Here is a 55,142-nt window from a genome sequence, read left to right as displayed (position 1 = left end):
GAGGATTTCACCACCCGAACCAGCGCCGGAGCCGTTCTGTACCTGGACGAGGAAACGCTTGAGGAACAACGCCTTGCCGCGTTCGAAAGCGGGTACGGCGCCGGTTGGGAGGATGCCGCGCAGGCGCAGGAACAAAACCGCGGCCGCGTTTCGGCCGAACTGGCGGGATCGCTTGAGGATATGTCCTTCACCTATCACGAGGCGCTTAACCGGATGACATTGTCTCTGGAACCGATGTTCGAAAGCCTGGTTCAGACCGTATTGCCTGACATGGTCGAACGCGGGCTGGCCGCCCGGATCGTCGAACAGCTTTGCGAGATGGCGCGCATGGAAATCGAACAACCGATGCAGATCATGGTGCCGGAAAGGTGCGCGCAAGCCGTGCAATCCCTGCTGCCGCAGACCCTGAACTCCGCACCGCGTGTCATCGAAGACCCTGGCCTGGCCCCCGGACAGGCGCGATTGCAGGTCGGCACAAGCCGGCGCGAGATTGATTGCGCGGCCCTGCTGTCCACCATTGCACAGGCATTTGACGCATACGTCTTTGAGGCAAGAAAGGCTTTGTCCAATGAATGACACCCAGTTCCCGAAAACCGAAAAACCCAATCCTTTCGAAACGGTTCCGATTGAAGTGACCGTTTCGGTTGGCCGCGCCCGCCCGTTGATCCGGGACTTGCTGAACATGGGTGAGAACGCGGTGCTGACCCTAGACAAGCGGATCGAGGACCCGGTCGACCTGTATGTCGGGGATCAGCTGGTGGCACGCGGGGTGCTTGAGGAGATGGAGGGCGATCAGGCTGGGCAACTGGCCGTGCGCCTGACCGAGATTGCGGATCTGCAAAACGGAATCGGCTGATGCGCTATGTGATCTGGCTGGGTCTGGCTGTAGTGGTGTCACTGCCGTCGTTGGCGGCGGCTCAGGATGTGACCCTGTCGCTGGGCGAAGGCGGTTCGATCTCGGCCCGCACCATCCAGCTGATCCTGTTGATCACGGTGCTCAGCGTTGCTCCGGGTCTGGCGATCATGATCACCTGTTTCCCGTTTTTGATCACCGTTCTGTCGATCCTGCGGCAGGGTGTCGGCCTGCAGCAATCGCCGCCGAATATGCTTTTGGTCAGTCTTGCGCTGTTTCTGACCTATTTCATCATGGACCCGGTGTTCACCGAGGCCTGGACCGCAGGAATACGCCCGATGATGGAAGAAACCATGGCGGTCGAGCCCGCGCTGGAACGCGCGTTAGAGCCGTTTCGCGCCTTCATGGCCAACCGGCTGGATTCAGATACGTTTTATGCAATGGCGGCCCTGCGCCCCGGCGGTGACGTGATCGAGCTGTCCGCCCAGGCCCCGTTATCGGTGTTGATGCCCTCTTTCATGCTGTCCGAGATCGCGCGCGCCTTTCAAATAGGGTTCCTGATCTTCCTGCCCTTTCTGATCATCGATCTTGTGGTTGCGGCGGTGTTGATGTCGATGGGCATGATGATGGTGCCACCTGCCATCGTGTCTTTGCCGTTCAAGCTGGCGTTTTTCGTTATCGCTGACGGGTGGGCTTTGATTGCAGGCGCGCTGGTGCGCAGCTATATGCCCTAGATCTCTCCAAAGGGACCCTCACGAAAAAGGGCCAGACAAGCCTGGCCCTTCAAATTTGCACAGAAAACACGTTTTCCGTCGCTCATTTGCGCCCAAGTCGCATCAGCCGGTCTTTTTCAGATCCGTGATCAGTTGGTTCAGGTTGCCTTTGCGGGCATCTAGCATTGCGCCAATCTCGGTGCGTTCGGTCAGCAACAGATTCACGCCTTCGATGAACATGTTGTAGAACTTGTCGCGGCCGGATTTGTCGGAAACAAGGAACGTCACATCGAACGGGGCTGATCCGCGCAGCTTGACCATCGTGCGAACCTCGAACCCGGCCTTGATCTTGCGGGCATTGCGAACATCGACCTCACCGCCGATGAACTCGCGGAAACGGCGGCCGTATTTGCGCGAGATATAACCCTGAAATGCAGCGGTGAACTGTTTCAGCTGGGTCGGGCTGGCTGAGCGGGCATCCGCACCCAGCGCATAGCGCGCCATGATCGGCACGTCGGCATATTGAGCGAAGATCTTTTCGAAATCGCGCAGCATCGCTTTTTCGGACTTGCCCGACTCGATCACCCGGTTGATGTCGGAAACCACGCTGGTCACAAGCGCCTTGGCGGCGGCCTCGGTCTGGGCAAAGGCAGGTGCGGGCAGCACTGCCAGCGCCAGCCCGGCTGCGATAAAATGACGACGGTTCAACGCGTTATTCAGCATAGGGGTCCTCATAGGGGTCAAGATAGGGGTCCCTGACCGGGTCCGTCCCGGTTTCGGCATAGGGGTCAGAATACAAGTCCAGATAGGCGTCTTCGTCATCTCTTGCCAGTTCGAAGCGGCGGTTTTGCAGATAGATCAGGCGGGCCTGCGCATAGCTGTCGGCACTTTCGTAAAGAATGGAATCGACAGTATCCGAGAACCGGCCCCGATCCCCCATGCGCCGTACGATCTCGGCGTAGACGCCAAGGTTGTCGGCGGGGCGGGTCGGGCTGAAATTGATCGGGTTCGAGAACAGGTTGACCACAACCCCAATCGCATCCCTTTGGGTCGACGGGCCATAGAATGGCAGCTCGATATAAGCGCCTTCACCCACTCCCCAGACATGCAGGGTCTCACCGAAATCCGTGTCCACCGGTGGCAGGTTCAGCTCATCAGCGGGCGAAGACAGGCCAAAGCCACCAACGGTCATGTTGATCACAAAGCGCAGCAGGGCGTTGCCCATCTGTTTCGGGTTGCCCTGAAGCAGGTAGTCAACAGCCTGACCGGGCAGCGAGATGTTTTCGGCAAAAGTGCTGAAACTGGTGACCATCGGGTCAGGAACGATTTTGACATAGCCTTTCGAGGCCGGCCGGAACAGAAACCGGTCAACACCCAGATTGAACTTGTGAATTCCCCGGTTCGCATTTTCATACGGGTCAAACACGTCACTGCGCGAGGCACCCTCGGGCGGCGTCGTTGCGCAAGCGGACACAAGGGCCATGAGCGACAGTAAAACAAGGTGTTTCAGGCGAAATCTGCTCGACACGATCTTTGTCTCTCCTAAATGGCCCGGCACATGCGCCTGCCGGACATTCAATCAATAATCCACCAAAATCCACGTGCCGGGGCGGCACAAGTTGCAGTCACATAGTCGTTTCAGGTCTTAAATGAAACACCTTGCGTGTAACCTGTTCATCACGGTGGGGTAAAGTGACCGTCGATCAACAGTGAATTTTCAGTAAAGATACGCTCAGATCGCAGGAAGGCCGAAATTTGCCGGTTTCCGTCTTTCCCAATTCGTGCTTCCCGGTTAGCGTCCCGCAGAGTTGAATTTAGGGAAGGACCCTCGCAATGAGCATCGCTGCCAAACTGGAAAGCCTCGGTGTAACGCTGGAAGAAGCACCCGCGCCTGCGGCCAACTATGTGCCTTTCGTGCGTGTCGGCAATATCCTGTATGTATCCGGCCAGATCTCGAAGACTGATAAGCTGATCACCGGTAAACTAGGCGACGACTTGGATGTCGAAGCCGGGGCTGCGGCGGCACGTGTCTGCGCGATCAACCTGCTGGCACAGGTCAAGGCGGCTTGCGGCGGCGATATCGAAAAGCTGGTCCGCGTGATCAAACTGACCGGATTCGTGAACTCGACCGCTGAATTCACGGCACAGCCGCAGGTGATCAACGGCGCGTCCGATTTTCTGGTCGAGGTGCTGGGCGATGCCGGTCGCCATTCGCGTTCCGCCGTCAGCGCGGCGTCGCTTCCGCTGGGTGTTGCGGTCGAGATCGAAGGCATTTTCGAAATCGAATGACGCCGCCCCTACCAGATGTGTTTTTGCAGGCCCCGATTGCGCATCGGGCGCTGCATGACATTACCAAGAACCGCCCGGAAAATAGCCGGGCGGCCATTCGTGCCGCGATTGAAGCTGGCTACGGGATCGAGATCGATCTTCAACTGACATCGGACGACCAGGCAATGGTCTTTCACGATTATGACATGACCCGTCTGACCGGGCAGTCGGGGCCCATTCAGCAGGTCACGGCACTGGCTGCCTCTGGCACGCCGCTGTTGTATGGGGAAGAAGGCATTCCGACACTGGATGATGTGCTGGACATTGTCGCGGGCCGGGTGCCGTTGCTGATCGAATTAAAGGATCAGGACGGGGCGATGGGCACGAATGTGGGCGCGCTTGAACGCGACACGGTACGCGCGTTGCAGGGCTACAAAGGCCCGGTGGCCGTGATGTCCTTCAATCCCAACTCGGTCGCTGAACTGGCGCGGCTCGCCCCGCATCTGCCGCGCGGGATCACGACCTGCGCTTATGAACCCAGTGTCGAGCTTTTGCCGCAAAGCGTCTGCGATCACCTGCGCGATATCCCGGATTTCGACCGTGTCGGCGCCAGTTTCATCAGCCACGAAGCCGCGGACCTGTCGCGCCCCCGCGTGGCGGAACTCAAGGCGCGGGGCGTGCCGATCCTGTGTTGGACAATCCGGTCGCCCGAACAAGAGGCAGAAGCCCGCAAGGTTGCCGACAATGTGACCTTCGAAGGCTATTTGGCCGCGCATTCGACTTGAACCCCCTCCGTGCGGTCACAGATAAAGGACAGGCGCGGAGGACATATGGATCAGGCACAGATCGAGATTCAGGTACTGGGCGCTCTGTCGCAGATTCCAGCGGCAGAGTGGGATGCCTGCGCCTGCCCCGAAGCTGCCGATGGCGGGCGGCCGCTTGATCCCTTTACCACGCATCGCTTTTTGCTTGCGCTGGAGGACAGCGGCTCGGTCGGGCGGGGCACCGGCTGGCAGCCGCAATACCTAACCGCCTATCTTGACGGGATGCTGATCGCGGCGGCCCCGATGTATGCCAAATCGCACAGCCAGGGTGAATATATCTTCGATCACAGCTGGGCCCATGCCTATGAAAGCGCGGGCGGGCGGTATTACCCCAAGCTGCAAATCGCGGTGCCGTTCACCCCGGCAACCGGGCGGCGGTTTCTGGTGCGTCCGGGCTATGAACGGATCGGCATGTCGGCGCTGGTTCAGGGGGCGGTGCAGCTTGCAGCTGACAACCGGGTCTCGTCCCTTCACGTGACCTTCTGTACCGAAGGCGAAGCCCTGGCCGGTGAGCAAATGGGCCTGATGCTGCGCCGATCGCAGCAGTTTCACTGGCTGAACGATAACTATTCAAATTTCGACGACTTCCTGAGCGCGCTGTCGTCGCGCAAGCGCAAGACTATCCGGAAAGAACGCGCGCAGGCCTGTGGTTTTGGCGGTGAGATCCGCACTCTGACCGGTGATCAGTTGCGCCCCGAACACTGGGACGCGTTCTGGCGGTTCTACCAGGACACCGGATCGCGCAAATGGGGCTCACCCTATCTGACGCGGCAGTTCTTTGATATTGCACAGGACACGATGGCAGAAGACATGGCCCTTGTGCTGGCCGAACGGAATGGATTTCCCATTGCGGGTGCGCTGAACTTCATCGGCCGAGAAACCCTTTTTGGGCGCTATTGGGGCTGCATCGAACATCATCCCTGCCTGCATTTCGAACTGTGCTATTATAGGGCAATCGACTTTGCCATTGCCCAAGGTCTGGCCCGGGTCGAGGCAGGCGCACAGGGCGAACACAAGTTGGCGCGAGGGTACCTGCCAACACGCACGCATAGCTTGCATTGGGTGGGCGATCCGGGTTTAGCTGATGCGGTCAAGAAATATCTGGACGCCGAAGGCCACGCAGTGGAAGAAGAGATCGAGATTCTGACGGATTACGGCCCGTTCAGGAAATCGAACCCGGAGGAACAGCAATGACCGAACTCTTGTCGACCGAAACCCGTGGCCCGCTGCTGGATCCGCTGTTCAAAAACGGTTGGACCATGGTTGAAGGCCGCGATGCGATCACCAAGACTTTCATTTTCGACAATTTTGTCCATGCCTTCGGCTGGATGACACAGGTGGCAATCTGGGCCGAGAAGTGGAACCATCACCCCGAATGGTTCAATGTCTACCGCACGGTCGAGGTTGTCTTGTCGACCCATGATGTGGGCGGCCTGTCCTCGCTGGATGCCAAACTGGCCCGCAAGATGGACAGTCTGTGCTAGCGGTCGTTGCGGCCTGACCCTTCACCGCCAGCCAGCGATGCGGCAGTGCCCATCTGCCGGAACTCGGCAGGCGTGACAGTGCCGTCGCTGACGTCAATCGCCCTTGGAATACCCGTGGTCTTGTTTCCGATCTGGCGCACACTGCGCGCGGCCGGGTTGATATCCAGACACTTGGTTTCATAGCAGGTCAGGCCAGACAGGTTGATCTGAATGCGGGCCTGTCCGTCCGGGCCTGTCACCAACGGGGCCTGCGGCACGTCACAGGCCGCAACCAGCGCCAGCGCTGTCAAACCGAGCCATTTGTTCATCTCATGCTCCTGCCATTAATCAAGCTGACCATTCCCGTCCTGATCGGCAGACAGGAAATCCTCACCCATCTGGGTGTCAAATTCAGGTCTTGAGATTACGTTGTCGCCGTTTCGGTCAGCGTTGCGGAACAGTTTGATGTCCATGAACGGTTTGGCCTCGGCCTGACCCAGAGTGCCGTTCCTGTCTTCGTCCATCGTTTGAAAGGCGTAATCCGAGAAAGCATCGAACTCGTCTTTGGACAGGAACCCGTCATTGTTGGCGTCGATGGCCCTCAACTCGTTTTCGTGCAGCTCAGCCACGCTTTCGGCGTGACCCGAACCGGCCAAAGCCACCATGAATATCACCAGGCTTAACTGTTTCATATCGACCTCCTCAGCACGCGAATCTCTGACCTTCGATGCCGCCGGCGGCAGCGCCCGCCGCGGTCAGGATCGTCTTGCCCGATCCGCCACCAAACTGGTTGCCGATGGCGCCCCCGATCAGCGCCCCGCCCAACGTTCCGCCCAGACAGGCGATTTCGTGCTGGCGTGCGGCTTGCTGTTGCGGGGTTGGGGCCGGTCCGCAGGCCGCCAAAAGGGCCGCGCCGGACAGTATTAGGAAGAACGCGTTAAGTTTCATGAAAAAACTCCCCGTATGAATACGCCAAGTATTCGCGCTCTGGGGCGGTGCTTCAAGTTAAATTGGCGGCGAAAGGCCCCGGTCGGACCGGGGCCGATCAAAATCAGATCACATCCAGCAGGCCTTCTCCGGCGGAAATTTCGCAGGCGCCGGGGTTTTCTTCCATATTCAGCACCGTGACTTTGCCATCCTCGACCAGCATTGCATATCGCTTGGATCGCGCAAAAAGCCCCACGGGCGGCGCGTCGAAATCCATGCCGATGGCCTTGGTGAACTCTGCCGCCGCGTCCGATACCATGGTCAGCCCTGCCTCGGTCGCGCCCGTGGATTGCCCCCACGCCTGCATCACAAACGGATCATTGACCGAAAGGCACAGGATCTCGTCCACGCCCTTGGCGTCAAACTGTTTCTTTGTACGGATGAAACTGGGCACATGGGCGGTCGTGCAGGTGCCGGTATAGGCCCCCGGCACGGCAAAGATCACCACTTTGCGGCCTTTGGTCTTGTCTGAAATCCGCACCTCTTCCGGCCCGTTCGCACCCATCTGGATCAGCGTTGCTTCGGGCAGGGTATCTCCTGTTGAAATCATTATTCAGCTCCTGTCGTTTGGATTTGCAGAATTGGGCTTAGCCGCAATATAGGTGGTCTGAACACGGTGACCACTTGAAAACTGCGGGGTAGGCAAAGCATGAGCCATATTGTCGTGATCGGCGCGGGGCAGGCAGGCGCGTCTTTGGTGGCCCGTCTGCGTAAGGACGGGTTTGAGGGTGAAATCACTCTGATCGGGGCCGAGCCGCATCTGCCTTATCAGCGCCCGCCCCTGTCCAAAGCCTATCTGCTGGGCGAGATGGAGCTTGAGCGTCTGTTCCTGCGGCCTGAAAGTTTTTATACGGAAAACAACATCACCCTGCGTCTGGGTCAGCGCGTCACCGGTATCGACCCCAAGGCCAAAACGGTCACGCTGGGGGATGAGGTTATCTCTTACGACGAACTGGCGCTGACCACCGGATCGGACCCGCGCCGCCTGCCTGCCGCGATTGGTGGCGATCTGGACGGTGTGCATGTGGTGCGCGATCTGGCCCATATCGACGAGATGGAGCCCAAAGTGACCGAAGGCGCCCGCGCGCTGATCGTGGGCGGCGGGTATATCGGGCTCGAAGCTGCCGCTGTCTGCGCCAAGCGCGGCGTCAAGGTCACTCTGATTGAAATGGCCGACCGTATCCTGCAACGGGTCGCAGCGCCCGAGACCAGCGATTATTTCCGCGCGTTGCACAGTGCATACGGCGCTGACATCCGCGAGGGTGTCGGGCTGGATCGTCTGATCGGCGAAAACGGCAAGGTCACCGGCGCGGTTCTGACCGACGGCACAAAGTTGGACGTTGATTTTGTAGTGGTTGGCGTCGGCATTGCACCCGCGACCCAGCTGGCCGAGATGGCCGGGCTGGAACTGGATAACGGCATCAGGACCGACGCCCATGGCCGCACGTCCGACCCGTCGATCTGGGCGGCTGGCGATTGCGCCTCTTTTCCGCATGGCGAAGGCCGCATCCGTCTGGAAAGCGTCCCCAACGCCATTGATCAGGCCGAGATCGTGGCCCAGAACATGCTGGGCGCGGCCAAGGATTATGTGGCAACCCCGTGGTTCTGGTCGGATCAATACGACGTCAAGCTTCAGATCGCGGGCCTGAACACCGGATATGACCGCGTGGTGACGCGGCAGGGCGAAGGGCAGACCGTATCCTTCTGGTATTACAACGGTGACAAGCTGATTGCGGTCGACGCGATGAACGATCCGCGCGCCTATATGGTTGGCAAGCGCCTGATCGAGATGGGAAAAACGGCAGACCCGGCCGTCGTGGCTGACCCGGATGCAGACCTTAAACCGCTGCTCAAGGCATGAGGATCATCGCCGGAGAGTTCCGCGGTCGCGCCCTGACCCCCATCGGCAAGGGCGATGCGGGCGCACATCTGCGCCCGACCACCGACCGGGTGCGCGAAAGCCTGTTCAACGTGCTGGTCCATCAGATCGATTTCGACGGCCTGCGCGTGTTGGACCTGTTTGCTGGCACCGGGGCGCTCGGGCTCGAAGCACTGTCACGCGGCGCGGCGCATGTCACCTTCGTCGATGACGGGCGCGTGGCGCAGGGTTTGATCCGCAAGAATATCGACCTGACCGGCAGTGCCGGGCGCACCGACCTGATCCGCCGGGATGCAACCCGGTTGGGCGAAAATCCGGGCGCACCCTACGATCTGATCTTTCTGGACCCGCCCTATGGCAAGGCCATGGGTCAGAAAGCCATTGCCGCGCTGTCCAATGGCTGGATCGCGGATGATGCGCTGCTGGTTTGGGAAGAAAACTCACGGATGCAGGCTCCGGCCGGGTTCACGTTGCACGAAAGCCGCAAATATGGCGACACGTATATTTCATTGATGCGGAACGGTGATCAAAGTGCATGATCTGGTCATTTTCGATTGCGATGGCGTTCTGGTCGACAGCGAGGTGATCTCGAACCAGGTGCTGGCGGACAATCTGGCGGGCTATGGCCTGCACCTGACCTTGCCCGAATGCATGTCCCTGTTTGTGGGCGGAACCATGGTCGGGGTGCGCGACAAGGCGCGTGGAATGGGCGCTGATCTGCCCGAAGACTGGATTGATCAGGTCTATGCCGAAACCTACGACCGCCTGCGCGCCGGTGTGCCTTTGGTGCCGGGTGTCGAGGACCTGCTTGCGGCGCTGGATCAGCGGGGCATCCCCTGTTGCGTGGCCTCAAACGGCAGCCCGGACAAGATGCAGATCACGCTGGGCCAGAATGGGCTTTGGGACCGGTTCAAAGATGTGATGTTCTCGGCCCATGTGCTTGGCACCGGCAAGCCTGATCCAAAGATGTTCCAACTGGCGGCCGAGAATTTTGGCGCACAGGCCCCGGTGGTCATCGAAGACAGCCACAATGGCGTTACAGCCGCAATCCGGGCCAATATGCGCTGTCTGGCCTACGCGCCGCATGGCGGTGGTGACAGGCTGGCCGATCTTGGGGCCGAGGTGATCACGGATATGTCACAGGCGCACCCGCTGTTGGGACTCTGACCCCCAACTGTGCTAGGGTGCAGCCATGGATCATGCTCTGACACCCTTTGTCTGGACAGTCTCCCGCGACGCCGAGGTCATGGCGAAACCTGACCCCAAGCCCCTGCGCGCGCCGGTGTTCATCCACGATGCGGTTACCCCTTGGGGGGCTGAGACGATGCTGCTGAAACTCCTGCGCGAACAGGCCGCCGATCAGGACGAATAGGTCGGGTGAAATTTGCCGCCCGGTGACAGGGTAAAGATATCGACCCCATCCGCCGTTACGCCCACCGAATGCTCGAACTGTGCCGACAGCGACTTGTCGCGGGTCACGGCGGTCCAGTCATCGGCCAGTGTCTTGGTTTCGGGGCGGCCCAGATTGACCATCGGCTCGATGGTAAAGAACATGCCTTCCTCAAGAACCGCGCCTGTGCCGGGGCGGCCATAATGCAGCACATTCGGCGGCGCGTGGAACACGCGGCCCAGACCGTGCCCGCAAAAGTCGCGAACAACACTCATCCGGTGCGCTTCGACATAGGCCTGAATGGCATGGCCGATATCGCCGAACGTGTTGCCCGGTTTGACCATCTCGATGCCCTTGAACAGCGCGTCATGGGTTACCTGGATCAGACGCTCGGCCTTGCGCGGCAGTTTGCCCGCCACATACATGCGCGAGGTGTCACCGAACCAGCCATCCACGATGACGGTCACATCGATGTTCAGGATATCGCCATCCTTCAGCTTCTTGTCACCGGGAATGCCGTGGCAGACCACATGGTTCACACTGATGCAGCTGGCGTGCTCGTACCCTTTGTAGCCGATCGTGGCCGAGGTCGCGCCCGCATCCTCGACCATCTGAGTGATCAGCCCGTCAAGCGCACCCGTGGTCTGACCGGGAAAGACATGCGCGGCGATATCATCCAATATCCGCGCCGCCAGAGCGCCCGCCGCGTGCATCCCGGCAAAATCACCCTGTTCATAGATGCGGATACCGTCCTTGGTCAGGCGGCCACGATGCTCTTTCATCGACGCAAAGCTCCAAATGTTACGCGCGGCACTTCTTTTACGCTGCTTGTGCAGAAAGTACCAGAGGGCGCAGTGTATCAGGCGGCACATGGGGCAGAACCACGAGAGTTCAAGAACTTGAACTGCAGTTAGGTTTCAAATCCGGTTTGACCCATCGACCATTGCGTTGACGCATAACGGTTTGGTGTTTGTTCAGTTTACACAGCAAATTTCACAGACAGCCTCTGCCCTGTTATTGTTGCGATGAACTCCAACAACTAAGGAGCGCACTGAAGTGCCACGACAGCTCCCGCACGAGACAGACAAGAAGTATTTGGTTTTTGCCGGAACTGGCACGGATCTGATCTTTAACCACGGCATAGATTTGCCGGGATTTGCCTCATTTCCATTGCTAGAGAACCCAGAAACCCGTTCTGTCCTTGCAGGTCAGATGCACGCGCTTGTTCAGTTGGCGGGCGAGATGGAGGTGGGTTGCATACTTGATGCACCGACTTGGATGGCCAATGCTGATCGGGCTGCTCCTCTGGGTTACGACGCTGAACAACTGGATGAAATAAACCGGGATGCTGTCGCGTTAATGGAAGACGTGCGTCAGAGCGCTGGTCGAGATGACGTTTTGGTTTCTGCTTGCGTCGGCCCACGCCACGATCCCTATGCGGACGTTCCGGCCATGTCGATCGATGATGCCCGTCAGTATCACAGTGCGCAGCTTGCCGTTTTGAAACAAACCAGTGTCGACTTGGTGACAGCTTATACGTTCAACAGACCTAGCGAAGCAGCGGGCTGCATTCTGGCTGCGCAGGATTTTGGACTACCGATAGTGATGTCATTGGTTGTTGAAACCGACGGGTGTCTGGCTGATGGAACAAAGCTTGTAGACGCGCTGGATCAAATCGATGTCGCCACGGATGCGGCTGCGCAGTTCTTCATGGTCAATTGTGCCCATCCGACCCACTTTTCCGATGCGCTAAATCGCCATCCAAGACTAAGAGGCGTTGTCGCAAACGCATCAAGTTGCTCTCATGCGGAACTGGATGAGGCCGAGGAATTAGACGAAGGTGACCCCCATGTGCTTGGGCAAGAGATTGCGGACGTCGTGCATAACAACCCGTCAATTTCAGTGATAGGAGGGTGCTGCGGTACAGATATGAGGCATTTGAAACTCATGGCACAAGCGGTTGCTGCGTCTTAGACGCGCGCCAAACAGTCTCAATCAGTGCTCCTTAGTCAATCGCGCGCATTTTGGGCTACGTCAGCAGGCCAGGGTCATGCTGGTTGATTACAGGAAAGGTACTGACGTCAACCCAAACCCCATCCGGCGAAATCCGCGTCCCGCAAATCATCCGCTCTACCCCCATCGCCTGTGCCGCCTCAAAGGCCGCTGCATAGACCGGGTCGATATCCGCGGCCAGCGCGAACCGGTTGCAATCGGTGCGTTGCACCAGGTACAGCATGATCGCCCGGTGCCCCTGCGCTGCCGTCTGTGCCAGCTCGCCCAGATGTTTGGTGCCGCGGGCGGTGACGCTGTCGGGGAACTCGGCCAGACCGGGCTGGCGGGACAGCGTCACGCTTTTGACCTCGATATAGGCATCTGGCAGGCCGGGGCCGCTCAGCAGGAAATCGATACGGCTGTTTTGCCCGTATTTCACCTCGGGCCGGACGGTGTCATAAGCGGCCAGCTCGGGGATCTCGCGCGCCTCAAGCGCTGCCCGCAGGGCGCGGTTCGGGACGGAAGTATCGACCCCGGTGAAATGCCCGTTTTCGTGATCCACCAGCCGCCAGCCGAATTTCAGCTTTTTCTTCGGGTCGTCATTGGGCTCAAGCCAGATCAACTGGCCCGGTTCGGCCAGCCCCATCATGGATCCCGGATTGGCGCAATGGGCAGTCACTTCGTGCCCGTCTTCCAAACGGCAATCGGCCAGAAAGCGTTTGTAGCGACGGATCAGGCGGGCGGGGACAAGAGGGGTTCCAAAACGCATGTCTCACGGCCTATACCTGCCCCTGAAGACGATCAAGAGGAGTCCGCGCCATGGCCAATCCAACCGCAGCAATGCTGGTGATCGGGGATGAAATCCTGTCGGGCCGCACCCGCGATGCAAACATGCATTATCTGGCGCAGGAGCTGGCAAAACACGGCATCGATCTGAAAGAGGTCCGCATCGTCAGCGATGACGCCCCCGCCATCGAAGCGGCGGTCAAAGCGCTGTCTGACAGCCACGACACCGTCTTTACCAGCGGCGGCATCGGCCCGACCCATGACGATATTACCGCCGATTGCATTGCGCGCGCCTTTGACACCCCGATTGACATTCGCGACGACGCGTGCGCGCTGTTGCAGGCGCATTACGACAAATCCGGGCTGGAACTGAACGCTGCCCGCCTGCGCATGGCGCGTATCCCGGATGGCGCGACATTGATCGACAATCCGGTCTCGACGGCGCCGGGTTTCACCCTGAAGAACGTGCATGTGATGGCCGGGGTACCGCTGGTGTTTCAGGCCATGGTCGCCAGCGTCCTGCCCACACTGACCGGTGGCAGCCCCTTGTTGTCGCAAACCCTGCGCGTGGACCGGGGCGAAGGCGATATCGCCGCAAACCTGTCCGCGCTGGCCGAGGATTTCAGCGATCTGTCCATCGGTTGCTATCCGTTTCAGATCAACGGGGCCTTCGGGGCCAACGTGGTGGTGCGCGGCACCGATGGCAGTCGGATTGACGCGGCCATGACCCGTCTGGCGAAAGAGCTTGCGCTTTGAGCGGCGACTGGGCGGACATCGTCGACGGCACATGGCCTGCCGCGCGGTATCGCAGGCTGGGGCCGTTTCAGCTGCGCGAAGGGCAGGGCGGCGGCTCGCGTGTTTCTGCAGCCAATGCGCTGGCCCCGGCCAGTGATGCAGATATCGACGCGGCCGAGGCCGCGATGCAGGCCATGGGGCAGAAATCCATCTTCTGCCTGCGCCCGGGGGATGAGGCGCTGGATGCAAAGCTGGCGCAACGGGGATATGACATCCTTGATCCGGTCAACATCTATACGTGCCCCGTCTCTCACCTCACCGATCAGCCGATCCCTCCGGTCATGGTGTTTTCGGTCTGGGAGCCGCTTGAAATCATGCGCGAAATCTGGGCGGCTGGTGGGATCGGGCCCGAACGTCTGGCGGTGATGGAGCGCGCGAAGGGTCCCAAAACCGGTCTGCTGCTGCGCCACAACGACCAACCCAGCGGGGCAGCCTTCGTGGCGATGCATGGCGATGTCGCGATGCTGCATGCGCTTGAAATCCTGCCCGCGCACCGCCGTCAGGGGCTGGGTCAGTGGACCATGCGCGCCGCGGCGATTTGGGCAGGTGACAACGGTGCTCAAACCTTCACTGTGATCTGCACCAAGGCCAATGAAGGTGCCAACGGTCTCTATTGCGCCCTCGGGATGGAGATCGCCAGTGAATACCATTACCGTCACCTTGTCTGAACAAAAGGGGTCGCCATGACACAGAAAGACATGCCCACCGCGCTGAACCTGCCCATGGTCGATCCACTGCCGCCGGAAACGCAGAAGTATTTCGATATCTGTGTCGAAAAGCTGGGCATAGTGCCGAATGTGCTAAAGGCAAACGCCTTCGATATCGACAAGCTGAACACGTTCACGGCGATGTATAATGATCTGATGCTGGCCAACAGCGGCCTGTCCAAGCTGGAGCGCGAGATGATTGCCGTGGTCGTATCGTCGATCAACAAGTGCTTCTACTGTCTGGTGGCACACGGCGCGGCGGTCCGGCAGCTTTCGGGCAACCCGCAACTGGGCGAGATGCTGGTGATGAACTACCGTGTTGCCCCGATCGAGCCCCGGCAGCGCGCAATGCTGGACTTTGCCGCCAAAATGACAACCGCCAGCGCCGAGATCGAAGAGCCCGACCGCCAGCGTCTGCGCGACGCAGGCTTTTCCGACCGCGATATCTGGGACATTGCCAATGTCGCCGGGTTCTTCAACATGTCCAACCGGGTGGCCAGTGCCACGGCAATGGTGCCCAACCCCGAGTATCACGCGCAGTTTCGATGATCCGATCAGCCGCCCTCATTGCCACGCTGCTGGCGGGGCCGGTTCTGGCGCAGGACCTGACCCTGCCAGCCAGCGCCCGCCAGATCAGCGACCGTACCTCGCCGCTGGACAGCTATGACCTGCCAACGGGGCCTTATGCGAATGGCGCGGTGCCTGCTGACACCCTCGAAGGCCGGGTTGAACGCTACACGTGGCGGCTTCAGGCGGGCTCAAGCACAACCCTTCAGCTTCTGACGCCGCTGCGCGACCAGATCGAGGCGCAGGGCTACAAGATTCTGTTCGAATGTGATGCCCGCGCCTGTGGCGGCTTCGATTTCCGCTTTGGCACCGAGGTCGTTCCGACCCCGGACATGTATGTCGCCATTCAGGATTACCGTTTCCTGTCGGCCACCAAGGGGGCTGTTGCCCTCAGCCTGCTGGTCAGCCGCAACCCTCCGGACGGGTATGTCCAGATGATCCGCGTCACACCCCAGAATGCACCAGACCCTGTTCCGGTCGTGATCGAACAGGCTGTCGAGGGGTCGGGCGGGCTGCTTGAGGCGCTGGCAACATCGGGTCACGTGATACTGGACGATCTGCATTTTCCAACCGGTGAGGTTGCGCTGGACGAGGGGACATATGCCTCTCTGACCCTGCTGGCCGGGTATCTGGCCGAAAATCCAAAGATGCGCCTGGCGCTGGTGGGGCATACCGATGACACCGGCGCGTTGCAGGCCAATATCGCGGTCAGCAAAAGCCGGGCCGAGTCGGTCCGCACCCGTCTGATTGATGCGCATGGCGTGGCCGCTGACCGGATCGAGGCGCAGGGCGTCGGCTATCTGTCCCCGCTTACCTCGAACGCAACCCCCGAAGGGCGCGAGCTGAACCGCCGGGTCGAGGCGGTCTTGCTCGTCAACTGACCCACCACAGGTAGAGCGGCAGTCCGACCGTGATGTTGAACGGAAACGACACACCCAGCGACAGGGTCAGATAAATCCCGGCCTCGGCCTTTGGCAGTGCGATTTTCATGGCGGCCGGAACCGCGATATAAGACGCCGAGGCCGACAGCACCATGAATAGGAACAGGCTGCCTTGCGGCAATCCGATCACCGCACCGACGGCCCAGGCCATCAGCGCGCCGATCAGGGGCATCAATACGCCAAAGGCGAACAGGCCAACCGACAGTTTGTCGCGATTGCTGATCAGGCTGCGCCCAGCCGAAAGCCCCATATCCAGCAGGAACAGGCACAGGATGCCAGTGAAAGGCGTTACGATGAAAGGCGCGATCATCTGCATGCCTTCACCCCCGGTTATGGCTCCGATCAGGAACGCCCCGGTCAGCAGCACAATCGATCCATTGGCCAGCAGATCACGCCACAGCTTGTCATCCTTGACGCCATTGCCGCTGGTCTTGTGCGCCAGCCACAGCGCCGACAGAATGGCCGGCACCTCCATCGCTGCCGCAACCGCCACCATGAACCCGTCATGGGTCAATCCCACCAGATCCAGCAGGCTGGTGGCGGTGACAAAGGTGACAATCGAAATCGAGCCGTAATGCCCTGCGACCGCCGCTGCATTTAACGCATCCAGCCGTGTCATAACCCTCAGCAGGGCAAAGGCCACGAAGGGGATGGTAAAGGACAGGGCCACGCCGCCCAGCAGGGTCAGGAACAGTTGCAGGTGGATGCCATGCGCGGCAAGGCTGGCACCGCCTTTGAACCCGATGGCCAGCAGCAGGTAAAGCGACATGAACTTGGCCGCGCCCGCCGGGATAGACAAATCGCTGCGCACAAAAGCGGCCAGAAGCCCTAGGGCAAAAAACAATATGGTGGGCACCAGCAGGTTGCTGGACAGCGTCTCGATCACTCCGGGCATACTTGTCTCCTGATCCCTCGTTTCAGGGCTAGGTGCCTTGCAAAATTGATTTCGCCAAATACTATCTTTATAAGCTTAATATAGTTTCAGGCTATGAAATGCGTCCAACCCTGCGCCAATTGGAATACATCGTCACGGTCAGCCGCCTCGGGCGGTTCAGTTTGGCCGCCGAGGTGCTGAATGTCAGTCAACCCAGCCTGTCGGCGCAAATTGCAACCGTAGAACAAGAGCTTGGCGTTCGGATCTTTGACCGCAACCGTGGTGGAATTCAGGTGACCACAAAGGGGGAAGAGTTCATCTCGCGCGCGCAAAAGATCCTTGCCGAGGTCAAGGACCTGCGCCACGCCATGACCAACGATATGCCTGTCGGAGGAAGGTTGCGACTGGGCGTTTTGCCTTCGATCGGGCCGTACCTGCTGCCGCAAGCCATCAAAGAGGTGCACCGCCTGCGCCCCGGATTACGCATTGTCGTGCGCGAGGAAAACACCCGCGATCTGGAACAGGGCCTGAAATCCGGTCGGTTTGACCTGATCCTGTCAACGCCCGAGGATCACCCCAATACCGTTCAGCACCGCTTGTTCAACGAACCCCTCTGGGTTGCGGTGGCCGTTGACGACGTTCTGGCGCAGGACCCACAGGGCGTCAGAGCGGCCGACTTGCAGAACCGGCTGTTCCTGACCCTTGACCAAAGCCACCGCCTGTCGCGCATCGTCTATGCGCTGGCAGCCGAATGCGGTGGCGTGGTTTCGGATGAATATGAAGGCACAACGCTTGATTCCATTGTCTTGATGGCGGCCTCGGGGGTTGGGGTTGCGGTACTGCCGGATCTGTTTGCCCGCAGACAGGGCATTTACCGCGACGAAGTACGGCTGCGCCCGCTGTCCATTCCCAATGCCAATCGCGATATCGCATTGCTGGCGCGCAATGCCGAAACGCCGCCGCCGGGCCAGAACGTATTGATGGAAAGCCTACGCTCTTCCGCGCGATCCATCGGCCTGACGGTGATCGGTTCATAAAAAAAGGCCCGCACTTTGACATGCGGGCCAAAGGTTGGTCTTCAGGGAGAAACTACCAATCCATCGGGCTTTTGTCTTCGAATGCGTCGACCAGAAAATCGATGAAGGCCCGTACTTTGGGTTGTGTGAAGCGGCCGGGCGGATAAACGGCGTAAATGCCCTGTACCTCGTCCGGCAGGGACGGCATGGCATCGACAACCCGCCCCGATTTCAACGCTTCGGCATAAAGATAGCTGGGCAGATACGCGATCCCCAGCCCCGAGATGGCCGCGTTCAGCAGCGACTGGCCGTCATTCACGCTCAGCCAGCCCGCGGTGCGCACCTGACGCTTTTCACCGGACGGTGCGGTCAGTTTCCAGACATTGCCTGACGACTGGCTGGAATAGTGCAGCAACTTGTGTTCGTTCAGATCGTCGATCTTCTGCGGGCGCCCGAACCGTTCGATATAGCTGGGCGCGGCGACCATGCGTTTGACCGTTTCGGTCAGCTTGCGGGCGCGCAACGTGCTGTCTTCCAGCTCACCGATGCGCACGGCCACATCAAATCCTTCGGAAATCAGTTCGACATAGCGGTTGTTCAGCACCATGTTCACGGTGATGTCGGGGTAGACGGCCAGGAAATCGGACAGGACCGGCGACAGGTGATTGACACCGAAATCCGTGGCTACGCTGATGCGCAGCAGTCCGGACGGGGCCGATTGCATCGATGTGACCAGCGAATCCGCTTCACCCGCATCATTCAGAACGCGACGCGCGCGGTCATAATAGGCCAGGCCGATTTCTGTCGGCGACACCCGGCGCGTGGTGCGGTTCAGCAGCCGGGCTCCCAGACGCGCTTCGAGGCTCGAGACGTGTTTGGACACGGCCGATTTGGAGATGCCCATCTTCTTGGCCGCATCGGTGAAGCCACCCTGGTCCACCACATTGGCGAAGGCTTCCATTTCGGTCAGTCGGTCCATTCTCGTTCCCCAGATCTTGATTTCCAACCCGACTATCGCTCTGAATCTGGGCGGAATCGGGGCATACATGGGATAATATCAGGGATTTGAATCGGATCGTTTGCGTATCAGAAACGCAGAAACAGTGGTTTCCAAACCGGCCCCGAACCCTGCGATACTGCATTTTCCGCGCAATCCTTCGTTTCTGTTCATCTTAGAATGGCATTTTTGTGACCACAGAAGGGGTCAGGAAATCCGTTTTCTCCGTCTCCGTCCTTGTCGGTCTTTTGGCCGGGGGCGCGGAACCCCGAAAACCCTTTGCAAAGCCAAGTTTCACCACCCCGTCCGACGGCAACACCGGGCCGTAACCCCTGTTCCCTGACCGATCGGTATTTACATCTTTGCGGATGTTCGCGACCCTGCGCGCATTTGCAGGGGGTTTGAATGTCACTGGAATTCTTCATCACTTCCATGATCGTCGTGCTGCTGCCGGGCACCGGTGTCATCTACACACTGGCCGTTGGCCTGGGCCGCGGTTTCCGGGCCAGCGTTGCCGCCGCGGTCGGATGCACAGTGGGAATCGTTCCCGCTGCCGTGGCCAGTATCGTCGGGCTTGCCGCATTGCTGCACACCAGTGCCGTGGCGTTTCAGCTCGTGAAATACCTTGGTGTCATTTACCTTTTCTACATGGCTTGGGGCATTCTAAGGAGTGGCGGCGCCTTGGATGTCACCGCCGACAAGACCGCGAAAAGCAGTTTCAAGATTGCCATCACCGGAACGCTCATCAACGTGCTGAACCCCAAGCTGTCGCTGTTCTTTCTGGCGTTTCTGCCGCAGTTTCTGCCAGCCGACACGGCGAACGCAGGAGGTGCGCTGATCCAGCTGGCCCTGGCCTTTATGGCCATGACCTTTGTTGTCTTCGTCGGATACGGGGCCTGCGCAGCGCTGGCCCGCGACTATGTGATCAGCCGTCCAACGGTGATGAAGTGGATCAGGCGGAGTTTTGCAACGGCCTTTGGCGCACTGGGTGCAAAACTCGCGCTGTCCGATTAGGAAACGCTAAACTTGGCGATCAGAATTCCGCCGCCAGCCGCGTGCCCTGATTGATCGCGCGCTTGGCGTCCAGCTCGGCGGCGACATCCGCACCCCCAATCACATGGGGGGTGATGCCCCGCTCGATCAGCGCGTCCGCCAGTGACCGTTCGGACACCTGACCGGCACACAGCACGATGGTATCGGCCGCGATCACCGTCGGGTCTGCGCGCTCTTCGCCAAAGCTGACATGCAGGCCGTCATCATCGATGCGCTCATAATTCACGCCGCCCACGAAATTGACGTTCTTCATCTTCAGCGTTGCCCGGTGAATCCAGCCGGTGGTTTTGCCAAGACCTTTGCCATGTGCCTGCTTCTTGCGCTGCAACAGGGTGACCTGCCGCGCGGGTGCGCTGGGTTGCGGCCCCTCGGGCGCTAACCCTGCGCGGTGTTCAGCCGGGTCCGTCACGCCCCATTCCTTCATCCATAGCGGCAGGTCGGTCGTGGCGCTGTGACCCTCTTCCAGAAGGAATTCGGACACATCAAAGCCGATGCCACCGGCCCCGATCACGGCAGCAGACTTGCCAACCTCGGCCTTGCCGCGCAGCACGTCGATGTAACTCAGGACGTTGTCCCGATCCTGCCCTGGTATCTGCGGATCACGCGGGCTGACACCGGTGGCTATGACCACCTCGTCAAAGCCGGTCAGGTCATCTGCGCCTACCTCGCGGTTCAGTTCCACTTTCACGCCCAGTTCATCCATCATGGTGCGGTACCAGTCGACAAGACCCCAGAATTCTTCTTTCCCCGGCACCTGCTTGGCCATGTTCAGCTGCCCGCCGACCTCATCAGCGCGGTCGAACAGGGTAACATCGTGGCCGCGCTGGGCCGCAGTCATTGCGGTCGACAGTCCGGCAGGACCTGCGCCCACAATGGCAATGGATTTGCGCGTTTTGGCCGGTTCAATCACCAGTTCGGTCTCATGACAGGCGCGCGGGTTCACGAGGCACGAGGTCAGCTTGCCGCTGAACGTGTGATCCAGACAGGCCTGATTGCAGGCAATGCAAGGCGCGATCTTTGCGGCCTCACCCTCAATCGCCTTGGCCACGAAATCCGCATCCGCCAGCATCGGGCGGGCCAGCGAGACCATGTCGGCGCAGCCGGTCGAAAGAACCTCTTCGGCCACCTCGGGGGTGTTGATCCGGTTCGATGTGATCACCGGTATCCCCACCTTGCCCATCAGCTTCTTGGTCACCCAGGCAAAGGCCGCGCGCGGCACGCTGGTGGCAATCGTGGGAATCCGCGCCTCGTGCCAGCCAATGCCGGTATTGATGATCGTGGCCCCGGCCTTTTCGATCTCCTGCGCCAGTTGCACCACCTCGTCATGGGTCGAGCCGTTGGGGACCAGATCGATCATCGACAGCCGGTAGATGATGATGAAGTCGGTGCCCACCGCCTCGCGCGTGCGGCGTACAACTTCGATCGGCAGACGCATCCGGTTCTCATAAGACCCGCCCCAGCGGTCGGTGCGCTTGTTGGTATGGGTCACAAGGAACTGGTTCAGGAAGTACCCCTCCGACCCCATAATCTCGACCCCGTCATAACCCGCCTTTTGCGCCAGTACGGCGGCGTTGACGATATCGCTGATCTGCTTCTCGATGCCCTCTTCATCCAGCTCAGTGGGCGGGAACGGAGAGATCGGCGATTTCACCGGGCTGGGGGCCACGCATTTCGGCCCATAGGCATAGCGCCCCGCATGCAGGATCTGCATTGCGATCTTGCCGCCCGCTTCATGGACGCGCTGCGTCACGATGGAATGGTGCGCCACATCCTTGTCGCTCACCATCATCGAAGCCCCCGGCAGGACCGAGCCTTCAAGGTTCGGACCAATCCCGCCCGTCACCATCAGGGCCACGCCGCCCCGCGCCCGGTCGGCATAGAACTCGGCCACCCGGTTCCAGTCGCCGGTCTCCTCAAGCCCCGTATGCATCGAGCCCATCAGCACGCGGTTTTTCAACGTGGTAAAGCCCAGATCCAGCGGGGCCAGCATATTCGGGTACGCAGTCATGGCGGAACTCTCCCTCCTGAATTTGCCCGCTAGATTGACGTTCGCGTCAACTTTGTCACGCGAAACCCCACGTCACCCTCTTTGCTGTAGCGCCGGTGATTGCTAGAGGTGGGCGGAACAACCCGATGAGGCCGCGCATGACCCCCGAAGAAATCGCCAAACTGCCCTATCGCCCCTGCGTCGGGCTGATGCTGATGAATGCCGAGGGCAAGATTTTCGTGGGACAGCGCAACGACCGCCACGCGGACGCCTGGCAAATGCCGCAGGGCGGTGTGGACAAGGGCGAAGACCCCCGCGTCGCGGCCCTGCGCGAGCTGTGGGAAGAAACCGGGGTCACGGCTGATCTGGTCGAAATCATCGCCGAAACCGAGGGCTGGCTGCCCTATGACCTGCCCTATGACATCGTGCCCCACATCTGGAAAGGCCGCTATCGCGGGCAGGAACAGAAATGGTTCCTGCTACGTTTCTCCGGCACCGACGATCAGATCAACATCGAAACCGACCACCCGGAGTTCACCCGCTGGAAATGGCAAGAGCCCGACCGGCTGATCGCGGAAATCGTGCCCTTCAAGCGCGATGTGTATGAGCGTGTGGTCGAGGCATTTATGGCCCATCTGACGTAACTGCGGCGAATGAACCGTAATGGCCCTTTTGCGAACACCATCACTCCTCGGAATGCGGGCGGCATAGGGATTCGCTTGGCAAATGCCATAGACGGCTTGGGCTTCAAAGCCGTGCCACAATTCACATCACTGAACAGGGCGTAAGGTACCAAGGGTGCCGCAACGGAAATCGGAAATATAACGCCTTTGTGATCGACATTTCTCTTCAATATAACAACAAGTTGAATAGCGGCCGCTCTCCGTCGCCAAAATTGAGGCATAAACGCAGATATAAACCAAATTTACTCCAATTCCGGCCACAATCTTGGGGCCAAAGTCGGCAACGCGTTCCAAGCTGTTGGAGTAAACAACCGTGAACTTTTGGTCGTTTTTCGCAAAATCGCATCCAGAAACATCGATTCAAATCTGTGATTTCAGAGACCGCACCCACCAGCTGATCGTGGGGAAATAGACCCGTAATCCTCTTAAGAAGGCCAAAGCAGAAAACATCCTGAAGGCCCGAATTCAACACAATAACCCTGCGGTGACCAACCAGTGCATCTGAAGGCGCCGCGCATAATGGCGTGCGAATTCTTCGGGTGCGACGCGTTATTTCAATCCAAAAGGAAAACGTGACAAAACAGCAGGATTTTAGGAATGGAATTGGTCCGCCGCCGAATATCACGGCAACTTCGCACGTATACTCTGCCTCCGACACTCCCTCGTTCTTGCAGGTGTGATTTTCGTATTCTTCGGCCGCGGGTTGAACAGACGCGCCGGGTGGTAATCTCACCGAAAATTTGGGGCGTTTAGAAGTAGGTTTTTACGGATGAATGAGGTGACTCTGATGAAGAAATCAAAGCACGGCGACGCTCAGTTCCCCGCGTGTAGCCGCTGATTAATCTTTCACTACGATAACCCCCTTCATATGCGGGTGAAACACGCAGAAATAGGCATAAACCCCGGGTTTGTCGAATACCACGGCTGCCTTTTCGTTCCGCTCTAGAGGCCCGGTGTCCCAATCTTGCATCTCTTGTTCCGTTGCGGTGTGAGGCGCGATGTCCAGATTGGTCCAGATCACCTCATCACCGACCGAAACTTCGAGTTTCTCAGGCGCGAACTTGAATTTGCGAATAGAAATCTGATGGCTGGTTGCCCCGGCGGACGCACCCAATGCGCCAGCCAGGAGAGTAAGCGGTGCCGCACCCAGTACGGCACCAAACTTTCTGCGTGACAGTACAGCCATCAGCCGCAATCCAGCCCAGACACCATCTGTTCGGCGTGGCCTTCATGCTGTTTGAATGTGGCAAGAGCATCCTGCAGCAGGTTGGTGAGCGGCTCAACGGTGGTGTTGGGGATGAACTCGTCCTCAACCGTTTTGTTCACGATCTGATGATAGGCGAGCTCATTCTGAGCGTAGGCGCAATCAAAGGCTTTACCGCGCAGCCCGCTCAGCTCATCGCGTTTCTCGACCGAACCTTTAACCAGGGCCTGGCTGAGGGCGTTGTCCTGGGGCGTTACATTCAGTTGTTGGATCAACGCCCCTGCAGCTTGGTTCACGGCCGCATGATCACGGATCATTGTGTTCGCAAAATCCCGAACGTCGTTATTGTCGGACACAGCAAGAGCAAGATGCGCATAGCGGATGTCGATTTCACCGGCAGTATACGCTGTATGCGCGATTTCAAGATCGTTCATCTTGTTCTCATCTGCAACAGCAGCATAGCCGACGACGACAAGAGCAGCAGAAAGGAAAACGGTTTTCATCTGGAATCTCCAAAGTTGATTGAAGCCCTGATATGCGTACAGTTTGCCTTGTCTTTGAATTGCCTGCCGTCCAGAAGACATGCCCTATCGTTCGAACATGTAGACAGATATCGAACTCTTGGTAATATCAGCAACCATGCTTGATCTGCTAAGTGATATTCTGACCCGCCTGTCGCTCAAGGGGACACTGTATTTCCGCACCAGCCTTAGCGAACAGCCCTGGGGGATCCAGGTGCCGGCGTTTCAGAACGTGGCCCGGTTCCACTATGTACATCGCGGTGAGTGCGTAGTGCGCGTCGCAGGAGAAGATCGGGCGCTACGCCTTACCAAAGGCGATCTTATCCTGGTTCCACACGGGGCGGCACATACGTTGAATTGTCGTGTTTCGGGCCCGGAAGACGCCTTGCCGCTGGATGACGTGCTGGAAAGGTCCGGCTATGATGGTAAGGGTGTTCTGGTGTATGGCGGCAACGACCCCAACATGGAGAACCAGCTGATTTGTGGTCATTTTTCACTAGCCGAAGGATCAAGGCATCTGTTGCTTGACCGATTGCCGCCAAGCATTGTCATCCGGGATTATGGCGCCGAGGCCAGCGATTGGCTGGAAGCGACGTTGCGCGTGATAGGGTCCGAGGCAGGGTTCGGCCGTTTTGGAGGTGATTTGATTGCGCTGAAGATGTCAGAGGCGATTTTTGCGCAGGCTATCCGGTGCCATATCGAAGATACCGCCAGAACAGGGGGGAAACTCGCAGGTTTCGCCGATGTTTATCTTACCCGCGCATTGACGGCGTTCCATAATGACCCGACAGCGCAGTGGAGTGTCGATTCTTTGGCCAACAGGGCGGCATTGTCTCGGACAAGTTTCGCAATGCGGTTTTCCGAGAAGCTTGGGATCACACCGATGCAATATGTGACTGCATGGCGTATGCAGATTGCCCGCAGCGCGTTGGTAGAGAAAGGTGTCAGTGTTGCCGAGGCCGCGGATCTGAGTGGGTATTCCTCGGAAGCAGCGTTCAGTCGCGCATTCAAGAAAGAGATCGGGCAACCGCCTGCCAGATTTCGAACCTCTGCGTTACCCACTCAGGTCTGAACGATCTGCAATGTTGCCGGGTATGCATTCATTCCACCGACAGTGATCAAAAGTACCTGTTGCTGAGGAGCACACTTTTCCGTCGCAAAACAACGGAGAAGAAAGTTGCCGCTATTTGCCACCAAAGAAATATCCGCCCTTATCGATAATCCCGCCGCCATCGCCATGATGGTGCCTCCTTTTGTTCTCGGACTGGGCATTTTCAACCTCTGTCTGACGTCAGGCAGACTATTCGAGCGCGACCATTTCCTGCCTGCTTTCTGGGTCTTTTCCCATCAACCTGAAATACTCTTTCGGCCCTTCTGACACTTTTCCAGAACCCATCTTGTTCGGTGGCTTTTCTCTGAGCCAGAACAGTCGCTTCCTTGGGGTCTTTCGTTTGGAGAGCAAAATTGAGTTTGTTTCGCTTGCTTAGCTTGGGGTAGTGCTTTCGAACGTCTTGGGGAACACGCCTACGAAATTACCAAACACCATTGGAGTTCTTTTGTTCAGTGTATCTAGCCATGATCAGAATCGCTTCTGCTTCAAAGATGATTAGAGGCATTGCGTCACCTCTTGTGTCACCTTTACAGGTCTGAAATTTCCGCTAAGTTCTTGGAATTTATATATTTTTGGGGAAGTAATGGTGCCCAGGAGAGGACTCGAACCTCCACGTCCATACGGACACTAGCACCTGAAGCTAGCGCGTCTACCAATTCCGCCACCTGGGCAGGTGTCGTGGAGCGGCGTTTAAGCTGACTGGCGGGGGGCGTCAACCGGATTCTGAATGAATTTTGAAAGTTTTTTGAATTCGGTTTTCGAACTGAGATTTTGGCCTGAGTATTTCATGACCGGCGCGGCGAATTAGTGCCTTGTTTGGCTGGCCTGCGAGCGTTAGTTCTAGAGCGCAATTTCTCAGCAGGAGCCCTCTCATGTCGAAACTGGTGACGATTTATGGCGGATCGGGATTTGTCGGTCGCTACATCGCGCGACGTATGGCGAGTGAGGGGTGGCGTGTGCGGGTGGCTGTACGACGCCCGAACGAAGCCATGTTCGTGAAACCCTACGGCGTCGTGGGACAGGTTGAGCCTGTGCTGTGCAATATCCGCGATGACGCCTCGGTCGCGCTGGCGATGCAGAGCGCCGATGTCGTGGTGAACTGCGTAGGTGTGCTGAATGAACTGGGCAAGAACGCGTTTGATGCCGTTCAGGCCGAAGGGGCCGAGCGTATTGCGCGCCTGGCCGCACAGCAGGGCATTGGTCGAATGGTGCATATTTCGGCCATCGGTGCGGATGCAAACGCGGCCAGCGATTATGCCCGGACCAAAGCGCTGGGCGAGGCAGGTGTGCTGAAGCACATACCGGATGCGGTGATCCTTCGCCCATCTGTAATCTTCGGTACCGAGGATCAGTTCTATAACCGATTTGCCGGGATGACCCGCATGGGTCCGTTCCTGCCAGTGGTTGGTGCCGAGACCAAATTCCAACCCGTCTACGTGGACGACGTGGCCCAGGCAGCGGTCAAAGGTATTCTGGGGCAGGCAGAGCCGGGCGTGTACGAGCTTGGCGGACCGGAAGTGAAAACCTTCCGCGCCCTGATGCAGCAGATGCTTGAAGTGATCCACCGGCGGCGCATCATTGTCGGTCTGCCGTTCTTTGCTGCCCGGATTATGGCGGGCGTGCTGGATATTGCGAAATTCGTCAGCTTCCAGCTGTTCTCGAACAACATTCTGACCCGCGATCAGGTCAGGAATCTGCGTCATGACAACGTGGTATCTGACGGGGCCAAGTCCTTTGCGGACCTAGGCATTGCGCCGACCACTCTGGAATCGGTGCTGCCGGAATATCTTTGGAAATTCCGCCCATCGGGGCAGTATGACGACATTCAGAACTCGGCGAAAAACCTGCGTATCTGATCAGCTGTAGGCCATGAACAACAATGCTGCGCCCAGAATGACGCGGTAGATCACATAGGGCGTAAAGCTGACACTGCGCAGCAGTCGCATCATAAGGCTAAGCGCCAATAGTGCTGAGACAAAAGCAAATGCCGCGGCAATGGCCCCATCCCGGGCCAGTTGCGCATCAGCGTCGCGTATCACATCCAGTGCAAGCAGTGTGCCAGAGGCCAGAATGGTTGGGATTGACATCAGCATGGCAATCCGCGCGCCGTCTTCTCTGGTATAGCCCAATTGACGTGCCCCTGTAATGGTGATCCCGGACCGCGATGTTCCGGGGATCAGCGCAAGAACCTGCCACAGCCCCATGACGAAAGCATCGCGAATACCCCAATCAGACGCCTCTTTCTTTTGGGGGCCTTTCTGGTCAATCCAATAAAGCAGCAGGCCAAAGCCCAGCATCGTCCACCCGATTACAGCGATCGAACGCATGGCCTCGCTTAACCCGGTCAGATGCAGAATCAGACCTGCAATCACGGTTGGAAGTGTCGCAATGATCAGACCAAGAGCCAAACGGGCCTGCGGCGTATCTGTCCGGCCGGTCAGGGCGCGCGGCACCCCGGCAAGAGCCTGCTTCACATCCGCCCAGAAATACAGAACGACCGCTCCAAGGGTTCCCACGTGCACCGCGATGTCTATGGCCTGACCCTGATCCTGAAGGCCCGACAAGTTCGGCAGCAGGATCAGGTGACCCGAAGACGAAATGGGCAAAAACTCAGTTATTCCCTGAATGATTGCCACGAGAATCAGGTGGAAAAGACTCATCTGCCCTGCCGTGCTGCCGCCACGTTTTTTATGTGGTGTATGGCTATAAGGGTGGTGGGGAAAAGGAAAGTCTTCATATAGGTCCGAATCGTACCTAAAATTCCTTTAAGAATTCACAGATTTCGAGTGAGCGGGTGGAAAATTCTCACAATAGGTCAGCATATATGACTTTTCATCCGTTTGCGCATCGCATAAAGAAATCCAACCAAGCCAATTCATGGAGTCTGACCCGTGGCCAAGCAACCGATGCTGAAATTTGTGCAGATCGACCGCGTCATGCCGGAAAAGCGTGCCGCCAATGACCGCAGAGAAGACTTTAACGAAATTTATGCCGAGTTCGCTGCCGAGAAAGCAGCAGAACAGGCCAGCCGTTGCAGTCAATGCGGTGTGCCCTACTGTCAATCGCACTGCCCGCTGCATAACAACATTCCCGACTGGTTGCGGCTGACTGCAACCGGACGGCTGGAAGAGGCTTACGAAACCAGCCAGGCGACAAACACCTTCCCCGAGATTTGCGGCCGCATCTGCCCGCAAGACCGTTTGTGCGAAGGAAATTGCGTGATCGAACAATCCGGCCACGGAACGGTCACCATCGGCACGATCGAAAAGTACATTACCGACACGGCGTGGGACAAAGGCTGGGTCAAACCAGTGGTCCCTGCGACAGAGCGCCGTGAAAGCGTCGGCATTATCGGTGGCGGGCCGGGTGGTCTTGCCGCGGCGGACATGCTGCGTCGGGCCGGTGTTCAGGTCACGGTCTATGACCGCTACGACCGTGCGGGTGGTCTGCTGATGTATGGCATTCCGGGCTTCAAGCTGGAAAAAGAAGTCGTCCAGCGGCGTAACGACCTGTTGGCGGACGGCGGTGTCGAGTTCGTATTGAACTGCGACGTGGACGCCGCAAAATTCGCTGAAATTCACGCAAAGCATGACGCCATCATCATCGCAACGGGCGTTTACAAGTCGAGGGATCTGTCCATGCCGGGCAGTGGTCTTGCCGGGATCGAGAAGGCAATCGATTTCCTGACCGCATCAAACCGTAAAAGCTTTGGTGACACTGTTGAGGATTTCGACAACGGACGGCTGAATGCCGAGGGCAAGAAGGTTGTCGTGATCGGTGGTGGTGACACCGCGATGGATTGTGTGCGTACGTCGATCCGTCAGGGCGCGACATCGGTCAAATGCCTGTACCGTCGTGACCGGACAAACATGCCGGGTTCGCAGCGCGAGACACAGAACGCCGAGGAAGAAGGCGTGGTATTCGAATGGCTCAGTGCACCCAAGGGGTTCACGGGCGACGACAAGGTTTCTGGCGTGATGGTGCAGAAGATGCGTCTGGGGCAACCCGATGCATCTGGTCGCCAGGCCCCCGAAGTGATCGAAGGCGCGGATTATGTTGAGGGCGCCGATCTGGTGATCAAGGCATTGGGTTTTGAGCCTGAAGACCTGCCCACCTTGTTCGGGCAGCCCGACTTGCCTGTCACCCGATGGGGAACGGTCAGGGCAGCATTCCAGACCGGGGAAACCGAAATGGATGGTGTGTACGCGATCGGGGACATCGTGCGCGGTGCCTCACTGGTCGTATGGGCGATCCGCGACGGGCGCGACTGCGCTGACGCGATCATCGACCGGTTCAACGCCAAAACTGCCGTGGCGGCGGAATAACCCCAGTTTTCAGGAGGGTTCGAAATGTCGGAACTTCAAGGCCAATGCATGTGTGGCGCGGTCACAGTCACCGCCACCCCTGTGCGGGATGCTCTGGGGGCGTGTCACTGTGATCAATGCCGGCGGTGGACCAGTTCGATGCTGGTGACCTTTCAGGCGAAAGAAGGCTATGCCGCGCTGGGCCCGGTCAAGACATTTACTTCGTCCGACTGGGCAGAACGTGCTTTTTGCGGCGATTGCGGATCCTCGCTCTGGTATCGGATCACGCTGCCGGGTGCGATGCACGGACAGACACAAATGGCGGCTGGCCTGTTTGAAAATGCGGCAGGTAACCCACTGAAACTTGAACTTTATATCGACAAAAAGCCCGAGGGATACGCGTTCGCAGGTGAACGTCGGCAAATGACCAAAGCCGAGGTCGAAGCCATGTATTCCCCCTCTGATGAAGGAGACAGCCAATGACCAAATATGATGCCGATTGGGTGCGGGCAGAAGAAGCAAAACGCAAATGGATGGCCGAAAATGGTCTCTATTCCGAGGCAGAAGAGCATTCTTCGTGCGGTGTGGGCCTTGTTGTGTCCGTGGATGGCAAACGGTCGCGCAAGGTGGTGGATGCCGGGATCGATGCCCTGAAAGCGATCTGGCATCGTGGAGCCGTGGACGCGGATGGCAAGACCGGCGATGGCGCAGGCATCCATGTGCAGATTCCGGTTCCTTTCTTCTATGATCAGGTTCGCCGCACGGGTCATGAACCCAAGCTGAATGAACTGATTGCTGTTGGTCAGGTTTTCCTGCCCCGCACCGATTTCGGCGCGCAGGAGCGGTGCCGGACCATCGTCGAAAGCGAAGTTCTGCGTATGGGGTACTACATCTATGGCTGGCGACACGTGCCGGTCGATGTGACTTGCCTGGGAGAAAAGGCCAACGCAACCCGCCCCGAGATTGAGCAGATCCTGATCTCGAACTCCAAGGGTGTGGACGAAGAAACTTTCGAGCGCGAGCTCTATGTCATCCGTCGCCGCATCGAAAAAGCGGCTTTGGTGTCGGGTATCTCGGGTCTTTATCTTGCGTCGCTGTCCTGCCGGTCGATCATCTACAAGGGTATGATGTTGGCCGAACAGGTCGCTGTATTCTATCCCGATCTCATGGACGAACGCTTTGAATCGGCATTCGCGATTTACCACCAGCGTTATTCGACCAACACGTTCCCGCAATGGTGGCTGGCGCAGCCATTCCGCATGCTGGCCCACAACGGCGAGATCAACACCCTCAAGGGCAACGTCAACTGGATGAAAAGCCATGAGATCCGGATGGCCAGCGGAACCTTTGGTGACTATGCTGAAGATATCAAGCCAATCATCGCAGGTGGTTCGTCAGATTCTGCCGCATTAGACTCGGTTTTCGAAGTGCTGGTGCGCGCGGGTCGGTCTGCCCCGATGGCAAAAACCATGCTGGTTCCGGAAAGCTGGTCCAAGCAGGCGGTCGAACTTCCGCAAGCGTGGCGCGACATGTATTCCTACTGCAACTCGGTGATGGAGCCATGGGATGGCCCGGCCGCGCTGGCGATGACGGATGGGCGCTGGGTCTGCGCCGGCCTGGACCGGAACGGGCTGCGCCCCATGCGGTACGTGGTGACCGGCGATGGCCTTGTCATCGCCGGGTCCGAGGCCGGAATGGTGCCGATCAACGAAGCCACCGTGACCGAAAAAGGCGCGTTGGGGCCGGGTCAGATGCTGGCGGTCGACATGAAAAAGGGCAAGCTGTACCGCGATACCCAAATCAAGAACAAACTGGCCCGCGCGCTGCCATTTGGCGAATGGGTTGGCAAGATAAACGATCTGGACGAAACGCTTGCGGGTGTGGCCGAAGCGCCGATCTTTGCGGGTGGCGAGTTGCGAAAGCGCCAGATTGCTGCGGGATACTCGGTGGAAGAGCTGGAACAAATCCTTGCTCCGATGGCGGAAGACGGCAAGGAAGCCTTGGCATCCATGGGGGATGATACGCCCTCGGCTGTTCTGTCAAAGCAATACCGCCCACTCAGCCATTTTTTCCGTCAGAACTTCAGCCAGGTGACCAACCCGCCGATCGACAGCCTGCGTGAATACCGCGTGATGTCGCTGAAAACCCGGTTTGCCAACCTCAAGAACGTGCTGGACGAAGACAGCAGCCAGACCGAGATCGTGGTTCTGGAAAGCCCCTTTGTCGGCAACGCGCAATGGGACAAGCTGGTTGAGAACTTCGATGCGCCGCTGGCGGAAATCGACTGTAGCTTCGAGGCTGGTCAAGGCGCATTAAGCGCGGCTTTGGCCCGTATCAGAGCCGAATCCGAAGAAGCTGTGCGATCTGGTGCCGGGCATATTGTCTTGTCTGATATGCGGTCGGGCGAGGATCGGGTTGCGATACCAATGATCCTCGCGACCAGCGCTGTGCATTCCCATTTGACGCGTCAGGGTTTGCGGACCTTCTGTTCGTTGAACGTCCGTTCGGCCGAATGTGTGGACCCGCATTACTTTGCCGTACTGATTGGCTGTGGCGCGACCGTGGTGAACGCGTATCTGGCCGAAGATTCTTTGGCCGATCGCATCGACCGCGGTTTGCTGGACGGAAGCCTGACAGAAAACGTTGCGCGCTATCGCGAGGCGATCGATCAGGGCTTGCTGAAGATCATGGCCAAGATGGGCATCTCGGTCATTTCGTCTTATCGCGGTGGTCTGAACTTTGAGGCCGTTGGCCTCAGCCGTGCCATGGTGGCCGAGTATTTCCCCGGAATGACCAGCCGTATCTCGGGCATAGGTATCAAAGGTATTCAGGCTAAGGCCGAGGAAATTCATGCCAAGGGCTGGAACAGCGGTCTGGATGTGCTGCCCATCGGTGGTTTCTACAAGGCGCGTAAGTCAGGTGAGACACACGCGTGGGAAGCGACCTCGATGCATATGATGCAGATGGCCTGCAACAAGGCTTCGTATGAGCTGTGGAAGCAGTATTCGGCCAAGATGCAGTCGAACCCGCCAATTCATCTGCGCGATCTGATGGATTTCAAACCGCTGGGCAAGCCGGTGCCGATCGAAGAGGTGGAATCGATCACCTCGATCCGCAAACGCTTTGTCACGCCAGGTATGTCGCTGGGTGCATTGTCGCCAGAAGCGCATAAAACACTGAACGTGGCGATGAACCGGATCGGTGCGAAATCCGACAGTGGCGAAGGTGGCGAAGACCCGGCACATTTCGTGCCTGAACCCAATGGCGACAACCCTTCAGCCAAGATCAAACAGGTGGCTTCGGGCCGGTTTGGCGTGACCGCTGAATACCTCAACCAGTGTGAGGAGCTTGAGATCAAGGTCGCTCAGGGTGCAAAACCCGGTGAGGGTGGCCAGTTGCCGGGTATGAAGGTTACTGACCTTATCGCACGCCTGCGCCATTCGACCAAGGGCGTGACGTTGATCTCGCCGCCGCCGCACCACGATATCTATTCGATCGAGGATCTGGCGCAGCTGATCTACGATCTGAAGCAGATCAACCCGCGCTGCAAGGTGACGGTCAAGCTGGTTGCGTCCTCGGGCGTCGGCACGATTGCTGCCGGTGTAGCCAAGGCGAAAGCGGATATTATCCTTATTTCGGGTCACAATGGCGGTACAGGCGCGTCGCCTGCGACCTCGATCAAATACGCTGGTCTGCCGTGGGAGATGGGCCTGACCGAGGCGCATCAGGTTCTGGCGATGAACAACCTGCGCGACCGCGTCACCTTGCGGACCGACGGTGGTCTGCGCACCGGGCGTGACATCGTGATGGCCGCGATGATGGGGGCCGAGGAATACGGCATCGGCACCGCCGCACTGATCGCCATGGGATGTATCATGGTGCGTCAGTGTCAGTCGAACACCTGTCCGGTGGGCGTGTGTACGCAGGATGAATCCCTGCGCGCCAAGTTCACCGGTAATGCGGACAAGGTGGTAAACCTGATCACCTTTTATGCGCAGGAAGTGCGCGAGCTGCTGGCCAGCCTCGGCGCGCGATCAATCGACGAGATCATCGGCCGAGCCGACCTGTTGGCTCAGGTCAGCCGGGGATCGGCTCATCTGGACGATCTGGACCTCAACCCGCTGCTGATCACTGTCGATGGGGCACATAACATCGTCTACAACCGCGACAAAGAGCGCAACGCGGTGCCGGATACGCTGGACGCCGAAATCGTTCGTGATGCGGCCCGGTTCCTGAAGGATGGTGAAAAGATGCAGCTGTCTTATGCCGTGCAGAACACACACCGGACCGTTGGAACCCGAGTGTCCAGCCATATTGTGCGGAATTTCGGGATGCGGAACACCTTTCAGGACGACCATCTGCATGTGAAACTGCAAGGCTCGGCCGGGCAATCGCTGGGAGCTTTTGCGGCCCCTGGTCTGAAGCTGGAAGTGTCGGGCGATGCCAATGACTATGTTGGTAAGGGCCTGTCCGGCGGTATGATTGTCGTGCGTCCACCGCAGGTCAGCCCGTTGAAAGCAGATGACAACACGATCATTGGCAATACGGTGCTCTATGGCGCCACCGACGGGTATCTGTTCGCGGCCGGTCGCGCCGGTGAACGGTTCGCGGTCCGGAACTCTGGCGCCAAGGTTGTTGTCGAGGGATGCGGTTCCAACGGGTGTGAATACATGACCGGCGGTGTCGCCGTTATCCTTGGAACGATCGGAGCCAACTTTGGCGCGGGCATGACAGGCGGCATGGCCTATCTGTATGATCCCGAAGGCAAGGCTGAGGCGCTGATGAATAGGGAAACGCTGGTCGCTTGCCCGGTCACTGTGGATCACTGGGAAGAGCAGTTGAAATCGCTCGTCATGCGCCATGCTGCTGAATCGCAAAGCCGCAAGGCCACTGACATTCTTCAGCACTGGGAAGTGGAAAAAGGCAACTTCCTGCAGGTTTGCCCGAAGGAGATGCTGAACAAGCTCAGCCACCCGCTGAGTGTTGAAGCCAAAGCAGTTCCGGCGGAATAAGCCGAAACCTATTGTCTCTAAAAGCCCCGCGTGTCATTTGCACCACGCGGGGTTCGTATGTTAACGACGTTTCAGTGCAGGTCTTGCCCGTTTATCCGAAAATCGCCAATCTTTCTTCACACTCAGGCGACAATCATGGGCCGATCTAGGCGCCAGATGATAAGCAAACAGGGGCAACCGGATGCCAACACCGTATCAGGATCAGTTTTATACTTTCGATCCAGCAAACCCGCCACCTGCGGGAACGGCAGTCACTGTTAGCAGCTTCACTTTGATCGATGCAGACGATGACAACGAAATCGATGCACCGAGCGGCGACACCGTCAACGGTCAGGACGTCACGAATTCCTGGCCAGGGGACACTGTTACCATCAACGTGGCGGGCGTCGGGAACGTAACCTATACCGGCACCACGTTTTATCTGGCTGACGGATCTCGGGTTTTCACACCGACAGACGGCCAGGTCCTGCAGCCGGGAACATTTGTTTCAGCCACCTTCGTCAACACACAGGGGCCGCTGAATGTCGGCAATCTGGGTCCGCCCTGTTTCACCCCGGGCACCATGATAGCGACCCCGGAAGGCGAACGTGCGGTTGAAGATCTTGAAGTCGGCGATCTGGTCACGACCGTGGATCATGGCCCCCAGCCTTTGATCTGGGTTGGGCGTACAGTGGTGGCGGCCGAAGGAAAGCTGGCCCCGATCCGGTTTGAGGCCGGAGTGTTCGACCTGGATCGTCCGCTGCTTGTTTCGCCTCAGCATCGGATGCTGGTTGAAGACTGGCGGGCCTCGTACTTGTCTGGGAACGCTGAAGCGCTGATTCCGGCACATGCTCTGGTCAATGGAAAAACGGTGACCCGGGTGGAAGGCGGCGAGGTGGAGTATTTCCACCTTTTGTTCAAGCAGCACGAGATCGTCATCGCCAATGGCGCCAAAAGCGAAAGCTATTATCCGGGGCACGCGTTGTCGGCCTCGGACCGCGAAACGCAGAGCGAGGTCCTGCACTTGTTCCCTGAACTGGCAGGTCATGATCCGATGTCGGTAGAAACCGCACGACCGGTTGTTCACCCGCGCGAAGCGCGCGCTTTCGCGATTTAGGCCGTTTCAAACCCGGACCGCGCGTCGTATAGCTGAGGCATGGCGAAGAAAGCAGCCCGCAAATCAAGCGGTAAGAAAAACAAGGCATCCAGCAGAAAAACACCTACGGTGCGTCAGATTCGCCGTTGGCTGACTCGTGCGGTTGCGGCAATTGCCGGAGCTTTGCTTGCGATAATCCTGTTGTATTCGGTTGTGAACCCACCCGTAACCCATACGATCTGGTCGGAATGGCGCCGTTTGGGAAAGGTTGAGCGCGAATGGGTGCCGATCGAGGACATGGCTCCGATCATGGCGCGTTCGGTCGTGGCAGCAGAGGATGCAAATTTCTGCCTGCACTGGGGATTTGACGTAGAGGCCATTCGCGATGCGCTTGAGGATGGCGGGAATCGCGGCGCCTCGACGATTACACAGCAAGTTGTGAAGAACGTATTTCTTTGGCAAGGGCGCAGTTGGATACGCAAGGCGTTGGAAACTTCGATCACACCTGTGGTCGAGATTTTCTGGAGCAAGCAGCGAATTCTCGAGGTCTATCTGAACGTTGCCGAAACCGGGAATGGTGTTTTTGGGGTCGAGGCTGCCGCGCAACGGTATTTCAACACCAGCGCCTCAAAACTGACCCCAGTTCAGGCGGCGCGGATTGCCGCCATTCTGCCGTCACCGCGCAACAGATCGGTCACTGACCCGACGGCGCAAACGCGCAGGCGGGCGGCATCTATTCTGGATGGGGCGGCCACCATCCGCGCAGATGGTCGCGCAGATTGTTTCGAGGATTGAAACCCGTCGCCTGCCAAGGCTAAATCTGTCGGGTACTCACTGGTTCGATTGGAAGCCCATGGCGCGTCTGTTTCATGTTCCCCTCTCTCCATATTGCCGCAAGGTTCGGCTGTCTCTGGCGGAAAAGAAGATCGAGGTTGAGCTTGTCGAAGAGCGATACTGGGAACAGGACCCCGACTTTTTGCGCCGTAACCCCGCGGGTAAAGTACCAGTATTGCGTCTGGACGGACAAATGATGTCGGAAAGCGCAGCGATCTGCGAATACATCGAAGAAACCCGTCCCGAACCGCCATTGATGCCAAAAAGCCCCGAAGCCCGATACGAAGTGCGGCGCCTTGTTGGTTGGTTTGACGACAAATTCCACCATGAGGTGACGTCGAAGCTGCTGTACGAACGGGTAAACAAAAAAGTGACGGGTCAGGGCTATCCGGACAGCAAGAACGTCAAACAGGGTGCCAAGGCCATCAAGTACCACCTGGATTATATGGCATGGCTGCTGGATCACCGCCGGTGGTTGGCCGGTGACCAGATGACATTGGCTGATTTCGCAGCAGCGGCGCATCTGTCTTCGCTGGACTATATCTCGGACGTGGATTGGAACCGCAGTCAGGTGGTCAAGGATTGGTATGCGAAAATCAAATCACGCCCTGCGTTTCGCTCTATTCTGGCGGATCAGGTGCCGGGTTTCCGGCCGCCGCCCCATTACGCTGATCTGGATTTCTGATAGGGTGCGCCAGGGGGGCTGTCTGCCCCCCATCGCGCAGATGCGCGATTCCCCCCGAGGATATTTTTGGCCAGATGAAGAGCGGATCTGATTTGAAGGAAAAGCTGGTACAACAGGCCCTTGAAGAAGGGTTTGTTGCGTGCCGTGTCTGCCGCCCGTGGGATGTTCCAGAAGTTCCCGAGCGTTTGGCCGCGTACCTGGGTGCCGGGTATCATGGGCAGATGGGATGGATGGCCGAACGAACGCATTGGCGCGGTGATCCTGCAGCCCTTTGGCCCGAGGCGCGATCAGTGATCATGCTGGCCGAGAGTTACACGCCGGAACATGACCCGACAGACGTCTTGAAGCAACGCGGCCACGGGGCGATTTCTGTCTATGCGCAGAACAAAGACTATCATGATCTGGTCAAAAAGCGACTGAAGCGTCTGGCGCGGTGGCTGATTGCCGAGGCGGGCGGCGAGGTTAAGGTGTTTGTTGACACTGCACCCGTGCCAGAGAAAGCCTTGGGGCAGGCCGCCGGGTTGGGCTGGCAGGGGAAACACACAAATCTTGTCAGTCGGGAATGGGGTAATTGGGCCTTTATAGGGTCTGTTTTTTCAACATTGGATATACCCGCTGATTCTGCTGAGATTGATCGCTGCGGGTCTTGTCGGGCCTGTTTGGACAGCTGCCCCACGGACGCCTTTCCAGGCCCGTATCAATTGGATGCACGGCGGTGCATCTCCTATCTGACCATCGAACATAAAGGCCCTGTAGAGCTTGAACTTCGCGGAAAGCTGGGCAATCGAATCTACGGCTGTGATGATTGCCTGGCAGCTTGCCCGTGGAACAAGTTTGCGGTTGCCGCAAGTGACATACGCTATGCCGCGCGTGAAGATCTGGCAGCGCCTGCGTTGGAAGAGCTGGTGGCACTTGATGATACCTCGTTCCGAGCGAAGTTCTCTGGCTCACCCATCAAACGGATTGGGCGCGACCGGTTTGTGCGCAACGTGCTTTATGCCATTGGAAACTCGGGGCAGTCGAAACTGAGGGCTGCGGCCCAGAGTTTGACAGATGACCCGGATGAAACCGTGGCAGACGCAGCGCGCTGGGCGGTGGAACAACTTTCATAATTGCCGCAAACAGGCTGGACGTGTCGGCCCCAATCGCTACACCAATCTGCAGCGAACAGTAAGGAGAACCCGATGGCGCTGGCTTTGGGGGTGGATACGGGTGGAACCTATACCGATGCGGTACTGATCCGGGATGAAAAAGAGGTCATAGCCTCGGCCAAGTCCCTGACCACACGCGCGGATTTGGCAATTGGTGTGGGCAAGGCGATTTCTGCCGTTCTGGAGCAGGCGAAAGTTGCGCCGGATCAGATTTCAATGGCGTCTTTGTCCACAACATTGGCGACTAATGCCTTGGTCGAAGGGCAGGGCGGGCGCGTTGCGTTGATCTATATCGGATTCAAAGACAGCGACCTTGAAAAGCACGGTTTGAAGGACGCGTTAAAAGGGGACCCGTCCCTGGTTATGTCTGGTGGGCATTCTCATTCTGGCAGCGAAGCTGCGCCATTGGACGTTGCCGCGCTGGAGCAGTTTTTAGACTCTCATAAAGGGATTTCTGGCTTTGCCATAGCCGCTCAGTTTGCCACCCGTAATCCCGCGCATGAACTGGAAGCCGCACGGATCGTTACGGAAAGAACCGGGGCTCCGGTAACATGTTCGCATCACTTGTCGGCAAAGCTGAATGGGCCGAAACGCGCCGTGACGGCCGTGTTGAATGCGCGGCTGATCGGGATGATCGATCGTTTGATCGGGCGTGCGCAGGACCAGCTGCGCGAGTTGGGGATAATGGCCCCGATGATGGTCGTGCGCGGTGATGGGGCGTTGATGAGTGCTGAACAGGCGCGTGAACGCCCCATTGAAACGATCCTGAGCGGACCAGCCGCGTCAATTGTAGGCGCGCGCTGGTTGACCGGCGCAGAGAATGCGTTGGTGTCGGATATTGGCGGCACGACAACTGACGTGGCGTTGATCCGTGACGGTAAGCCCGCGATAGACTCGGCCGGGGCACAGGTGGGCGGGTTCCGCACAATGGTCGAGGCAGTTGCGATGCGCACCCATGGCCTTGGAGGTGACAGTCAGGTGCATGTCGTGACCGAGGGGTTGCAGGGCGGTGTTTTTCTGGGGCCGCGCCGCGTTCTTCCGGTGTCCCTGATCGCCTCGGAAGCGCCCGAGATCGTCCATGCCGTTCTGGACGAGCAATTGCGGGCCACGACGGTGGGTGAGCACGATACGCGCTTTGCCCGTCGCGTGCCGGGAATACGTGACGACGGTATAGATGTGCGAGAAGAAGCCCTGTTGGAGCGGTTGGGAGATCAGGTTCTGCCGATCGGTTCCTTGCTTCGGTCCCGAATGGAGAGCGGCGCATTGACCCGGTTGGTGGACCGCGGGATCATTCAGATCTCGGGCGTGACGCCGTCGGATGCCAGCCATGTACTGGGGCGGGTGGATGCCTGGGATGCGGACGCCGCCCGTAAGGCACTTGAACTGGTCGCGCGCAAACGGGTCGGGTCCGGAGATATGTTGGCAAATTCCGCCGAAGCGCTGGCGCAGATGATCGTGGACCAGTTGACAGAACAGACCAGTTTGACCTTGTTAGAGGCTGCTTTTGATGAGGAGCCAGACAGTTTCGGGCATTCGCCGCAGGAGCTGGCGCGGCATATCCTGACACAGCGCGGATTGGCGCAGCATCGCGGTTTGTTGTCGCTGACCGCAGCCCTGAACGTTGATGTTGTGGGACTTGGGGCATCTGCCCCCAGCTATTACCCGGCGGTTGGTGAACGGCTTCACTGCCGGATGATACTGCCGGAACATGCGGGCGTAGCCAATGCGATTGGCGCTGTCGTGGGGCGGTTGACCTTACGGCGAACGGGCACGGTGACAAGTCCTGCCGAAGGGCGGTATCGTGTACATCTCGAGGGCGGGCCCAAGGATTTTTCCGCATCAGAAGATGCGCTGGCTTTGCTGGAAAATGTTCTGAGGTCGGAAGCTGAAGGCGCGGTGCGCGAAGCCGGTGCAGAAGATATCCGGGTGATCGTGGATCGCGACATCAAAACCGCGCGGGTCGAGGCCAATGATGTGTTTGTCGAAGCAATGATCACGGTCGAGGCGAGCGGGCGACCGCGGGTTGCGGCGGGCTAGCCCCTCTGACTCGTTCAGAGGGGCCGGGCAGGTGGTGCATTATTCTGCGGCGCTGGCACGTTTGGGAAGAACCCAGTCCTGGCGCGGGAAGTGGCAGGTATATCCGTTCGGGATACGCTCAAGATAATCCTGATGCTCGGGTTCGGCCTCCCAGAAATCGCCGACGGGTTCGACTTCGGTTACGACTTTTCCCGGCCACAAGCCGCTGGCATTCACGTCTGCGATTGTATCCAGGGCGGTTGCTCTTTGGGCTTCATCGACGTGGTAAATCGCGGAACGATAGCTCATGCCTCGGTCGTTGCCTTGTCGATTCACCGTGGTCGGGTCGTGAATCTGGAAGAAAAATTCCAGCAGGTCGCGGTAACTGATTAGCGATGGGTCAAACCAGATTTCGATCCCTTCGGCGTGGGTGCCGTGGTTGCGATAGGTGGCGTTGGGCACATCGCCTCCGGTATAGCCCACCCGAGTTCGCAAGACGCCTGGCAGCTTGCGGATCAGGTCCTGCATACCCCAAAAGCAGCCTCCGGCCAGTACAGCACGTTGTTCAGTCATTGGATTTCCTCCACGTGGATCAGGAATTCGGCGTAACCTTCAGCCTCCATCTCATCCCGATGGATGAACCTGAGCGAGGCCGAGTTGATGCAATATCGCAGGCCGCCATGTTCTCGCGGGCCGTCGGGGAAGACATGCCCCAGATGGCTGTCGCCGTGTTTCGAGCGAACCTCGGTCCGGATCATACCATGTGTCGTGTCGCGAAACTCTTCCACATGCTCATGGATGATCGGCTTGGTAAAGCTGGGCCAGCCACATCCGGATTCGTATTTGTGGGTCGAAGCAAACAGCGGTTCGCCTGACACGATGTCCACGTAGATACCCGGTTCCTTGTTCCCCAAATACTTGCCTGTCCCCGGCCGTTCGGTGCCGTTGCGTTGGGTGACGTGAAATTCTTCGGGCGAAAGCGCCGCAATAACCGTGGGGTCTTTGGTGTAGCGTGTCATGGATCCTCCGGCTGATTTGACGTTTGTGCCATTATCTGGGGGCTGCCGTACAGAAAGCAAAGCGATATTTCAAAGCGCTCTCACAGTCGTGCAGTCGGTCAGACGCAAACACGTAGGTCCTTGCGTTAGGCCGAAGTCGTTTTGCCGGCAGGTTGGCGTGACAGCTGAACAGCAAGAATACCCAATGTCGTGACTGTAACGCCAATTGCGTCCATCGCGCCCAGTTTCTCGCCCAACAATATGGCCGCAATCGTGACACCGAATACCGGATTCAAAAAATGGAACGTGGCTGCGCGGATTGCGCCGATGCGATCCAGAAGAAGGAACCAGATCAGCGTGGCTAGCAGCCCAGGAAACAGGGTTGTGTAAGTGAACGCCAAGGCCAGTGGCAGCGTCGGGTGGATGAAAATGGTCTCAAAGATCGGCGCGGCCACGAACAACATGGCTGAGCCTACAAGCATCTGTAGACCCACGACCATCATGAAGTTACCGCCCGAAGTCGCGCCGCGAACCGCGAGGGTGGCAAAGGTCAGCGCCAAAGCTCCGATGCCGCATAGCGCGACGCCGAAAATGTCGACACCAGCACTGATCCGGCTGCTCATGATCAGGGCGACGCCAGTGAATCCGGCAAACAATCCCAAAATCCCGAGAGGGCGCAGTTTCTCGCCAAAAATCAGCCACCCTGCCAGCGCCACCAGCAAGGGCATTGTGGACGCGATAATCGCCGCGACCGAGGCTTCAACCGTCTGCATCGCGTAAAAATTCAGACCCAAATAAAGGGCATTTTGGCAAGTTCCGAACAGGATCGTTGCCCGCCATTGGTTCCGGGTCAGGTGCCAACTTTGCCCCATCGCCCGGGCAATCAGAACCCCCAGACCCCCTGAGATCAAAAACCGCAGAGCCAACGAAAACAAAGGAGAGGCGTCTGCCACGATGATCCGCGCCGAGGTAAAGGCAGACGACCAGATCAGGGCAAAAGTAAGCCCCATGGCTATGGCGCGCAGATCCATGGAGACCCCCTGTCACTTTGCGCGGACTGTCCCCGATTTTCCGATGGGTCGCAAGCGCTGCGCGTCAAAAAAGACACATCCGTGATGCAACGAAAGTCACGAGGATGTTTTTATTGATTGACTGAACAATTAAAGTTATCGGCTCCGGGATCTGACATATCAAGGGAGGGTTGTCGGTGCTTCTGGAGTACATTCTATCTTTTGGCGTTCTGCTGGCGTTGGGCCTGGTCGCGTTCTTCGTAGTGAAGTGGTGGAACCTGCGCTGCGTTGGCGTTACACCTGTCCACCTTTTCACGTTCATCGCGATTCTGTTTACGTCCGGTCTGGATGTTGGCCTGATCATGTTCCCGCTGACAGAATTTGGTGGCTATGCCGAAGATCCGGCCTATGCCTTTGCTAATCCACTGGCGATCGAGTTCGGTTTCTGGGGATTTCTGATCTGGGCGTTTTACTTCCTGACAGCCTTCTATTTCTGCGTGATCGAACCCCGCGTGAACTTCTTTGAGATTCCGCTGGTCAAGCTGATCAACAACGTCGTCATCATCGGCACCTGCGCCTTTACCGCCAGCCTGTTCCTGATCTACCTGCCTGGCTACCTGCCAGAGGTCGGAGATGGAGAATCTGTTGTTACCACCTTCTACGTCATCGTGTTTGTGGTCATTCTGGCGGCGGCATACTCGTCGACCGATTTGAAATATGTGCGCATCCTGTCGGTCGGTTCGACCTTTCTGTTCCTTGCACTGATTCTGGGTATGTGGGCGGCCGCTGGCATGGGAATGACCGGGTTTATCGAAACCGGCAGTAACATTGGTGCCTATTTCACCAATGTGCACAAATTTGTCCTGCCGCTGACCGATTATCATGCCTTCTACTTGTTCTGGTGGTTTGCTTGGTCAATCATGATTGGCCAGTTTACTTCGCGCTTTGTAGGCGGTTTGAAGACCTGGCAGCTGCTGGCGGCGTTGTTGATCTTCCCGTCGATCCCGCTGGGGATATGGTTCACCGTTCTCTACTACTATCACCTGAACGGCATCAGCACCGCAGGCATCACCAATATCGCGATGGTAATCGTGGGCGTGACGTTTGTGATCAACTCGCTGGACTCGCTGATTAGGCTCTATACGGACAACCTGAACATGACCGCCGAGCGGTTTGGCAAGGCGACCTATGTCGCTGGCAACGTCGCGCTGCTGTTTGTGCTGACGCTGCTGTTCCAGAGTCAGTGGTTGCAAATCCAGTGGATCGGAGCTGTCGTAGTCGGTCTCTACCTGGCTTGCGTGGTCTACATCCTGGTCACCAAGCGCAAAGAGGTGATGAGTATCGACGCCATGCCGGAAGATCGCGATCTGGACTTCCACAAGGTTGAGACGATTCACTGATTGTTTCGAACCTACCAAACCAAAAGCGGGCCTCGACATTGGGGCCCGCAGCCGTTTTTGGGCACTGCCCGATCCGGCCCTCATCCCTTGCCGTTCACTTCAGTTCGTGTCGAGACGATATTTGAGGAAACTGTGGCCAGCGTAGTCTACTTGCCCAACAGAATAAGCGCCGAGTTTGGTCATTGCGCGCAGTTTCGTGCGTGAAGGCGGCAGCAAGAATGTCACGAACGGAATACGATTATCCTGCTTTGCGAATGCGATGGCCTGACGTGCTATTTTGGCACCCAGTCCAAATGAACTGGGCTTCAAGACCAACCCGAAATCCCACTCTTCACCTTCTTTTTGAAAACCACCCCATCCCACATATTGCCCGCGGTGCAGAATTGCCCAATGACCTAGGCCGTCCCGCGCCCAACACGACTCTTTCGCGTGAATGAAACCGGCGACTGTTTCCTCATCCCAATCCTGCGTCAGGAGAGGCATGTGTTCGGCAAGAATTGGATTTCTCATATGCGCCAGTATCTCAGGTGCTGAGACGAGGGGCAGTCGCGTGAAGGTTATATCCTGTTCCATAGAACTGGGATTTAGCTGGCCAAGCAGGAAATCAACGGGTTGTCCGTAAAAAACGTGCCAAGGACAACCGGTGTTGGATTGTAGCCTTTAGTTACAGCCTGATGCCTTATCACATAATTGCGCGGGCCGTAGGATGTAAAGTTTAGACACAAAAAAAGGGGCCGCGTAACCGCCACCCCTTTATATGGTTCCAAGCGCTTGAGATCAGCCGTTCACGCTGTCTTTCAGTGCTTTCGCGATGGTCATTTTCACAACCTTGTCGGCTTCTTTGGTGAAGGTTTCACCGGTTGCCGGGTTGCGGACCTGACGCTCAGGGCGTTCGCGGCAGTAGATTTTGCCGACGCCAGGCAGGGTCACTGCACCACCTGCGGAAACTTCGCGCGTGATCAGGCCGGTGATGGCCTCAAGCGCAGAGTTCGCGGATTTCTTATCGGTTCCCATTTCCTCAGCGAGAGCAGCAACCAGCTGAGTCTTTGTCATAGGTTTTGCCATTTCTTGGTCTCCTTAACGTGCCCGATCTATAGGGCCTCACCGCGTAACTGTAACGGGATATTGTGGCCAAACACAACGAATAGTAGCGCAGAAACCCCTAAAAATATGGGGAAAACGTTGCTTTTTTGCGTCAGAGGAAGGCAGTTTCGTCGAAGGAACGCAATTTCCGGCTGTGCAGACGCTCCAACGGCATGCCGCGCAGGTGCTCCATAGCGCGTATCCCGATCATCAAATGACGCCCCACCTGAGTGGTATAAAAGGACGAGGCCATGCCCGGCAGCTTTAGTTCGCCGTGCAGGGGCTTGTCCGACACGCACAGCAAAGTGCCGTAAGGAACGCGAAAGCGATAGCCGTTCGCGGCGATTGTGGCGCTTTCCATATCCAACGCGATGGCCCGCGACTGGCTGAGGCGCTGAACCGGTCCGGATTGATCGCGCAGTTCCCAGTTGCGATTGTCGACCGATGCAACTGTTCCCGTCCGCATGATCCGCTTCAGTTCATACCCTTCCAGCTCGGTCACTTCGGCCACGGCGCGTTCCAGCGCGACCTGAACCTCGGCCAGGGGCGGGATGGGCACCCAGACCGGCAGGTCATCATCCAGAACCTTGTCATCACGTAGATATGCATGGGCCAGAACGAAATCACCCAATGCCTGTGTGTTGCGCAACCCGGCGCAATGGCCAACCATCAGCCACGCGTGCGGGCGCAGAACCGCGATATGGTCGGTTGCTGTTTTGGCATTCGACGGGCCGACACCGATGTTCACCAAAGTAAGACCCGAACCATCTTCACGCTTCAGATGATAGGTTGGCATTTGCGGCAGTTTCAGCGGTTGCTCGATTTCTGCGTCCGGCTCCGTGATCTCAACATTCCCGGTCGAGACAAAGCTGGTATACCCGCTGCTGGGATCAGCCAACTGCTCACGGGCGTAGTTTTCGAATTCCGAAACATAGAACTGATAGTTCGTGAACAGAACGTGATTCTGAAAATGCCGGGCATCTGTCGCTGTGTAATGTGCCAGTCGCGCAAGTGAATAATCGACCCGCTGGGCAGTAAACAATGACAAAGGCCCGACGGCGTCTTCATTTTCATGCACACCGTTGACGATGTCGTCATTCGTGGTGGTCAGATCCGGCACGTCAAACACGTCACGCAGGGTGAAAGCAGCCGCACCCTGATGCGGCACAACCAGATCTGACGTATTAGCCACGGCAAAATGCACCGGAATCGGTGTGTCCGACGCTGCAATCGTCACCGGTTGGTCATGATTCTTGATCAACAGGGCAATCTGCTGGGTCAGGTAGGATCGGAACAAATCCGGGCGCGTCACGGTTGTAGCGTGAACGCCGGGCTCTGACACATGTCCAAAACTCAGGCGGCTGTCGACTTGTGCATAGGTCGATGTCTTTATGCGAATCTCTGGGTAATAGGCTCTGTATCTGGCAGTTGGCGCACCATCTTGCAGTACCTTCGAGAAGCTGTCGCACAGAAATTCCGTTGCTTGAGTGTAAAGCTCCTCCAGTCGCGCAACTGCGGCTGCGGGATCGGTGAACTGTTCTGGCGAAAGGGCTTCAGGTGTCAGGAGTGTCGTCATGCCAAGGGTTCCAGAAGATCAACTTTTTCGAATGTGCGCACGTCAACCAGCCCGAGATCAGAAATCCTGAGTTCCGGTATGACGACCAACGCCAGCAGCGAATGTTGCATATACGCGTTGTTCAGATTGCAGCCACATTCCTGCATGGCCTGAACCATCCTGTCCGCCTTGGCCGCAACTTCGGCGGCCGGGCTGTCGGACATTAGACCGGCAATGGGAAGTTCGACCATCGCCAGTTCCTGGCCGTCCCTAAAGATCGTGATACCGCCACCCACCTCGGCCAGTCGATTCGCGGCCAGCGCCATCTGTTCACGGTCGGTGCCGACGACGATCATGTGGTGACTGTCATGCGCCACGGTCGAGGCCATGGCCATTTTTCCCTGATATCCAAACCCCGAGACAAAGGCGTTGGTGACGCCCCCTGTCGCCTGGTGTCGTTCGACCAGTGATATCTGGCATACGTCACCCTCACCTTCAACAAGCCCGCCAATAATCGGCAATTCGGCTTTCAGCGCTTTTGTGGGGGCCTGGTTTTCTACCACGCCAATGACGTTGGCCCTTACCTTGTTTGCGCCCGTCGGCGCCGCGATCTCAAAATCGGACGCGGCCAGTTCCTGCTTCAGATGAACGGTGCGACGTGCCTTGTCGGGCCAGTTCAGATGGGGGCAATCAACCTTGATCACCCCGTTTTCCGCAACAACCTTCCCGCGCGCTATGACCAGTTCGACCGGCAATTCGGTCAGGTCAGAGCTGAGGATGATATCCGCCCGTCGTCCCGGCGTGACCGATCCGATCTCGCGTTCTAGACCGAAATGCGTGGCGGTGTTGATCGTCGCCATCTGCACGGCCACAAGCGGGTCACAGCCGCAGGCAATCGCGTGGCGCACGACGCGGTTCATATGCCCATCATTGACCAGCGTGGCAGAGTGGCAGTCATCCGTGCACAGGATGAAATTGCGCGCATCCAGACCTTTTTCGGTGACCGCGGTAATCTGGCTTTCAATGTCATACCAGGCCGAACCCAACCGCATCATCGACCGCATTCCCTGACGGACCCGTGCGATGGCATCCGCTTCGCAGGTGCCTTCGTGGTCATCGGCAGGTCCACCAGCCACATAAGCCGCGAAATCAGGCCCTAAATCAGGGGATGCGTAATGTCCGCCGACGACCTTGCCTGCCCGCTGCGTGGCCGCAATCTCGGCCAGCATTTTGGGATCTCCGTGAATCACGCCGGGGAAGTTCATCATTTCCCCCAAGCCGATGATCCCGGGCCAATTCATTGCCTCGGCCACGTCTTCGGGGGTGATTTCATAGCCTGTCGTCTCTAACCCCGGTGCAGAGGGCGCGCAGGACGGCATCTGAGTGAAGATGTTGACCGGCTGCATCATTGCTTCGTCATGCATCATGCGCACACCGTCCAGCCCCAACACATTGGCGATCTCGTGCGGGTCGGTGAACATACTGGTTGTGCCATGGGGGATAACTGCGCGGGCAAACTCGGCAGGGGTCAGCATCCCCGATTCGATGTGCATATGCGCGTCGCATAAGCCGGGCAGGATAAAGCGGCCTTGCGCGTCGATAACCTGTGTCTCTGGTCCGGTACAATGCGAGGCGTCGGGACCGACAAATGCAATACGGCCTGCAGCGATTGCAACTGAATGGTTCGGCAGCAGTTCGCGGCTGTGCACATTTACCCAAGTCCCACCCTTTATTGCCGTATCTGCTGCCTCACGTCCGGCAGCAACTGCGATCAATCGGGGGGCGACATCGGGCCAAGTTGGGAAGGGTGTGTTTTCCATGGCTCAACTTTCACGAATGCGCGCGCGGGTGCAACCCCGGTTCTTTACTACTGCCGACGGATCACAATTCTGCAAATCTGCCCGACCCGGTCGTCGAAAGCTGACATAGGCGCTGACAGCGCGCAGGAACCCGCCCGGGTTTACGTTTCGGACCCGAATTCTCGTCGTATCCAGTTCGCAAAGGTAACCGCTCCGGGCGTGTCCTCGGCCTGAGGGGAGAGCAGCAGATAATACGCCTCGGGCATCGGGGCGCGATGCTCAAATGGTGCGACTAGTCGTCCCTGATCGATCAAATGACCTGCGATGGTGTCATGGGCCAGGCACAGGCCACCTCCGGCCATCGCAGCTGACAAACAAACCAGATAGGTTGTCGCGTAGGTAATAGGCGGATTCTGCCAATTCAGAGCCTGATCTTCAGCCCACGTCGCCCAGTTGGTCAACAGGTTGGAACAGTCAAACAGAGGTTTTTCCTGAAGGTCATGCAGGCACACCTGATACCCCGGAGCACAGACGGGATAGTAATATTCAGAGCGCAGCATCTCTGTCCGGGTTGTATCTGAGGGTCGAAGGGAATACCGGATCTCGACTGCTGCGCCTTCAGCCATCTCGCGCGGTTCCCACAGCTCGGTGAAGATGTTCAGCTGAACATCCGGGTGTTCAGCCTGAAATAATGGCAGACGCGGGGCCAGCCAGTTCACGGCAAAACTGATGTTGCACTGCACCTGGACCGCATTCTGTTGCGCGCCAGTTACCGCCTGAGTGCCCCGTATCAGTGTTCGAAACGCCTCGCGCACCACCGGCAAATAGGTGATTCCGGCCTCTGTCAGCTCAAGCGCCTTCGGGCGTCGCAGGAACAGTGGCTGACCCAGATGGCCTTCCAGTGATTTGATCTGCTGACTGACCGCACTTTGCGTCATGTTCAGATCCCGCGCCGCACCGGTGAATGACAGATGGCGGGCTGCGGCTTCGAATGTGCGCAGCCAGCCAAGCGGGGGAAGCTTGTTTTGCATCGGCATAACTCCGGCATAAGTTCAGCTAATGGGATAGTTGCGTTTTTTTCGTTGGTCAAATTGCCGGACCAAATGCAGGCTTTGGTCATTCGAAGATATCAAAGGACGCATCACATGAGTCTCACCAACCTTCGCCCCAATATCGATCATTGGTCAGAACGTGTGGACATGGCTGCAACCTTTCGCTGGACAGCCCGGCTGAATATGCATGAAGCCGTTGCCAACCATTTCAGTCTTGCTGTGAACAAAGACGGGACGCAGTTCCTTATGAACCCCAATCAGGCGCATTTCTCGCGTATTCGCGCGTCTGATCTGTTGTTGTTGGACGCCAACGATCCGGATGTGATGTCCCAACCCGGTGCACCTGATCCCACGGCCTGGGGCCTGCACGGTTCGATCCATCGCCACTGCCCGCACGCGCGTTGCGTCATGCATGTGCATTCGATTTTCGCAACTGTTCTGGCCTCACTGGCCGACAGTACGCTTCCGCCAATCGATCAGAACACCGCGACCTTCTACAACCGCTACGTTGTTGACGAAGAATTTGGCGGGTTGGCTTTTGAAAGCGAAGGAGAGCGGTGCGCCGGGATGCTGGCTGATCCGAAGAAGAAGGTCATGATCATGGGCAACCACGGGGTTCTGATTACGGGCAGTGACCCTGCAGATACCTTTAACAGGCTCTACTATTTCGAGCGCGCTGCCGAAACATACATCCGGGCACTGCAAACAGGCCTGCCCCTGCGGGTGCTGTCGGATGAGATTGCAGAGAAAACAGCGCAGGAACTGGACGACTACCCCGATCAGGCGGAAGCGCATCTTCGAGCGATCAAGGAAATACTTGATGCAGAAGGCTCGGATTACGCAACCTGAATGCAAGACAGAGTGACCAACATGCGAGATTCCACGCAGGACCCCGAAGCTGCCCGCTGGCATTACCACCCCGACGGGCCAGTGGGTCTCAACCCGCTGTTCAGTTGGCCACCACGTCCGGCGGCCGTGCTGAAATGGTACAGCGGAGCGTGGTTGCAAATCACCGCCCTGACACTGTGCATGACCTTGGCCGTCATCGCCTATGCGTTCTTTTTCCCTGCGTTAGAGACGATGAAAAGCTTTGCGCCCGGATGGATGTTTCGGATCTGGTTGCTGAATATGGTGCCGCAAACTCTGGTAGCAGGAAGCCTGCACTGGTGGCTGTACATGCGCAAAGGGCAGGGGATGTACAAAAAGTTTGATCGCAGGGACCTGACACGGGACAACGGAACATTCACATTCCGCAATCAGGTCTGGGATAACATCTGGTGGACGCTGGGCAGCGCCATGACGGTGGCGACCATTTACCAGTGGGTCATCTTCTGGGCGATGGCAAATGGCTGGGTTCCGACGATTACCTGGGCCAGCGCGCCGGTCTGGTTCGTGGTTTGGATGTTGTTTATTCCCATGTGGTCCGGTCTGCATTTTTACTGGGTGCACCGGCTGGAACATCATCCCAGGCTTTATAAACTTGTGCACGCGGTCCATCACCGCAATGTCAATACCGGGCCATGGTCAGGGATTTCGAATCACTGGTATGAAAACATGCTGTATTTCACGACGTATTTCATCCACCTGATCGTGCCTTCCCATCCGCTGCATGTGTTGTTTCACAGCTCGTTCCAGCAGGTCAGCCCGATACTGTCCCATTCTGGGTTCGAGAAGCTAAAGGCCGGTGAGACCGAAGCCGCGCGGGCGGGCGACTTTTTTCATCAGCTCCACCACAGGTATTTCGAGTGCAACTACGGCACATCCGAAATTCCGTTCGACAAGTGGTTTGGCACCTATCACGATGGCTCAGCCGAGGCGACGACACGCACGAGGGCCTACAAAAAGCAGATGTACACTTGACGCGGCTGGTTCTGTCCGGGGACTAAACCCGCTCGAACAATGCAATGAAGGCCGTGTCATCCTTATTGGGTCCTGCGGCAAGATCGCCATAGATGCGAACCTCGGGCAGGGTCAGGTTGCGGATCTGGTCCTGTTCCAGTTCGTGCAGCTTGCCCTTGAAGCCCATCTTTTCGAAATGGCGGGCGTTTATTGACAGGGCGAACGTAGCGCCTGATCGTGCGACGCGAAGCAGCGCAGGCAACACTTCGGGACCCAGGTGGCCATGTGTGAACGTGCCAGATGACACGATGCCGGAATAGCTGTCTGGCGGAACCGGGATGCCATGGGTCAGGTCAGCCTCGATCGCGTCCCGGTAGATATCCTTGCGCATAGCCTGTTCCAGCATCTCTGAACTGATATCCGTGGCATCAATCGGGCCAACACCAAGCCCAGACAACACCGCGCCGCACAGGCCCGTTCCCGCTCCGACATCCAGAACCGGCCCCTGACCGCCCGCGCCCACAAACGCCCGCGCGGTATGGGTATGAAGCTGATAATCCTCACGCGCGGCAAAGCTGTCGTCATAGTCCCCGGCCCATTCCGCATAAAGGCGTTTGTTATCGTCCGGAGAGCTCAGCGCGTAGGCAGAATGCAGGTCTGGTTTCTTTTTGCTCATATCCACAGAAAGGCGCATCAGAAGATTCGATTCAAGTGCGTCCATGCGGCGCTTGCATCCCGATGCGCTGAAGCCCATCAACGGTGCATGACCAAGACACTCTTCTCATTTGGCCACGGCTATTCTGCGCAGGCCCTTTCCCGAATTCTTGCCCCGAAAGGCTGGCAGATTTTTGGCACCACACGAGATGGCGAAGGCACAGATGCGATACGTGCCTCTGGCGCGGACCCGCTGATCTGGCCCGGTGAGGTTCCAAATCTGGATCGGGTGACGCATTTGCTGATCTCAACGGCACCGGGCGAGGCGGGCGATCCGGTACTGGCGGCGCTGGGCGACGAGATCCGAAAACGAGCAAGTCAGTTCACTTGGGTGGGTTATTTATCGACAACGGCTGTTTATGGCGATCACCAGGGCGCCTGGGTTGACGAAGACACCCCGCCAACACCGACCGCCAAGCGTGGAAAGTGGCGCATGCTGGCTGAAGAGCAATGGGCGGCTGTGCCGGGCCTGCCTGTTCACATCTTCCGTCTGGCAGGGATTTACGGCCCGGGCCGTGGGCCGTTCTCTAAGCTCACACGCGGTGGGCTGCGGCGTATCATCAAGCCGGGGCAAGTGTTTTCGCGTATCCACGTGGATGACATTGCGCAGGTTCTGCAAGCCTCGATGACAAGGCCGAATCCGGGCAGTGTTTACAATGTCTGCGACGATGAGCCTGTCCCGCCACAGGATGTCATCGGGTATGCCGCCGAGTTGCAGGGGCTTCCTCTGCCCCCGGCGGTTTCATTTGACGAGGCCGATCTGACACCGATGGCGCGCAGTTTTTATAACGAGAACAAACGCGTCCGAAACGACCGGATCAAGGATGAGTTGGGTGTCGAATTGATCTACCCGAACTACCGGGTGGGGTTGGAGGCGCTGATGAAGGACCGGTAGGTTCTTTACTGCGCGGCTGCCTTAATCATGTCCGAGGCTTTTTCCGCGATCATTATTGTTGGCGCGTTTGTGTTTCCCGACACCAGCGTTGGCATCACCGACGCATCAACTACACGCAGCCCCTCAATCCCCCGCACCCGAAGTTCGGGATCCACAACCGCCAGATCGTCGGTACCCATCTTGCAGGTGCCGACCGGGTGATAGATCGTATCGGCGCGGGCGCGGATATGCCCCTCCCAATCGGCGTCAGATTTGGCCGTATCGGTTCCGAACATCTCTTTATGCCGATATTTGGCCAAAGCTGGCGCTTGCAGGATGTCTCGCGTCATTCGCGCGCCTTTGATCATGGTGTCCAGATCGCGTGCATCTGCAAGAAATCCCGGGTCGATGACAGGCATTGCCATTGGGTCGGCGCTGCTCAGGCCAACGGTTCCCCGGCTTTCCGGGCGAAGCTTGCAGATATGACAGCTGTACCCGTAACCGTAATGCAGTTTGCGGGCGTGATCATCGACCATTGCGATGGTGAAATGCAGCTGGATATCCGGGCGCTCCAGCTCGGGTGAAGTTTTCAGAAACGCCGCGCCTTCGGCAAACGGAGTGGCCGCCATTGACACACCGGTCTTGCGCCACTGATGGATGTGCTTCAGCAGTCGCACTGCCGCTGTTGCGCCGATCCCAAAGTTGTTCGTGTCTTTGGTCCGGTAGGTCAGAGTAAAGTCGAGGTGGTCCTGCAGGTTCCGCCCTACACCCGGTAGTTCGTTGAGAACAGCGATCCCGTGCGGTTCTAGATCAGCGCTTGCTCCAATCCCAGAGATTTGCAGCAGCTGCGGTGTTTTTAATGCTCCCGCGCACAGCAGAACTTCGCGAGTGGCGGTAACGGTGGTGTCTGCCTCTTTGCCTTTGACCCTGAAAACAACGCCAGTTGCGCGCTTACCCTGAAATACCAGCCCTTTCGCATGGGCATGTGTAATGATCGTCAGGTTCGGACGGTTGGCAATCGGGAACAGGTAACCCGCAGCCGCCGAGCACCGCTCTCCATTCTTTGTCGGGTCATGAAACTGCGTTACCTGATACAGCCCGACACCTTCGTTATCGCCTCGGTTGAAATCTTCAGTATGACGGTGTTGGAGTTGCTGCGCGGCTTCAATGAACGCGCGGGTGATCGGGCGAGGTTCTTTTTGCTGTGACACCTGTAACGGGCCCTTGTCACCATGCCAGCTGTCTGCGCCAAGCTCATTGTTCTCGGACCGTTTGAAATACGGCAATACGCTGTCCCAATCCCAACCGTCGCAGCCCTGATCGGCCCACCCATCGTAATCCTGCCGCTGACCCCGGACATAAAGCATCGCGTTGATCGCGCTCGAACCACCCAGTGCTTTGCCGCGGGGTTGATATCCCCGGCGTCCGTTCAGCCCGCGTTGCGGTATGGTTTCAAAAGCCCAGTTGTTTATTTTGGGTCGTCCCGGAAGGGCTGCCACGACAGCTGCCGGCACCCTGACAGTCAGACCGTTTCCGTTCCCACCAGCTTCGAGCAGGCAAACGCGTGAAGCCGGGTTCTCGGTAAGGCGGTTTGCAAGAACGGATCCTGCCGACCCGCCGCCCACGATGATATAGTCGAACTGCATGCTGGCTTTCCTACTATCAGAACCATTTTGCGCCGGTCCGCTGTTCGCCATCCGAGCCAGGCTTTCCTGAGACTGCGTCAATTGAGTGAAAAAACAATTGTGACCTGAAGTCAGTTTTCATGTGATCTTCGACATTCAGCGAAAGGGTGCGCCCGCGCCGATCGAAAGACTCAAGATAGATATCGATGTCGTCGTTTGCTGTCGGGGTCGACGATTCCAGCCAAAGTGCAGATTTCACCCTCTTCTTCTGATGAGCCCTCACCTGAAATGGCCGACGAAAATCGCGAAACAACCACTAAGTAACTGATTTATTTTATTTAATTAAATTCGTTGTGAGAAATGTGAAGTTTTTTCAAAATGGGGGTTGCAGGTCGGAAGCCTAATCCGTAAATACCCCTTCACCGGCGCAACTGAGGTTGGCCTGACGGACTGGAAAGACGGTTGAGACGCACCGGAGAGACGGTGGGCATCTGAGGTTGAGGTT

General features: G+C 57.9%; 58 protein-coding genes and 1 tRNA gene (1 of these 59 running past the window's edge). 34 read left to right on the top strand and 25 right to left on the bottom strand.

Translation table 11 applies throughout. From position 1 onward, the window contains the following. The 3 genes in view from ACR0EK_RS08290 to fliP are tightly spaced (each overlapping or abutting the next) and all read left to right on the top strand, a layout consistent with a single transcriptional unit that may run on beyond the window. Positions 1–576, top strand: partial view of a FliH/SctL family protein gene (locus ACR0EK_RS08290; protein ID WP_480898580.1) — the 3' portion only. 21 nt of this gene lie to the left of the window's left edge; only the last 576 of its 597 coding nucleotides appear in the window; the start codon falls outside the window, past its left edge; the stop codon is at positions 574–576. Then, positions 569–856, top strand: coding sequence for a FliM/FliN family flagellar motor C-terminal domain-containing protein (locus ACR0EK_RS08285; RefSeq protein ID WP_267364617.1), 288 nt, complete (start codon positions 569–571; stop codon positions 854–856). The genes ACR0EK_RS08290 and ACR0EK_RS08285 overlap by 8 nt, the downstream gene beginning before the upstream one ends. Then, positions 856–1,587 (top strand): flagellar type III secretion system pore protein FliP, encoded by a 732-nt coding sequence (gene fliP / locus ACR0EK_RS08280; protein ID WP_267364619.1) that lies wholly within the window; start codon positions 856–858, stop codon positions 1,585–1,587. The genes ACR0EK_RS08285 and fliP overlap by 1 nt, the downstream gene beginning before the upstream one ends. Before the next feature lie 102 nt (positions 1,588–1,689). Here the strand turns inward: fliP and ACR0EK_RS08275 are convergent, their stop codons facing one another. Both ACR0EK_RS08275 and ACR0EK_RS08270 read right to left on the bottom strand, forming a co-directional pair. Next, a complete protein-coding gene (locus tag ACR0EK_RS08275) occupies positions 1,690–2,289 on the bottom strand; it encodes an MlaC/ttg2D family ABC transporter substrate-binding protein (protein WP_480898576.1) in 600 nt (199 codons plus the stop codon). Next, positions 2,279–3,049, bottom strand: coding sequence for an MlaA family lipoprotein (locus tag ACR0EK_RS08270; RefSeq protein WP_209505277.1), 771 nt, complete (start codon positions 3,047–3,049; stop codon positions 2,279–2,281). Before ACR0EK_RS08270 ends, ACR0EK_RS08275 begins: the two co-directional genes overlap by 11 nt. A 350-nt stretch (positions 3,050–3,399) precedes the next feature. On the opposite strand from ACR0EK_RS08270, the gene ACR0EK_RS08265 reads away from it, so the two are divergent. The 4 genes from ACR0EK_RS08265 to ACR0EK_RS08250 are packed head-to-tail and all read left to right on the top strand — an operon-like array spanning position 3,400 to position 6,142. Then, complete coding sequence (locus ACR0EK_RS08265) at positions 3,400–3,855, top strand: RidA family protein (RefSeq protein ID WP_480898573.1); 456 nt, start codon at positions 3,400–3,402, stop codon at positions 3,853–3,855. Beyond that, complete coding sequence (locus ACR0EK_RS08260; RefSeq protein ID WP_480898571.1) at positions 3,852–4,619, top strand: glycerophosphodiester phosphodiesterase family protein; 768 nt, start codon at positions 3,852–3,854, stop codon at positions 4,617–4,619. Before ACR0EK_RS08265 ends, ACR0EK_RS08260 begins: the two co-directional genes overlap by 4 nt. 45 nt (positions 4,620–4,664) lie before the next feature. Further along, positions 4,665–5,852 carry a GNAT family N-acetyltransferase gene (locus tag ACR0EK_RS08255; protein WP_480898568.1) on the top strand — a complete coding sequence of 396 codons (1,188 nt, stop codon included), beginning with the start codon at positions 4,665–4,667 and terminating at the stop codon, positions 5,850–5,852. Next, positions 5,849–6,142 carry a 4a-hydroxytetrahydrobiopterin dehydratase gene (locus tag ACR0EK_RS08250; protein ID WP_209505128.1) on the top strand — a complete coding sequence of 98 codons (294 nt, stop codon included), beginning with the start codon at positions 5,849–5,851 and terminating at the stop codon, positions 6,140–6,142. Before ACR0EK_RS08255 ends, ACR0EK_RS08250 begins: the two co-directional genes overlap by 4 nt. Here the strand turns inward: ACR0EK_RS08250 and ACR0EK_RS08245 are convergent. The 4 genes from ACR0EK_RS08245 to ACR0EK_RS08230 form a co-directional block, all read right to left on the bottom strand. After that, entirely contained in the window at positions 6,139–6,450 is a 312-nt protein-coding gene (locus ACR0EK_RS08245; protein WP_480538291.1) for a hypothetical protein, read from the bottom strand. The genes ACR0EK_RS08250 and ACR0EK_RS08245 overlap by 4 nt on opposite strands. Positions 6,451–6,465: 15 nt before the next feature. Continuing rightward, on the bottom strand, positions 6,466–6,813 hold the full coding sequence (locus ACR0EK_RS08240; protein WP_267364627.1) for an EF-hand domain-containing protein: 348 nt from the start codon (positions 6,811–6,813) through the stop codon (positions 6,466–6,468). 10 nt (positions 6,814–6,823) lie between these two features. Further along, complete coding sequence (locus ACR0EK_RS08235; RefSeq protein ID WP_480898565.1) at positions 6,824–7,069, bottom strand: glycine zipper 2TM domain-containing protein; 246 nt, start codon at positions 7,067–7,069, stop codon at positions 6,824–6,826. A 103-nt stretch (positions 7,070–7,172) separates the two neighbouring features. Beyond that, a complete protein-coding gene (locus ACR0EK_RS08230) occupies positions 7,173–7,658 on the bottom strand; it encodes a peroxiredoxin (protein ID WP_209598443.1) in 486 nt (161 codons plus the stop codon). A gap of 99 nt (positions 7,659–7,757) precedes the next feature. On the opposite strand from ACR0EK_RS08230, the gene ACR0EK_RS08225 reads away from it, so the two are divergent. From ACR0EK_RS08225 to ACR0EK_RS08210, 4 genes are read left to right on the top strand one after another with little or no spacing between them, the layout of a single operon-like run. Continuing rightward, the gene (locus ACR0EK_RS08225; RefSeq protein WP_480773091.1) at positions 7,758–8,969 is read left to right on the top strand and encodes an NAD(P)/FAD-dependent oxidoreductase; all 1,212 of its coding nucleotides are present in this window, start codon (positions 7,758–7,760) and stop codon (positions 8,967–8,969) included. Continuing rightward, positions 8,966–9,526: a 16S rRNA (guanine(966)-N(2))-methyltransferase RsmD gene (rsmD, locus tag ACR0EK_RS08220; protein ID WP_480898563.1), complete on the top strand. Its 561-nt coding sequence runs from the start codon at positions 8,966–8,968 to the stop codon at positions 9,524–9,526. Before ACR0EK_RS08225 ends, rsmD begins: the two co-directional genes overlap by 4 nt. Next, a complete protein-coding gene (locus tag ACR0EK_RS08215; RefSeq protein ID WP_480773115.1) occupies positions 9,519–10,154 on the top strand; it encodes an HAD family hydrolase in 636 nt (211 codons plus the stop codon). Before rsmD ends, ACR0EK_RS08215 begins: the two co-directional genes overlap by 8 nt. Positions 10,155–10,179: 25 nt before the next feature. Continuing rightward, a complete protein-coding gene (locus tag ACR0EK_RS08210) occupies positions 10,180–10,359 on the top strand; it encodes a hypothetical protein (protein ID WP_267364635.1) in 180 nt (59 codons plus the stop codon). Here ACR0EK_RS08210 and map read toward each other — a convergent pair. Further along, positions 10,347–11,159 carry a type I methionyl aminopeptidase gene (gene map, locus ACR0EK_RS08205; protein ID WP_480773093.1) on the bottom strand — a complete coding sequence of 271 codons (813 nt, stop codon included), beginning with the start codon at positions 11,157–11,159 and terminating at the stop codon, positions 10,347–10,349. The genes ACR0EK_RS08210 and map overlap by 13 nt on opposite strands. A gap of 274 nt (positions 11,160–11,433) precedes the next feature. Between map and ACR0EK_RS08200 the strand changes: the two genes are divergently transcribed. Then, positions 11,434–12,351 (top strand): homocysteine S-methyltransferase family protein, encoded by a 918-nt coding sequence (locus ACR0EK_RS08200; RefSeq protein ID WP_480898557.1) that lies wholly within the window; start codon positions 11,434–11,436, stop codon positions 12,349–12,351. Positions 12,352–12,406: 55 nt separating this feature from the next. Here ACR0EK_RS08200 and sfsA read toward each other — a convergent pair whose 3' ends face one another. After that, complete coding sequence (sfsA, locus tag ACR0EK_RS08195) at positions 12,407–13,138, bottom strand: DNA/RNA nuclease SfsA (protein ID WP_480898556.1); 732 nt, start codon at positions 13,136–13,138, stop codon at positions 12,407–12,409. 50 nt (positions 13,139–13,188) lie between these two features. Between sfsA and ACR0EK_RS08190 the strand changes: the two genes are divergently transcribed. The 4 genes from ACR0EK_RS08190 to ACR0EK_RS08175 are packed head-to-tail and all read left to right on the top strand — an operon-like array spanning position 13,189 to position 16,105. Continuing rightward, entirely contained in the window at positions 13,189–13,911 is a 723-nt protein-coding gene (locus ACR0EK_RS08190; RefSeq protein ID WP_480487056.1) for a competence/damage-inducible protein A, read from the top strand. Continuing rightward, entirely contained in the window at positions 13,908–14,618 is a 711-nt protein-coding gene (locus ACR0EK_RS08185; RefSeq protein WP_480898553.1) for a GNAT family N-acetyltransferase, read from the top strand. The genes ACR0EK_RS08190 and ACR0EK_RS08185 overlap by 4 nt, the downstream gene beginning before the upstream one ends. 15 nt (positions 14,619–14,633) lie before the next feature. Next, positions 14,634–15,206, top strand: a complete 573-nt coding sequence (locus ACR0EK_RS08180) for a peroxidase-related enzyme (RefSeq protein ID WP_480898551.1) — start codon at positions 14,634–14,636, stop codon at positions 15,204–15,206. Next, positions 15,203–16,105: an OmpA family protein gene (locus tag ACR0EK_RS08175; RefSeq protein WP_480547228.1), complete on the top strand. Its 903-nt coding sequence runs from the start codon at positions 15,203–15,205 to the stop codon at positions 16,103–16,105. The genes ACR0EK_RS08180 and ACR0EK_RS08175 overlap by 4 nt, the downstream gene beginning before the upstream one ends. Here ACR0EK_RS08175 and ACR0EK_RS08170 read toward each other — a convergent pair. Continuing rightward, complete coding sequence (locus ACR0EK_RS08170) at positions 16,098–17,060, bottom strand: sodium-dependent bicarbonate transport family permease (RefSeq protein ID WP_480898548.1); 963 nt, start codon at positions 17,058–17,060, stop codon at positions 16,098–16,100. The genes ACR0EK_RS08175 and ACR0EK_RS08170 overlap by 8 nt on opposite strands. 98 nt (positions 17,061–17,158) lie before the next feature. Here ACR0EK_RS08170 and ACR0EK_RS08165 point away from each other — a divergent pair, with 98 nt between their 5' ends. Further along, complete coding sequence (locus tag ACR0EK_RS08165; protein ID WP_480484577.1) at positions 17,159–18,076, top strand: LysR family transcriptional regulator; 918 nt, start codon at positions 17,159–17,161, stop codon at positions 18,074–18,076. A gap of 52 nt (positions 18,077–18,128) precedes the next feature. On the opposite strand, the gene ACR0EK_RS08160 is transcribed toward ACR0EK_RS08165, so the two are convergent. Then, positions 18,129–19,034: a LysR family transcriptional regulator gene (locus ACR0EK_RS08160; RefSeq protein ID WP_209505110.1), complete on the bottom strand. Its 906-nt coding sequence runs from the start codon at positions 19,032–19,034 to the stop codon at positions 18,129–18,131. Between the two features lie 423 nt (positions 19,035–19,457). Here ACR0EK_RS08160 and ACR0EK_RS08155 point away from each other — a divergent pair, with 423 nt between their 5' ends. Further along, on the top strand, positions 19,458–20,066 hold the full coding sequence (locus ACR0EK_RS08155) for a LysE family translocator (RefSeq protein WP_480586794.1): 609 nt from the start codon (positions 19,458–19,460) through the stop codon (positions 20,064–20,066). A 19-nt stretch (positions 20,067–20,085) separates the two neighbouring features. Here ACR0EK_RS08155 and ACR0EK_RS08150 read toward each other — a convergent pair whose 3' ends face one another. Continuing rightward, positions 20,086–22,113 carry an FAD-dependent oxidoreductase gene (locus ACR0EK_RS08150; protein ID WP_480898545.1) on the bottom strand — a complete coding sequence of 676 codons (2,028 nt, stop codon included), beginning with the start codon at positions 22,111–22,113 and terminating at the stop codon, positions 20,086–20,088. A 137-nt stretch (positions 22,114–22,250) separates the two neighbouring features. Between ACR0EK_RS08150 and ACR0EK_RS08145 the strand changes: the two genes are divergently transcribed. Further along, positions 22,251–22,736 carry an RNA pyrophosphohydrolase gene (locus tag ACR0EK_RS08145; protein WP_480967737.1) on the top strand — a complete coding sequence of 162 codons (486 nt, stop codon included), beginning with the start codon at positions 22,251–22,253 and terminating at the stop codon, positions 22,734–22,736. An 877-nt stretch (positions 22,737–23,613) separates the two neighbouring features. Here ACR0EK_RS08145 and ACR0EK_RS08140 read toward each other — a convergent pair. Further along, positions 23,614–23,961 (bottom strand): cupredoxin domain-containing protein, encoded by a 348-nt coding sequence (locus tag ACR0EK_RS08140; protein ID WP_480967736.1) that lies wholly within the window; start codon positions 23,959–23,961, stop codon positions 23,614–23,616. Further along, positions 23,961–24,482 carry a DUF4142 domain-containing protein gene (locus tag ACR0EK_RS08135; protein ID WP_480484586.1) on the bottom strand — a complete coding sequence of 174 codons (522 nt, stop codon included), beginning with the start codon at positions 24,480–24,482 and terminating at the stop codon, positions 23,961–23,963. The genes ACR0EK_RS08140 and ACR0EK_RS08135 overlap by 1 nt, the downstream gene beginning before the upstream one ends. 136 nt (positions 24,483–24,618) lie before the next feature. Here ACR0EK_RS08135 and ACR0EK_RS08130 point away from each other — a divergent pair, with 136 nt between their 5' ends. After that, positions 24,619–25,572 (top strand): AraC family transcriptional regulator, encoded by a 954-nt coding sequence (locus ACR0EK_RS08130; protein ID WP_480967735.1) that lies wholly within the window; start codon positions 24,619–24,621, stop codon positions 25,570–25,572. 105 nt (positions 25,573–25,677) lie between these two features. Continuing rightward, positions 25,678–25,878 (top strand): hypothetical protein, encoded by a 201-nt coding sequence (locus ACR0EK_RS08125; protein WP_480773101.1) that lies wholly within the window; start codon positions 25,678–25,680, stop codon positions 25,876–25,878. A 317-nt stretch (positions 25,879–26,195) separates the two neighbouring features. Here ACR0EK_RS08125 and ACR0EK_RS08120 read toward each other — a convergent pair. Continuing rightward, positions 26,196–26,282, bottom strand: a tRNA-Leu gene (locus ACR0EK_RS08120). Between the two features lie 201 nt (positions 26,283–26,483). Here ACR0EK_RS08120 and ACR0EK_RS08115 point away from each other — a divergent pair. Continuing rightward, positions 26,484–27,467, top strand: a complete 984-nt coding sequence (locus ACR0EK_RS08115; RefSeq protein ID WP_480920489.1) for a complex I NDUFA9 subunit family protein — start codon at positions 26,484–26,486, stop codon at positions 27,465–27,467. Here the strand turns inward: ACR0EK_RS08115 and ACR0EK_RS08110 are convergent, their stop codons facing one another. Further along, positions 27,468–28,271, bottom strand: coding sequence for an undecaprenyl-diphosphate phosphatase (locus ACR0EK_RS08110; RefSeq protein WP_480538274.1), 804 nt, complete (start codon positions 28,269–28,271; stop codon positions 27,468–27,470). It lies immediately after the preceding gene. A 231-nt stretch (positions 28,272–28,502) separates the two neighbouring features. Here ACR0EK_RS08110 and ACR0EK_RS08105 point away from each other — a divergent pair, with 231 nt between their 5' ends. The 8 genes from ACR0EK_RS08105 (at position 28,503) to ACR0EK_RS08070 (ending at position 40,709) form a co-directional block, all read left to right on the top strand. Beyond that, positions 28,503–29,936, top strand: coding sequence for an NAD(P)-dependent oxidoreductase (locus tag ACR0EK_RS08105; RefSeq protein WP_480967734.1), 1,434 nt, complete (start codon positions 28,503–28,505; stop codon positions 29,934–29,936). Between the two features lie 24 nt (positions 29,937–29,960). Then, positions 29,961–30,398, top strand: a complete 438-nt coding sequence (locus ACR0EK_RS08100; RefSeq protein WP_480967733.1) for a GFA family protein — start codon at positions 29,961–29,963, stop codon at positions 30,396–30,398. Continuing rightward, on the top strand, positions 30,395–34,927 hold the full coding sequence (gene gltB, locus ACR0EK_RS08095) for a glutamate synthase large subunit (protein WP_480967732.1): 4,533 nt from the start codon (positions 30,395–30,397) through the stop codon (positions 34,925–34,927). Before ACR0EK_RS08100 ends, gltB begins: the two co-directional genes overlap by 4 nt. A gap of 181 nt (positions 34,928–35,108) precedes the next feature. Beyond that, a complete protein-coding gene (locus ACR0EK_RS08090) occupies positions 35,109–36,023 on the top strand; it encodes a Hint domain-containing protein (protein ID WP_480898529.1) in 915 nt (304 codons plus the stop codon). Positions 36,024–36,062: 39 nt separating this feature from the next. After that, entirely contained in the window at positions 36,063–36,797 is a 735-nt protein-coding gene (gene mtgA / locus ACR0EK_RS08085) for a monofunctional biosynthetic peptidoglycan transglycosylase (protein WP_480560690.1), read from the top strand. A 58-nt stretch (positions 36,798–36,855) separates the two neighbouring features. Then, positions 36,856–37,521: an FtsZ-binding protein FzlA gene (gene fzlA, locus ACR0EK_RS08080; RefSeq protein WP_267363152.1), complete on the top strand. Its 666-nt coding sequence runs from the start codon at positions 36,856–36,858 to the stop codon at positions 37,519–37,521. Positions 37,522–37,595: 74 nt separating this feature from the next. Further along, on the top strand, positions 37,596–38,633 hold the full coding sequence (gene queG / locus ACR0EK_RS08075) for a tRNA epoxyqueuosine(34) reductase QueG (protein ID WP_480967731.1): 1,038 nt from the start codon (positions 37,596–37,598) through the stop codon (positions 38,631–38,633). 72 nt (positions 38,634–38,705) lie between these two features. Next, on the top strand, positions 38,706–40,709 hold the full coding sequence (locus tag ACR0EK_RS08070; RefSeq protein ID WP_480773105.1) for a hydantoinase/oxoprolinase family protein: 2,004 nt from the start codon (positions 38,706–38,708) through the stop codon (positions 40,707–40,709). Positions 40,710–40,748: 39 nt separating this feature from the next. Here ACR0EK_RS08070 and msrA read toward each other — a convergent pair whose 3' ends face one another. The 3 genes from msrA to ACR0EK_RS08055 all read right to left on the bottom strand — a co-directional run bounded on the left by msrA (position 40,749) and on the right by ACR0EK_RS08055 (position 42,717). Continuing rightward, entirely contained in the window at positions 40,749–41,261 is a 513-nt protein-coding gene (gene msrA, locus ACR0EK_RS08065) for a peptide-methionine (S)-S-oxide reductase MsrA (protein WP_209598908.1), read from the bottom strand. Then, the gene (gene msrB / locus ACR0EK_RS08060) at positions 41,258–41,707 is read right to left on the bottom strand and encodes a peptide-methionine (R)-S-oxide reductase MsrB (protein ID WP_267363147.1); all 450 of its coding nucleotides are present in this window, start codon (positions 41,705–41,707) and stop codon (positions 41,258–41,260) included. The genes msrA and msrB overlap by 4 nt, the downstream gene beginning before the upstream one ends. Positions 41,708–41,832: 125 nt before the next feature. Next, positions 41,833–42,717 carry a DMT family transporter gene (locus tag ACR0EK_RS08055; protein ID WP_480898523.1) on the bottom strand — a complete coding sequence of 295 codons (885 nt, stop codon included), beginning with the start codon at positions 42,715–42,717 and terminating at the stop codon, positions 41,833–41,835. Between the two features lie 182 nt (positions 42,718–42,899). On the opposite strand from ACR0EK_RS08055, the gene ACR0EK_RS08050 reads away from it, so the two are divergent. After that, the gene (locus ACR0EK_RS08050) at positions 42,900–44,096 is read left to right on the top strand and encodes a BCCT family transporter (RefSeq protein WP_480484607.1); all 1,197 of its coding nucleotides are present in this window, start codon (positions 42,900–42,902) and stop codon (positions 44,094–44,096) included. 99 nt (positions 44,097–44,195) lie between these two features. Here ACR0EK_RS08050 and ACR0EK_RS08045 read toward each other — a convergent pair whose 3' ends face one another. The 5 genes from ACR0EK_RS08045 to ACR0EK_RS08025 all read right to left on the bottom strand — a co-directional run bounded on the left by ACR0EK_RS08045 (position 44,196) and on the right by ACR0EK_RS08025 (position 49,564). Further along, positions 44,196–44,669, bottom strand: a complete 474-nt coding sequence (locus tag ACR0EK_RS08045) for a GNAT family N-acetyltransferase (protein ID WP_480967730.1) — start codon at positions 44,667–44,669, stop codon at positions 44,196–44,198. A 204-nt stretch (positions 44,670–44,873) separates the two neighbouring features. Next, complete coding sequence (locus ACR0EK_RS08040; protein WP_117871130.1) at positions 44,874–45,161, bottom strand: HU family DNA-binding protein; 288 nt, start codon at positions 45,159–45,161, stop codon at positions 44,874–44,876. Between the two features lie 130 nt (positions 45,162–45,291). Further along, on the bottom strand, positions 45,292–46,755 hold the full coding sequence (locus ACR0EK_RS08035; protein ID WP_480915021.1) for an AMP nucleosidase: 1,464 nt from the start codon (positions 46,753–46,755) through the stop codon (positions 45,292–45,294). Further along, positions 46,752–48,554: an adenine deaminase gene (ade, locus tag ACR0EK_RS08030; RefSeq protein WP_480898518.1), complete on the bottom strand. Its 1,803-nt coding sequence runs from the start codon at positions 48,552–48,554 to the stop codon at positions 46,752–46,754. Before ade ends, ACR0EK_RS08035 begins: the two co-directional genes overlap by 4 nt. A 140-nt stretch (positions 48,555–48,694) precedes the next feature. Continuing rightward, positions 48,695–49,564 (bottom strand): LysR family transcriptional regulator, encoded by an 870-nt coding sequence (locus ACR0EK_RS08025; RefSeq protein WP_480898515.1) that lies wholly within the window; start codon positions 49,562–49,564, stop codon positions 48,695–48,697. Positions 49,565–49,678: 114 nt separating this feature from the next. Between ACR0EK_RS08025 and ACR0EK_RS08020 the strand changes: the two genes are divergently transcribed. Both ACR0EK_RS08020 and ACR0EK_RS08015 read left to right on the top strand, forming a co-directional pair. Next, positions 49,679–50,434 carry a class II aldolase and adducin N-terminal domain-containing protein gene (locus ACR0EK_RS08020; RefSeq protein ID WP_480898513.1) on the top strand — a complete coding sequence of 252 codons (756 nt, stop codon included), beginning with the start codon at positions 49,679–49,681 and terminating at the stop codon, positions 50,432–50,434. A gap of 21 nt (positions 50,435–50,455) precedes the next feature. Next, positions 50,456–51,445 carry a sterol desaturase family protein gene (locus ACR0EK_RS08015; protein WP_480487098.1) on the top strand — a complete coding sequence of 330 codons (990 nt, stop codon included), beginning with the start codon at positions 50,456–50,458 and terminating at the stop codon, positions 51,443–51,445. Between the two features lie 22 nt (positions 51,446–51,467). Here ACR0EK_RS08015 and ACR0EK_RS08010 read toward each other — a convergent pair whose 3' ends face one another. Continuing rightward, positions 51,468–52,100: a class I SAM-dependent DNA methyltransferase gene (locus tag ACR0EK_RS08010; RefSeq protein WP_480487107.1), complete on the bottom strand. Its 633-nt coding sequence runs from the start codon at positions 52,098–52,100 to the stop codon at positions 51,468–51,470. Positions 52,101–52,187: 87 nt separating this feature from the next. Here ACR0EK_RS08010 and ACR0EK_RS08005 point away from each other — a divergent pair, with 87 nt between their 5' ends. Beyond that, a complete protein-coding gene (locus ACR0EK_RS08005) occupies positions 52,188–53,033 on the top strand; it encodes an SDR family oxidoreductase (protein WP_480484604.1) in 846 nt (281 codons plus the stop codon). A gap of 5 nt (positions 53,034–53,038) precedes the next feature. Here the strand turns inward: ACR0EK_RS08005 and ACR0EK_RS08000 are convergent, their stop codons facing one another. Further along, positions 53,039–54,658, bottom strand: coding sequence for a GMC family oxidoreductase (locus ACR0EK_RS08000; RefSeq protein ID WP_480967729.1), 1,620 nt, complete (start codon positions 54,656–54,658; stop codon positions 53,039–53,041). Between the last annotated feature and the right edge of the window lie 484 nt (positions 54,659–55,142).

The organism is Ruegeria sp. AE4 (assembly GCF_056542185.1).
This window is presented reverse-complemented; position numbering and strand designations above follow the sequence as displayed.

Bases quoted from the DNA above. Each gene is read 5' to 3' on its own strand.
- ACR0EK_RS08285 (WP_267364617.1), top strand. From the start codon at position 569: ATGAATGACACCCAGTTCCCGAAAACCGAAAAACCCAATCCTTTCGAA.
- fliP (WP_267364619.1), top strand. From the start codon at position 856: ATGCGCTATGTGATCTGGCTGGGTCTGGCTGTAGTGGTGTCACTGCCG.
- ACR0EK_RS08275 (WP_480898576.1), bottom strand. From the start codon at position 2,289: ATGCTGAATAACGCGTTGAACCGTCGTCATTTTATCGCAGCCGGGCTG.
- ACR0EK_RS08270 (WP_209505277.1), bottom strand. From the start codon at position 3,049: ATGGCCCTTGTGTCCGCTTGCGCAACGACGCCGCCCGAGGGTGCCTCG.
- ACR0EK_RS08265 (WP_480898573.1), top strand. From the start codon at position 3,400: ATGAGCATCGCTGCCAAACTGGAAAGCCTCGGTGTAACGCTGGAAGAA.
- ACR0EK_RS08260 (WP_480898571.1), top strand. From the start codon at position 3,852: ATGACGCCGCCCCTACCAGATGTGTTTTTGCAGGCCCCGATTGCGCAT.
- ACR0EK_RS08255 (WP_480898568.1), top strand. From the start codon at position 4,665: ATGGATCAGGCACAGATCGAGATTCAGGTACTGGGCGCTCTGTCGCAG.
- ACR0EK_RS08250 (WP_209505128.1), top strand. From the start codon at position 5,849: ATGACCGAACTCTTGTCGACCGAAACCCGTGGCCCGCTGCTGGATCCG.
- ACR0EK_RS08245 (WP_480538291.1), bottom strand. From the start codon at position 6,450: ATGAACAAATGGCTCGGTTTGACAGCGCTGGCGCTGGTTGCGGCCTGT.
- ACR0EK_RS08240 (WP_267364627.1), bottom strand. From the start codon at position 6,813: ATGAAACAGTTAAGCCTGGTGATATTCATGGTGGCTTTGGCCGGTTCG.
- ACR0EK_RS08235 (WP_480898565.1), bottom strand. From the start codon at position 7,069: ATGAAACTTAACGCGTTCTTCCTAATACTGTCCGGCGCGGCCCTTTTG.
- ACR0EK_RS08230 (WP_209598443.1), bottom strand. From the start codon at position 7,658: ATGATTTCAACAGGAGATACCCTGCCCGAAGCAACGCTGATCCAGATG.
- ACR0EK_RS08225 (WP_480773091.1), top strand. From the start codon at position 7,758: ATGAGCCATATTGTCGTGATCGGCGCGGGGCAGGCAGGCGCGTCTTTG.
- rsmD (WP_480898563.1), top strand. From the start codon at position 8,966: ATGAGGATCATCGCCGGAGAGTTCCGCGGTCGCGCCCTGACCCCCATC.
- ACR0EK_RS08210 (WP_267364635.1), top strand. From the start codon at position 10,180: ATGGATCATGCTCTGACACCCTTTGTCTGGACAGTCTCCCGCGACGCC.
- map (WP_480773093.1), bottom strand. From the start codon at position 11,159: ATGAAAGAGCATCGTGGCCGCCTGACCAAGGACGGTATCCGCATCTAT.
- sfsA (WP_480898556.1), bottom strand. From the start codon at position 13,138: ATGCGTTTTGGAACCCCTCTTGTCCCCGCCCGCCTGATCCGTCGCTAC.
- ACR0EK_RS08190 (WP_480487056.1), top strand. From the start codon at position 13,189: ATGGCCAATCCAACCGCAGCAATGCTGGTGATCGGGGATGAAATCCTG.
- ACR0EK_RS08180 (WP_480898551.1), top strand. From the start codon at position 14,634: ATGACACAGAAAGACATGCCCACCGCGCTGAACCTGCCCATGGTCGAT.
- ACR0EK_RS08175 (WP_480547228.1), top strand. From the start codon at position 15,203: ATGATCCGATCAGCCGCCCTCATTGCCACGCTGCTGGCGGGGCCGGTT.
- ACR0EK_RS08170 (WP_480898548.1), bottom strand. From the start codon at position 17,060: ATGCCCGGAGTGATCGAGACGCTGTCCAGCAACCTGCTGGTGCCCACC.
- ACR0EK_RS08165 (WP_480484577.1), top strand. From the start codon at position 17,159: ATGCGTCCAACCCTGCGCCAATTGGAATACATCGTCACGGTCAGCCGC.
- ACR0EK_RS08160 (WP_209505110.1), bottom strand. From the start codon at position 19,034: ATGGACCGACTGACCGAAATGGAAGCCTTCGCCAATGTGGTGGACCAG.
- ACR0EK_RS08155 (WP_480586794.1), top strand. From the start codon at position 19,458: ATGTCACTGGAATTCTTCATCACTTCCATGATCGTCGTGCTGCTGCCG.
- ACR0EK_RS08150 (WP_480898545.1), bottom strand. From the start codon at position 22,113: ATGACTGCGTACCCGAATATGCTGGCCCCGCTGGATCTGGGCTTTACC.
- ACR0EK_RS08145 (WP_480967737.1), top strand. From the start codon at position 22,251: ATGACCCCCGAAGAAATCGCCAAACTGCCCTATCGCCCCTGCGTCGGG.
- ACR0EK_RS08140 (WP_480967736.1), bottom strand. From the start codon at position 23,961: ATGGCTGTACTGTCACGCAGAAAGTTTGGTGCCGTACTGGGTGCGGCA.
- ACR0EK_RS08135 (WP_480484586.1), bottom strand. From the start codon at position 24,482: ATGAAAACCGTTTTCCTTTCTGCTGCTCTTGTCGTCGTCGGCTATGCT.
- ACR0EK_RS08130 (WP_480967735.1), top strand. From the start codon at position 24,619: ATGCTTGATCTGCTAAGTGATATTCTGACCCGCCTGTCGCTCAAGGGG.
- ACR0EK_RS08115 (WP_480920489.1), top strand. From the start codon at position 26,484: ATGTCGAAACTGGTGACGATTTATGGCGGATCGGGATTTGTCGGTCGC.
- ACR0EK_RS08110 (WP_480538274.1), bottom strand. From the start codon at position 28,271: ATGAGTCTTTTCCACCTGATTCTCGTGGCAATCATTCAGGGAATAACT.
- ACR0EK_RS08100 (WP_480967733.1), top strand. From the start codon at position 29,961: ATGTCGGAACTTCAAGGCCAATGCATGTGTGGCGCGGTCACAGTCACC.
- gltB (WP_480967732.1), top strand. From the start codon at position 30,395: ATGACCAAATATGATGCCGATTGGGTGCGGGCAGAAGAAGCAAAACGC.
- ACR0EK_RS08090 (WP_480898529.1), top strand. From the start codon at position 35,109: ATGCCAACACCGTATCAGGATCAGTTTTATACTTTCGATCCAGCAAAC.
- mtgA (WP_480560690.1), top strand. From the start codon at position 36,063: ATGGCGAAGAAAGCAGCCCGCAAATCAAGCGGTAAGAAAAACAAGGCA.
- fzlA (WP_267363152.1), top strand. From the start codon at position 36,856: ATGGCGCGTCTGTTTCATGTTCCCCTCTCTCCATATTGCCGCAAGGTT.
- queG (WP_480967731.1), top strand. From the start codon at position 37,596: ATGAAGAGCGGATCTGATTTGAAGGAAAAGCTGGTACAACAGGCCCTT.
- ACR0EK_RS08070 (WP_480773105.1), top strand. From the start codon at position 38,706: ATGGCGCTGGCTTTGGGGGTGGATACGGGTGGAACCTATACCGATGCG.
- msrA (WP_209598908.1), bottom strand. From the start codon at position 41,261: ATGACTGAACAACGTGCTGTACTGGCCGGAGGCTGCTTTTGGGGTATG.
- msrB (WP_267363147.1), bottom strand. From the start codon at position 41,707: ATGACACGCTACACCAAAGACCCCACGGTTATTGCGGCGCTTTCGCCC.
- ACR0EK_RS08055 (WP_480898523.1), bottom strand. From the start codon at position 42,717: ATGGATCTGCGCGCCATAGCCATGGGGCTTACTTTTGCCCTGATCTGG.
- ACR0EK_RS08045 (WP_480967730.1), bottom strand. From the start codon at position 44,669: ATGGAACAGGATATAACCTTCACGCGACTGCCCCTCGTCTCAGCACCT.
- ACR0EK_RS08040 (WP_117871130.1), bottom strand. From the start codon at position 45,161: ATGGCAAAACCTATGACAAAGACTCAGCTGGTTGCTGCTCTCGCTGAG.
- ACR0EK_RS08035 (WP_480915021.1), bottom strand. From the start codon at position 46,755: ATGACGACACTCCTGACACCTGAAGCCCTTTCGCCAGAACAGTTCACC.
- ade (WP_480898518.1), bottom strand. From the start codon at position 48,554: ATGGAAAACACACCCTTCCCAACTTGGCCCGATGTCGCCCCCCGATTG.
- ACR0EK_RS08025 (WP_480898515.1), bottom strand. From the start codon at position 49,564: ATGCAAAACAAGCTTCCCCCGCTTGGCTGGCTGCGCACATTCGAAGCC.
- ACR0EK_RS08020 (WP_480898513.1), top strand. From the start codon at position 49,679: ATGAGTCTCACCAACCTTCGCCCCAATATCGATCATTGGTCAGAACGT.
- ACR0EK_RS08015 (WP_480487098.1), top strand. From the start codon at position 50,456: ATGCGAGATTCCACGCAGGACCCCGAAGCTGCCCGCTGGCATTACCAC.
- ACR0EK_RS08010 (WP_480487107.1), bottom strand. From the start codon at position 52,100: ATGAGCAAAAAGAAACCAGACCTGCATTCTGCCTACGCGCTGAGCTCT.
- ACR0EK_RS08005 (WP_480484604.1), top strand. From the start codon at position 52,188: ATGACCAAGACACTCTTCTCATTTGGCCACGGCTATTCTGCGCAGGCC.
- ACR0EK_RS08000 (WP_480967729.1), bottom strand. From the start codon at position 54,658: ATGCAGTTCGACTATATCATCGTGGGCGGCGGGTCGGCAGGATCCGTT.